Source organism: Thermotoga sp. Mc24 (assembly GCF_000784835.1).
Classification (GTDB): domain Bacteria; phylum Thermotogota; class Thermotogae; order Thermotogales; family Thermotogaceae; genus Thermotoga.
Genome location: NZ_JSFH01000007.1, coordinates 115,344 through 171,986 on the forward strand (window position 1 = coordinate 115,344; position 56,643 = coordinate 171,986).

Annotated in this window: 64 protein-coding genes and 1 pseudogene (2 of these 65 running past the window's edge); 30 read left to right on the forward strand and 35 right to left on the reverse strand. The window is 45.4% G+C overall.

Going from position 1 to position 56,643, the window contains the following annotated elements; translation table 11 throughout:
- From ompA2 to MC24_RS03035, 15 genes and pseudogenes are all read right to left on the reverse strand, one after another.
- Positions 1–1,009 carry the 5' portion of an outer membrane anchor protein OmpA2 gene (gene ompA2, locus MC24_RS02970; protein WP_038052351.1) on the reverse strand. It extends 203 nt beyond the left edge of the window, so only the first 1,009 of its 1,212 coding nucleotides appear in the window; it begins with the start codon at positions 1,007–1,009; its stop codon lies off the left edge, out of view.
- Positions 1,006–1,817 (reverse strand): annotated as a pseudogene (gene panB, locus MC24_RS02975) (3-methyl-2-oxobutanoate hydroxymethyltransferase). The gene ompA2 and the pseudogene panB overlap by 4 nt, the downstream one beginning before the upstream one ends.
- Positions 1,783–2,577 carry a Rossmann-like and DUF2520 domain-containing protein gene (locus MC24_RS02980; protein WP_012310934.1) on the reverse strand — a complete coding sequence of 265 codons (795 nt, stop codon included), beginning with the start codon at positions 2,575–2,577 and terminating at the stop codon, positions 1,783–1,785. The pseudogene panB and the gene MC24_RS02980 overlap by 35 nt, the downstream one beginning before the upstream one ends.
- Entirely contained in the window at positions 2,568–3,689 is a 1,122-nt protein-coding gene (locus MC24_RS02985; protein WP_038052353.1) for an alanyl-tRNA editing protein, read from the reverse strand. The genes MC24_RS02980 and MC24_RS02985 overlap by 10 nt, the downstream gene beginning before the upstream one ends.
- Positions 3,686–4,306 (reverse strand): V-type ATP synthase subunit D, encoded by a 621-nt coding sequence (locus tag MC24_RS02990; RefSeq protein ID WP_038052355.1) that lies wholly within the window; start codon positions 4,304–4,306, stop codon positions 3,686–3,688. The genes MC24_RS02985 and MC24_RS02990 overlap by 4 nt, the downstream gene beginning before the upstream one ends.
- The gene (locus tag MC24_RS02995) at positions 4,303–5,685 is read right to left on the reverse strand and encodes a V-type ATP synthase subunit B (protein WP_012310937.1); all 1,383 of its coding nucleotides are present in this window, start codon (positions 5,683–5,685) and stop codon (positions 4,303–4,305) included. Before MC24_RS02995 ends, MC24_RS02990 begins: the two co-directional genes overlap by 4 nt.
- Before the next feature lie 4 nt (positions 5,686–5,689).
- Positions 5,690–7,450 carry a V-type ATP synthase subunit A gene (locus MC24_RS03000; protein WP_012310938.1) on the reverse strand — a complete coding sequence of 587 codons (1,761 nt, stop codon included), beginning with the start codon at positions 7,448–7,450 and terminating at the stop codon, positions 5,690–5,692.
- Positions 7,450–8,028 carry a V-type ATP synthase subunit E family protein gene (locus MC24_RS03005; RefSeq protein WP_038033089.1) on the reverse strand — a complete coding sequence of 193 codons (579 nt, stop codon included), beginning with the start codon at positions 8,026–8,028 and terminating at the stop codon, positions 7,450–7,452. The genes MC24_RS03000 and MC24_RS03005 overlap by 1 nt, the downstream gene beginning before the upstream one ends.
- Positions 8,021–8,335 carry a V-type ATP synthase subunit F gene (locus MC24_RS03010; protein WP_012310940.1) on the reverse strand — a complete coding sequence of 105 codons (315 nt, stop codon included), beginning with the start codon at positions 8,333–8,335 and terminating at the stop codon, positions 8,021–8,023. The genes MC24_RS03005 and MC24_RS03010 overlap by 8 nt, the downstream gene beginning before the upstream one ends.
- Position 8,336: 1 nt before the next feature.
- Positions 8,337–8,765 (reverse strand): ATP synthase subunit C, encoded by a 429-nt coding sequence (locus MC24_RS03015; protein WP_012310941.1) that lies wholly within the window; start codon positions 8,763–8,765, stop codon positions 8,337–8,339.
- A gap of 14 nt (positions 8,766–8,779) precedes the next feature.
- Complete coding sequence (locus MC24_RS03020) at positions 8,780–10,636, reverse strand: V-type ATP synthase subunit I (protein WP_038052357.1); 1,857 nt, start codon at positions 10,634–10,636, stop codon at positions 8,780–8,782.
- Between the two features lie 5 nt (positions 10,637–10,641).
- Positions 10,642–11,265 carry a V-type ATPase subunit gene (locus MC24_RS09960; RefSeq protein WP_268745465.1) on the reverse strand — a complete coding sequence of 208 codons (624 nt, stop codon included), beginning with the start codon at positions 11,263–11,265 and terminating at the stop codon, positions 10,642–10,644.
- A 25-nt stretch (positions 11,266–11,290) separates the two neighbouring features.
- Positions 11,291–11,683, reverse strand: a complete 393-nt coding sequence (locus tag MC24_RS09965; RefSeq protein ID WP_255327246.1) for a V0D/AC39 family V-type ATPase subunit — start codon at positions 11,681–11,683, stop codon at positions 11,291–11,293.
- 4 nt (positions 11,684–11,687) lie between these two features.
- Positions 11,688–12,011, reverse strand: coding sequence for a hypothetical protein (locus MC24_RS03030; protein ID WP_012310944.1), 324 nt, complete (start codon positions 12,009–12,011; stop codon positions 11,688–11,690).
- On the reverse strand, positions 12,011–13,063 hold the full coding sequence (locus MC24_RS03035) for a metallophosphoesterase family protein (protein WP_235280285.1): 1,053 nt from the start codon (positions 13,061–13,063) through the stop codon (positions 12,011–12,013). The genes MC24_RS03030 and MC24_RS03035 overlap by 1 nt, the downstream gene beginning before the upstream one ends.
- Before the next feature lie 117 nt (positions 13,064–13,180).
- Between MC24_RS03035 and fabG the strand changes: the two genes are divergently transcribed.
- The gene (gene fabG, locus MC24_RS03040) at positions 13,181–13,921 is read left to right on the forward strand and encodes a 3-oxoacyl-[acyl-carrier-protein] reductase (RefSeq protein ID WP_038052359.1); all 741 of its coding nucleotides are present in this window, start codon (positions 13,181–13,183) and stop codon (positions 13,919–13,921) included.
- A 6-nt stretch (positions 13,922–13,927) separates the two neighbouring features.
- Here the strand turns inward: fabG and MC24_RS03045 are convergent, their stop codons facing one another.
- The 3 genes from MC24_RS03045 to MC24_RS03055 are packed head-to-tail and all read right to left on the reverse strand — an operon-like array spanning position 13,928 to position 17,114.
- Positions 13,928–15,088, reverse strand: coding sequence for an amidohydrolase (locus MC24_RS03045; protein WP_011943573.1), 1,161 nt, complete (start codon positions 15,086–15,088; stop codon positions 13,928–13,930).
- Positions 15,066–15,932 carry a DMT family transporter gene (locus tag MC24_RS03050; protein WP_038052362.1) on the reverse strand — a complete coding sequence of 289 codons (867 nt, stop codon included), beginning with the start codon at positions 15,930–15,932 and terminating at the stop codon, positions 15,066–15,068. The genes MC24_RS03045 and MC24_RS03050 overlap by 23 nt, the downstream gene beginning before the upstream one ends.
- A 3-nt stretch (positions 15,933–15,935) precedes the next feature.
- Entirely contained in the window at positions 15,936–17,114 is a 1,179-nt protein-coding gene (locus MC24_RS03055) for a hypothetical protein (protein ID WP_012310949.1), read from the reverse strand.
- A 64-nt stretch (positions 17,115–17,178) separates the two neighbouring features.
- Here MC24_RS03055 and MC24_RS03060 point away from each other — a divergent pair, with 64 nt between their 5' ends.
- Both MC24_RS03060 and mutS read left to right on the forward strand, forming a co-directional pair.
- Positions 17,179–17,613 (forward strand): GNAT family N-acetyltransferase, encoded by a 435-nt coding sequence (locus MC24_RS03060; RefSeq protein ID WP_012310950.1) that lies wholly within the window; start codon positions 17,179–17,181, stop codon positions 17,611–17,613.
- Positions 17,610–19,991 (forward strand): DNA mismatch repair protein MutS, encoded by a 2,382-nt coding sequence (gene mutS, locus MC24_RS03065; protein ID WP_038052364.1) that lies wholly within the window; start codon positions 17,610–17,612, stop codon positions 19,989–19,991. The genes MC24_RS03060 and mutS overlap by 4 nt, the downstream gene beginning before the upstream one ends.
- Here mutS and rpe read toward each other — a convergent pair.
- Genes rpe through rlmN form a run of 4 tightly spaced genes read right to left on the reverse strand, consistent with a single transcriptional unit; the run spans position 19,960 to position 23,148 of the window.
- Positions 19,960–20,622, reverse strand: coding sequence for a ribulose-phosphate 3-epimerase (gene rpe, locus MC24_RS03070; RefSeq protein WP_011943568.1), 663 nt, complete (start codon positions 20,620–20,622; stop codon positions 19,960–19,962). The genes mutS and rpe overlap by 32 nt on opposite strands.
- The gene (gene rsgA / locus MC24_RS03075; protein WP_128080949.1) at positions 20,622–21,509 is read right to left on the reverse strand and encodes a ribosome small subunit-dependent GTPase A; all 888 of its coding nucleotides are present in this window, start codon (positions 21,507–21,509) and stop codon (positions 20,622–20,624) included. The genes rpe and rsgA overlap by 1 nt, the downstream gene beginning before the upstream one ends.
- Entirely contained in the window at positions 21,506–22,120 is a 615-nt protein-coding gene (locus MC24_RS03080; protein WP_012310953.1) for a PASTA domain-containing protein, read from the reverse strand. Before MC24_RS03080 ends, rsgA begins: the two co-directional genes overlap by 4 nt.
- Positions 22,117–23,148 (reverse strand): 23S rRNA (adenine(2503)-C(2))-methyltransferase RlmN, encoded by a 1,032-nt coding sequence (gene rlmN / locus MC24_RS03085; RefSeq protein WP_012310954.1) that lies wholly within the window; start codon positions 23,146–23,148, stop codon positions 22,117–22,119. Before rlmN ends, MC24_RS03080 begins: the two co-directional genes overlap by 4 nt.
- Positions 23,149–23,200: 52 nt before the next feature.
- Here rlmN and murB point away from each other — a divergent pair, with 52 nt between their 5' ends.
- The 12 genes from murB to MC24_RS03145 are packed head-to-tail and all read left to right on the forward strand — an operon-like array spanning position 23,201 to position 33,840.
- Positions 23,201–24,103, forward strand: a complete 903-nt coding sequence (gene murB, locus MC24_RS03090) for a UDP-N-acetylmuramate dehydrogenase (RefSeq protein WP_012310955.1) — start codon at positions 23,201–23,203, stop codon at positions 24,101–24,103.
- On the forward strand, positions 24,082–24,657 hold the full coding sequence (locus tag MC24_RS03095) for an IMPACT family protein (protein WP_038033115.1): 576 nt from the start codon (positions 24,082–24,084) through the stop codon (positions 24,655–24,657). Before murB ends, MC24_RS03095 begins: the two co-directional genes overlap by 22 nt.
- Before the next feature lie 20 nt (positions 24,658–24,677).
- The gene (locus MC24_RS03100) at positions 24,678–24,944 is read left to right on the forward strand and encodes a DivIVA domain-containing protein (RefSeq protein WP_012310957.1); all 267 of its coding nucleotides are present in this window, start codon (positions 24,678–24,680) and stop codon (positions 24,942–24,944) included.
- The gene (locus tag MC24_RS03105; RefSeq protein WP_012310958.1) at positions 24,922–25,188 is read left to right on the forward strand and encodes a hypothetical protein; all 267 of its coding nucleotides are present in this window, start codon (positions 24,922–24,924) and stop codon (positions 25,186–25,188) included. Before MC24_RS03100 ends, MC24_RS03105 begins: the two co-directional genes overlap by 23 nt.
- The gene (gene rapZ / locus MC24_RS03110) at positions 25,185–26,030 is read left to right on the forward strand and encodes an RNase adapter RapZ (protein ID WP_012310959.1); all 846 of its coding nucleotides are present in this window, start codon (positions 25,185–25,187) and stop codon (positions 26,028–26,030) included. Before MC24_RS03105 ends, rapZ begins: the two co-directional genes overlap by 4 nt.
- Before the next feature lie 3 nt (positions 26,031–26,033).
- The gene (locus MC24_RS03115) at positions 26,034–26,978 is read left to right on the forward strand and encodes a YvcK family protein (protein ID WP_038052367.1); all 945 of its coding nucleotides are present in this window, start codon (positions 26,034–26,036) and stop codon (positions 26,976–26,978) included.
- On the forward strand, positions 26,975–27,859 hold the full coding sequence (whiA, locus tag MC24_RS03120; protein ID WP_235280286.1) for a DNA-binding protein WhiA: 885 nt from the start codon (positions 26,975–26,977) through the stop codon (positions 27,857–27,859). The genes MC24_RS03115 and whiA overlap by 4 nt, the downstream gene beginning before the upstream one ends.
- Positions 27,856–28,326: a transcriptional regulator NrdR gene (nrdR, locus tag MC24_RS03125; RefSeq protein WP_004082223.1), complete on the forward strand. Its 471-nt coding sequence runs from the start codon at positions 27,856–27,858 to the stop codon at positions 28,324–28,326. The genes whiA and nrdR overlap by 4 nt, the downstream gene beginning before the upstream one ends.
- On the forward strand, positions 28,323–28,793 hold the full coding sequence (gene greA, locus MC24_RS03130) for a transcription elongation factor GreA (protein ID WP_012310961.1): 471 nt from the start codon (positions 28,323–28,325) through the stop codon (positions 28,791–28,793). The genes nrdR and greA overlap by 4 nt, the downstream gene beginning before the upstream one ends.
- Before the next feature lie 13 nt (positions 28,794–28,806).
- On the forward strand, positions 28,807–30,315 hold the full coding sequence (lysS, locus tag MC24_RS03135) for a lysine--tRNA ligase (RefSeq protein ID WP_038052373.1): 1,509 nt from the start codon (positions 28,807–28,809) through the stop codon (positions 30,313–30,315).
- Positions 30,312–32,057 (forward strand): peptidyl-prolyl cis-trans isomerase, encoded by a 1,746-nt coding sequence (locus MC24_RS03140; protein WP_038052376.1) that lies wholly within the window; start codon positions 30,312–30,314, stop codon positions 32,055–32,057. Before lysS ends, MC24_RS03140 begins: the two co-directional genes overlap by 4 nt.
- Position 32,058: 1 nt before the next feature.
- Positions 32,059–33,840, forward strand: a complete 1,782-nt coding sequence (locus tag MC24_RS03145) for an LTA synthase family protein (RefSeq protein ID WP_038052379.1) — start codon at positions 32,059–32,061, stop codon at positions 33,838–33,840.
- On the opposite strand, the gene MC24_RS03150 is transcribed toward MC24_RS03145, so the two are convergent.
- Both MC24_RS03150 and MC24_RS03155 read right to left on the reverse strand, forming a co-directional pair.
- Positions 33,822–34,205 (reverse strand): hypothetical protein, encoded by a 384-nt coding sequence (locus MC24_RS03150; protein WP_038052382.1) that lies wholly within the window; start codon positions 34,203–34,205, stop codon positions 33,822–33,824. The two genes, MC24_RS03145 and MC24_RS03150, sit on opposite strands and share 19 nt — an antisense overlap.
- 11 nt (positions 34,206–34,216) lie before the next feature.
- Positions 34,217–35,530, reverse strand: coding sequence for an MATE family efflux transporter (locus MC24_RS03155; RefSeq protein ID WP_052125265.1), 1,314 nt, complete (start codon positions 35,528–35,530; stop codon positions 34,217–34,219).
- Positions 35,531–35,657: 127 nt separating this feature from the next.
- Here MC24_RS03155 and MC24_RS03160 point away from each other — a divergent pair, with 127 nt between their 5' ends.
- Positions 35,658–36,260, forward strand: a complete 603-nt coding sequence (locus tag MC24_RS03160) for an HAD family hydrolase (RefSeq protein ID WP_038052387.1) — start codon at positions 35,658–35,660, stop codon at positions 36,258–36,260.
- On the opposite strand, the gene MC24_RS03165 is transcribed toward MC24_RS03160, so the two are convergent.
- Genes MC24_RS03165 through MC24_RS03185 form a run of 5 tightly spaced genes read right to left on the reverse strand, consistent with a single transcriptional unit; the run spans position 36,247 to position 42,080 of the window.
- A complete protein-coding gene (locus MC24_RS03165; protein WP_038052390.1) occupies positions 36,247–37,890 on the reverse strand; it encodes an HD-GYP domain-containing protein in 1,644 nt (547 codons plus the stop codon). The two genes, MC24_RS03160 and MC24_RS03165, sit on opposite strands and share 14 nt — an antisense overlap.
- A gap of 40 nt (positions 37,891–37,930) precedes the next feature.
- On the reverse strand, positions 37,931–39,118 hold the full coding sequence (locus MC24_RS03170) for a pyridoxal phosphate-dependent aminotransferase (RefSeq protein WP_038052399.1): 1,188 nt from the start codon (positions 39,116–39,118) through the stop codon (positions 37,931–37,933).
- A 5-nt stretch (positions 39,119–39,123) separates the two neighbouring features.
- A complete protein-coding gene (locus MC24_RS03175; protein ID WP_038052402.1) occupies positions 39,124–40,299 on the reverse strand; it encodes a class I SAM-dependent rRNA methyltransferase in 1,176 nt (391 codons plus the stop codon).
- A complete protein-coding gene (locus MC24_RS03180; RefSeq protein ID WP_038052405.1) occupies positions 40,300–41,022 on the reverse strand; it encodes a prepilin peptidase in 723 nt (240 codons plus the stop codon).
- Positions 41,007–42,080, reverse strand: coding sequence for a tetratricopeptide repeat protein (locus MC24_RS03185; RefSeq protein WP_038052408.1), 1,074 nt, complete (start codon positions 42,078–42,080; stop codon positions 41,007–41,009). The genes MC24_RS03180 and MC24_RS03185 overlap by 16 nt, the downstream gene beginning before the upstream one ends.
- Before the next feature lie 107 nt (positions 42,081–42,187).
- On the opposite strand from MC24_RS03185, the gene thiI reads away from it, so the two are divergent.
- From thiI to MC24_RS03230, 9 genes are read left to right on the forward strand one after another with little or no spacing between them, the layout of a single operon-like run.
- Entirely contained in the window at positions 42,188–43,345 is a 1,158-nt protein-coding gene (thiI, locus tag MC24_RS03190; RefSeq protein ID WP_038052411.1) for a tRNA uracil 4-sulfurtransferase ThiI, read from the forward strand.
- Entirely contained in the window at positions 43,342–44,085 is a 744-nt protein-coding gene (locus MC24_RS03195; RefSeq protein WP_038052414.1) for a lysophospholipid acyltransferase family protein, read from the forward strand. Before thiI ends, MC24_RS03195 begins: the two co-directional genes overlap by 4 nt.
- On the forward strand, positions 44,082–45,236 hold the full coding sequence (locus MC24_RS03200) for a cysteine desulfurase family protein (RefSeq protein ID WP_038052416.1): 1,155 nt from the start codon (positions 44,082–44,084) through the stop codon (positions 45,234–45,236). Before MC24_RS03195 ends, MC24_RS03200 begins: the two co-directional genes overlap by 4 nt.
- A 33-nt stretch (positions 45,237–45,269) precedes the next feature.
- Positions 45,270–46,148: a YicC/YloC family endoribonuclease gene (locus MC24_RS03205; RefSeq protein ID WP_038052419.1), complete on the forward strand. Its 879-nt coding sequence runs from the start codon at positions 45,270–45,272 to the stop codon at positions 46,146–46,148.
- A 12-nt stretch (positions 46,149–46,160) separates the two neighbouring features.
- Positions 46,161–46,439: a DUF370 domain-containing protein gene (locus MC24_RS03210; RefSeq protein WP_004082206.1), complete on the forward strand. Its 279-nt coding sequence runs from the start codon at positions 46,161–46,163 to the stop codon at positions 46,437–46,439.
- Between the two features lie 11 nt (positions 46,440–46,450).
- Positions 46,451–47,074, forward strand: coding sequence for a guanylate kinase (gene gmk, locus MC24_RS03215; RefSeq protein WP_038052422.1), 624 nt, complete (start codon positions 46,451–46,453; stop codon positions 47,072–47,074).
- Positions 47,059–47,298 (forward strand): DNA-directed RNA polymerase subunit omega, encoded by a 240-nt coding sequence (locus MC24_RS03220; RefSeq protein WP_038052424.1) that lies wholly within the window; start codon positions 47,059–47,061, stop codon positions 47,296–47,298. Before gmk ends, MC24_RS03220 begins: the two co-directional genes overlap by 16 nt.
- 2 nt (positions 47,299–47,300) lie before the next feature.
- Positions 47,301–48,485: a bifunctional phosphopantothenoylcysteine decarboxylase/phosphopantothenate--cysteine ligase CoaBC gene (gene coaBC / locus MC24_RS03225; RefSeq protein WP_038052434.1), complete on the forward strand. Its 1,185-nt coding sequence runs from the start codon at positions 47,301–47,303 to the stop codon at positions 48,483–48,485.
- Positions 48,448–49,596: a L,D-transpeptidase family protein gene (locus MC24_RS03230; protein WP_038052436.1), complete on the forward strand. Its 1,149-nt coding sequence runs from the start codon at positions 48,448–48,450 to the stop codon at positions 49,594–49,596. Before coaBC ends, MC24_RS03230 begins: the two co-directional genes overlap by 38 nt.
- Before the next feature lie 31 nt (positions 49,597–49,627).
- Here MC24_RS03230 and MC24_RS03235 read toward each other — a convergent pair whose 3' ends face one another.
- From MC24_RS03235 to MC24_RS03245, 3 genes are all read right to left on the reverse strand, one after another.
- Positions 49,628–50,002: a S1 RNA-binding domain-containing protein gene (locus MC24_RS03235; protein WP_038052439.1), complete on the reverse strand. Its 375-nt coding sequence runs from the start codon at positions 50,000–50,002 to the stop codon at positions 49,628–49,630.
- Positions 50,003–50,035: 33 nt separating this feature from the next.
- The gene (gene rpmE, locus MC24_RS03240) at positions 50,036–50,251 is read right to left on the reverse strand and encodes a 50S ribosomal protein L31 (protein ID WP_038052442.1); all 216 of its coding nucleotides are present in this window, start codon (positions 50,249–50,251) and stop codon (positions 50,036–50,038) included.
- Positions 50,252–50,373: 122 nt separating this feature from the next.
- Entirely contained in the window at positions 50,374–50,574 is a 201-nt protein-coding gene (locus MC24_RS03245) for a cold shock domain-containing protein (protein WP_038052445.1), read from the reverse strand.
- A gap of 101 nt (positions 50,575–50,675) precedes the next feature.
- Here MC24_RS03245 and MC24_RS03250 point away from each other — a divergent pair, with 101 nt between their 5' ends.
- The 4 genes from MC24_RS03250 (at position 50,676) to MC24_RS09790 (ending at position 53,201) form a co-directional block, all read left to right on the forward strand.
- Positions 50,676–52,373 carry an HD domain-containing phosphohydrolase gene (locus MC24_RS03250; protein WP_038052448.1) on the forward strand — a complete coding sequence of 566 codons (1,698 nt, stop codon included), beginning with the start codon at positions 50,676–50,678 and terminating at the stop codon, positions 52,371–52,373.
- Positions 52,374–52,447: 74 nt separating this feature from the next.
- Positions 52,448–52,657, forward strand: a complete 210-nt coding sequence (locus MC24_RS03255; RefSeq protein WP_038052452.1) for a DUF5320 family protein — start codon at positions 52,448–52,450, stop codon at positions 52,655–52,657.
- A gap of 5 nt (positions 52,658–52,662) precedes the next feature.
- The gene (locus tag MC24_RS03260) at positions 52,663–52,866 is read left to right on the forward strand and encodes a DUF5320 domain-containing protein (RefSeq protein ID WP_081953059.1); all 204 of its coding nucleotides are present in this window, start codon (positions 52,663–52,665) and stop codon (positions 52,864–52,866) included.
- Between the two features lie 203 nt (positions 52,867–53,069).
- On the forward strand, positions 53,070–53,201 hold the full coding sequence (locus MC24_RS09790) for a hypothetical protein (RefSeq protein ID WP_235280288.1): 132 nt from the start codon (positions 53,070–53,072) through the stop codon (positions 53,199–53,201).
- Between the two features lie 176 nt (positions 53,202–53,377).
- On the opposite strand, the gene MC24_RS03270 is transcribed toward MC24_RS09790, so the two are convergent.
- Genes MC24_RS03270 through MC24_RS03280 form a run of 3 tightly spaced genes read right to left on the reverse strand, consistent with a single transcriptional unit; the run spans position 53,378 to position 55,820 of the window.
- Positions 53,378–54,574 (reverse strand): HD-GYP domain-containing protein, encoded by a 1,197-nt coding sequence (locus MC24_RS03270; protein WP_038052469.1) that lies wholly within the window; start codon positions 54,572–54,574, stop codon positions 53,378–53,380.
- Between the two features lie 21 nt (positions 54,575–54,595).
- Positions 54,596–55,102, reverse strand: a complete 507-nt coding sequence (locus MC24_RS03275) for a DUF996 domain-containing protein (RefSeq protein ID WP_038052472.1) — start codon at positions 55,100–55,102, stop codon at positions 54,596–54,598.
- A gap of 4 nt (positions 55,103–55,106) precedes the next feature.
- The gene (locus MC24_RS03280) at positions 55,107–55,820 is read right to left on the reverse strand and encodes a YdcF family protein (protein WP_038052474.1); all 714 of its coding nucleotides are present in this window, start codon (positions 55,818–55,820) and stop codon (positions 55,107–55,109) included.
- Positions 55,821–55,882: 62 nt separating this feature from the next.
- Between MC24_RS03280 and MC24_RS03285 the strand changes: the two genes are divergently transcribed.
- On the forward strand, positions 55,883–56,643 hold the 5' portion of the coding sequence (locus MC24_RS03285; RefSeq protein ID WP_038052476.1) for a hypothetical protein. The gene runs 397 nt beyond the window's last position; the window shows 761 of its 1,158 coding nt (coding positions 1–761); its start codon is at positions 55,883–55,885; its stop codon lies off the right edge, out of view.

The following is a 56,643-nucleotide window of genomic DNA, read 5'->3' on the forward strand; positions in this document are numbered from 1 at the left end:
CTTCTTCTTCGACTTTGGTGACTCTTGCTGTGACTGCTCCCAAGTTTCTTTCTAGTGAATTCACCTTGTCAACTGCTGACTCTACCTGAGAAACTCTCTTTTCCAGACTCTCAACACGGCTGTTCACAGTTGTGATCTGACCCTCGAGAACGCTCACACGTGCATCGAGAGCTCTTGCCGTCTTCTGCTGGGTTTCAAGGTCACTCTGGAGTTTGGAGACGAGCACTTTGAGGTTTCCTATCTCTCCAGACAGAGCGGTGTTGTTTTTCTCGATGCTGGTAGAGAGTTCGGAGAGTTTCTGGTCGAGTGTGGCTGTGTAAGATTTGAGAGTTTTTTCCACGTAATCTTTAAGAGAAGCTTCGGAGTTCTTCATGAGCGCTTCAAGGTTCGTCGCTTTCGTCTCAACAGCGGACAGTCTTCCTTCAAGATCGTTCAGTTTTGAGACGGTCTGTGCGATCTTGCCGTCGACGTAATCTTTGTCCACGAAGTCTCCCGAAAGTTTGGATTCGAGAGCGGCGATTTTCGAAAACACCTCGTTCACTTTGGCATCTATATTCTGGATTTTATCTGACTGACCTTGAACCTGGCTCATGACTTCGACTCTGAGGTTTTTGAGGTCAACAAGAGTGGATTTCAGGTTCGCCACGTCGTTCTTGAGGGTTTCGAGATCGGACGTCACTCCCCCGAAATTATCGGAGAGGTTCTGAACCTTCATCAAAGCGGTACTGACGAGATCCTCGAGAGTAGAAACTTTGTTTATCAGCCCAGAAACGTCAGTGGAGGGTTGTTTGAGTATGTTGTAGAGCCTGTAGAACGCCACCGCTGCCTGGTACCTCGTGAGGTAGGAGTTACCCTGGAACGTACCGTCGGGCATTCCGGTGATAACGCCGAGTTTCGACATCTCTGTTACTGCCTCGTAGGCCCAGTGGTTCACGGGAACGTCCTTGAACTGCTGCGAGATTCCGACGAGAGCTCCAAGCATCAGAACAAACACCAGAAGCTTCCTCATGAAGACACACCTCCTTTGGATTTATCTGTGAACGAATGTTCTTCGGTGGGAAACAGACCTTCTTTTACCTCTCTTCTGAAATCTTGCAGAGCTTTCAATATGACTTCGTACAGATTCGCGTATTTCTTGGAAAAGCGAGGCACAAAGTCCGGATTCAGGCCGAGAAGGTCATGCCAGACGAGTACCTGGCCATCGCAGAAACGACCTGAACCGATACCAATGGTTGGAATGGAGACACTTTCTGTGATCTCCTTAGCGACTTCCTCGACGATGAGCTCCAGAACGATGGCAAAAGCCCCCCTCTTTTCAAGTTCTTTGGCGCTTCTCAAGAGGTATTCTCTGTTTTTTCCGTTTTTCCTTGGACTCTGTAACCACCGAAACGGTTCACGAATTGAGGCGTGAGACCTATGTGACCCATCACTGGTATTCCACTTTCGACCAGTTTTTGAACGAGCTCACCGAATTCCTCTCCACCCTCTATTTTCACGGCATTCGCACCGACCTTCAAGAACTTCCCAGCGTTCTCCACGGCTTTTTCCACGGAAGTCTGGTAGGAAAGGAAAGGCATGTCTGCTACTATGAAAGCGTCTGGGGCTCCCCTTTTCACGGCTGCCACGTGTATCAGCATTTCTTCCATAGTTACGGGAATCGTGTTTTCGTACCCGAGAACGTTGTTTCCAAGGGAGTCTCCAACGAGAATGACATCTATGCCGGCATCTCTCGCGATTCTGGCGCTGGGAGCATCGTACGCGGTGACCATCACGATCTTTTCCTTACCTTTCATCTTCTTGAGCTTCTCGACGTTCACTTTCTGCCACCTCCCTGAGCAGCTTCACAATCTCATCGTAGAGCACGGTGTTTCCGAAGATCCTTTCGTACTCCCTGCGCTCTTCCTCTACCACCTGCCAGTCTCCTCTTTTCACAGGGCCTGTCAGAGAACATTCCACTCTCATCTTCTTTATGTTGTCCGCCACACCTTTCATCAGGGTGTGAATGAGGAGTTCCGGTTCATCCAGACCAAGAAGAGTGTATATCCTCTTTGAAAGATAGGCAAGTGCCACCGGGAAATTCGAAGCGATGACAGCGGCGAGATGGTAAGCTTTCTTTTTTTCCGAAGGGATCACGAAGTACCTTCCGGAGATCTCTTCTGCGATTTTTTTCACAACCGCGAGACCTCTTTCGTCTCCTTCCAATCCAAAGACGATCTGGTCTTTCATTTCAAGGGCTTTTTCGAGGCTGGAAAAAGAAAAGTTCGGGTGGATCGATGCTCTTCCACTCTTTTTGAAAATCTCCGACGAGAGAAATCCAGAACAATGTACCAAAACAGCGTCTCCGAGATTCAAGTGGTTCGCCACCGTTTCTATGTATCTGTCCGGGACGATAACGAAGACCACACCGTTCAACTCAGGGTGCTTTTCTATCGTGGCAGCTTTTCCCCCGTAAACTTCAGCAAGGTTTCGAGCCTTATCTATACTGCGGGACAGGATGTATCCTATTTCACACCGATCTTTCAAACACTCAAGAAAAAACCTCGTGAGGGTTCCGGTGCCCACAAAGTTCAGAACCATTTCAATATCTCCCTCAATTTTTCAACGATTCTCGAAGTGGAGTTTGCTGTTATCACAGCCCTCTTCTGGCTCGATCCGCCTTCTATGTTCAACTGTTCTTTCAATTTCTCGAAGATCTTTCTGCAATCTATCCAGTTCGAAACGATCTCTACCCGGTCAGGATGCTCTAAAAGAACGATTGTGTCTTTGCGATCTGCGAGGAACTTGGGTAAGTACTTCATTTCCTCTGGAGTTCCAGAGAAGTGATACAGATAGTACTTTCCGATCTTTTCTGGTTCTGCTACTTTTGAGAGAATCTCGGCGTACTTTTCCGACAGTTTGTCGAGCTTTGCACTCTTCTCTTTGACTTCTTCGAGAAGGTTCTCTGCTCTCTTCAGGAGTTCCTTTGTGGATGTGGTCAGCACTCTGGAGAGTGACTTCAAGAGTTTATCTTTTTCTCTGTAATCTTTCAGGGCTCGATCGCCTGCAACGAAATAGATCCTTGTTAGCACCTTCTTCACCTTCTCCGTGTCCACGATCTTTATCAGACCGATTTCTCCAGTGTTTTCTACATGAAACCCTCCGCAGGCGGTGACATCGAAATCTCCTATCTTCACCACTCTGACTTTTCCTTCCACATTGGGCAGTTTTCTGAGGTTCATTTTCTCTGCTTCTTCTTTTTCTATCTCGAGAATTTCAACTCTCTCACAGCTTCTCACCACTTCGTTGGCCAGATCCTCAGCTTCTTCCAGAACATCTTCGAGAACGAACGGAGCGTTCAGATCTATGGTGGAGACCCTCTCTCCCATGAGGAAACTCACCGTTTCAAGATCGGCCACTTTCAGAAAAGCGGCTGAGAGGATGTGCTGAGCGGTGTGCTGACAGGCGATGTCTTTTCTCCTGGCAGGGTCTATTTCGTACTCGTACTCACCCGGTTCGAGATGAGCATCCAGATAATGGAGGATGTATCCATTCTTTTCCTTCACCTTCAGAACATTTGCAGGACCGATCTTTCCTCTATCTCCGAGCTGTCCACCCTTTCCGTCTGGATAGAAAGGGCTTGTTCTCGAAACGGCGATGATTTTCTCACCATCTTTTATAACCTCGTCTATTCTTATTCTACCCGCAGTCATCTTTTTCCAACCTGCACCCTTTCTTTCAATCGCTCGATCTTGAAGAACTCTTCTCTTTCTTGTTCTTCGAGGGTATCCTGAATGTATTTTATCGTTTCTTTGAGCTGGGGGATCACCACGTTCTCCAGAGCATTGACCCTTTTCTTCACTTTTTTTGCCTCGTAAGCCAGTCTATAGACCTTGTTCTCAATCACCGCAACTTTTGCTACCAGCTCGAGCGCTTTCCTGAAGGCGAGATAGGCCTGATCGAGAGCTGCGTTTGTGCTGTAAATCTCGTAAGGTATTTCCGTATCGAAACCTTCTATTTCCATCTCAGGTACCTCAACTCCCATGACACTTCTGAAAACGATCTTCAGAGCGCTGAACTCAGAAATCCCGCTGGCGTATTCTTCCACACTCTCTATTCCCAGGTCCAGATTAGCTCTCTGAAGGGAACGGTAAGCTTTTTCGAAGACCTTGAGCAATTCCTCCTGAAGTTTCCTTGCTTCTTCTATGAGGCTCACAAGTTCCCTCATGATGACCGTTCGTTTTCTTTCCAGAAGATCGTATCCCTGAAGTGCTAAGGAAAGACGTTCTTTCAGAGCGATCAGGTTGCCGCGGGTTGGAGCCACACTCACGTTTTTTCACCTTCTCTGTAGTACTTCTCTATGTGTTCCTCTTTGATCCTCGTGAGTTCATTTTTCGGAAGGATCGATAAGGTTTTCCACGCCAGATCCAGGGATTGTTCTATCGTCCTTTCTTCGTCAAAACCCTGATTCACGAAAGAGTGTTCAAACTCCTCACCGAATTTGAGATACAGTCTGTCGATATCCGGCAGGTCCTCTTCACCCACGATAGAAGCGATGGATTTTACCTCCATCACCCTGGAATAGGCAGAGAAGAGCTGTGAAGCGACATCCGGATGATCTTCTCTTGTGTAACCTTTCCCTATTCCGTCCTTCATGAGCCTCGAGAGGGACGATAGAACGTCGAGTGGAGGATATATTCCCCTGCTGAAAAGGTTTCTGGACATGACGATCTGTCCCTCTGTTATGTATCCGGTGAGGTCAGGTATTGGATGCGTTATGTCGTCGTTCGGCATAGTGAGTATCGGTATCTGAGTGATCGAACCGTTCTTCCCTCTTATGATACCAGCCCTCTCGTAGATGGAAGCCAGATCTGAGTACAGATACCCGGGGTAACCTTTTCTCCCGGGTACTTCTCCTCTGTAGTTTGAAAGTTCTCTCAGAGCTTCGCAGTAGTTGGTCATATCGTTGAGAATGACCAGAACATGCATACCGAGATCGAAGGCAAGATACTCGGCTATCGTGAGAGCTACCCGTGGAGTAGCTATTCTCTCTGCCACGGAATCGTTCGCCAGATTCAGAACCACGACCATGTTTTTTATAGCTCCGCTTTCCTCAAGACTCTTCACCACAAAACTAGCATCGTCCTTTCTCAGTCCTATTGCACCAAAGACCACCGCGAATTCCTCGCCTGTTGTCACCTTCGCCTGACGCGCTATCTGGACCGCGAGCCTGTTGTAAGGAAGACCGTTTCCGGCGAATATGGGAAGTTTCTGCCCTCTTATCAAAGTCATCAGGACATCTATACTGGATATACCCGTCTGAATGAAATTTCTGGGATATTCCCTCGCAGCAGGATTTATCGCGGAACCATTTATATCCATAGTTTTTTCAGGAATGATCTCACCGAGGTCGTCTCTTGGGTTTCCGAGGCCGTCGAGTGTCCTTCCAAGCAGATCACGAGAGAGTTTGACTTCCAGAGGTCTGCCGAGGAATCTAACCTTCGTTTTTCCAACGTCTATCCCGTCAGTTCCTTCGAACACCTGAATCACGACCGCTTTTTCTTTCGCTATGATGACTCTTCCCATTCTTCTTTCTCCATTTTCCAGAACTATTTCGACAACCTCATCGTATCGGACACCGCTCACGTTTTCCATGACCATAATTGGGCCTTTTATCTCAGAGAGGCCGGTTTGTTCTTTCACAGCCATCGTATCACCTCGTTCCTGTTGCATAGAGTTTTTCAAGCTGTTCAAAATGATCTTTGATGATTTTTTCGGTTTTTACGATTTCTTCTTCGAAATTCCTGCTTTCTTTCAGCGTAGAGAGCTTTGAAACGATTTCCGGTGGAAGAATTTTCCCAACAGGAATCGATTTTTCGATGAACTTTCGTGCACTGCGGTATGTATCGACAATGAGCTTCAAAATTCTGAACTGCTTCTCAGGAGGGCAGAAAGCGTCCACCTCACTAAAAGCATTTTGCTGTAGAACACCGACCTTTATGATTCTGGCCACCAACACCGTTAATTTCTGATCGTCTGGAAGGACGTCTTCCCCCATTATCTTTATAATCTGCTGAAGCCTATCGTCTTCTACAAGAATGTCAATTGCTTCCTGACGGTATTCTGGCCACTTCTCGTTCACATTTTCCTTGAACCAGTCTTCCAACACTTCAGCGTACTCACTGTAACTCGTGATCCAGTTTATGGAAGGATAATGTCTCGAGTACGCCAGGTTTCTATCCAGAGCCCAGAAGCATCTGACGAATCTCTTCGTGTGCTGTGTGACCGGTTCTGAGAAGTCTCCACCTGGAGGTGAAACAGCACCTATGATGGTCACAGATCCGGTGGTTCCGTTGAGGTTCTCACAAAGACCGGCCCTTTCATAGAATTGAGCGATTCTGGAAGCAAGATAAGCGGGATATCCTTCCTCCACAGGCATCTCTTCCAGTCTCCCGGAGAGTTCACGCAGTGCCTCAGCCCATCTGGAAGTGGAATCTGCCATGAGAGCCACGTGGTAACCCATGTCTCTGAAGTACTCTGCAATGGTGATACCCGTGTATATGGAGGCTTCTCTCGCGGAAACAGGCATGTTCGAAGTGTTGGCTATCAAGACGGTTCTATCCATCAGAGGTTTTCCGGTACGTGGATCCTGAAGGTGAGGGAATTCTTCCAAAACCTCTGTCATCTCGTTACCTCGCTCTCCACAACCTATGTACACGACCACGTCTGCGTCTGCCCATTTCGCCAGCTGATGTTGTGTGATGGTTTTGCCTGTTCCAAAACCTCCAGGTATGGCAGCGGTCCCTCCTTTGCTGATCGGAAAGAAGATGTCGATGACTCTCTGTCCCGTAATCAAAGGAATCGAAAGCTCCAGAAACCTCTTCACTGGCCTCGGGACACGAACGGGCCATTCCTGGTAAAGCTTTATTTCCTCTTCTCCGTTTTCTGTTTTCACCACAGCTATAGTGTCGGTTACTTTGTAATCACCACTTTGTTTCACATTCAATAAGGTCCCTTCTTTTATGTGAGGAGGAATCATTATTTTATGCTTCACACTACCCGTTTCCTGGACCTCGGCTATCACTTCTCCTCCTCTTACTCTATCTCCTTCTTTTTTCAGCACATTGACAGACCAGAATTTTTCAGTGTCCAACCCAAAGGCTTGAATTCCCCTTCCTATGAAAGGCCCCGAGCTTTCAAGAAGTACCTTCAGCGGTCGCTGTATTCCATCGTATATGTTTCCAAGGAGCCCCGGTCCCAGAGCAACCGAGAGCATCTTTCCTGTTCTCTCAACGAGTTCGCCGGGTTCCAGCATGGAGGTTTCTTCATAGACCTGAACGATCGCTGTTTTTTCGTCCAGCGCAATCACTTCTCCGGTCAATCTCATCTTTCCAACGTAAATCACTTCATGCATGAACAGCCCTTCCGTGTTTTCAACGCGTACAACAGGACCGTTTATTTCCAGAACACGCATCATATTTCACCTGCCTTCTTCGTTATGAAGGTGAATATTTCGCTTTTTCGTTCTTCGAGGAAAGTATCCACGGTGCTTCGAACGATTGTTCTGTCCTTCTTTAAAAGGATTCCTCCAGTTACTTCTGAGCTCGTTTCCACTCTCTTGTCCCCTGCTATTTCAGAAACGATTTCGGCGTCTTCAGGATTGCAGACTATCACAAAATCTTCGCTCTCTATCAATCTCAAAGCGTCGTTGTAGAGTTTTCTGTAAAGTATCTTTTTCTCTTCGATGGGCAAATTGAGAAGCCGTTCTCTCAACGATGAGAATACTCTGGATATCAATTTCTTATTGTAGAGGAGTTTCTCTTTTCGCAATTCCGACGTGATCTGGGAAGTTTTTCTATCTATCATCTGTTTTCTCTCCAGCTCCGCTTTTCTCATCAATGTCTCTTCGTACTCTTTGAGTTCCTTTTCGATGTGCTTCTTCTCTTCTTCAATGAGTCGATCGTACTTCTCTTTCAACTCTTCGCGAATTTCTCTCAAGCGTTGTTCAAAAACGGAGTAGAGATTTTCAAGTTTTGTCTCTATCTCATTCATTGAGCTTCACCCCCACCACGTCTTCCACGTATCTTGTAATGAAATTCCTGTCGCCTCGCCAGCCGTGTCTGTCAGGTATGACGAATACCAGGGGAAGTTTCCCGGAAATTTTGTGTGATTTGATCTCTTCTGGTATTTCTTTCGCGGCGAGTTCTGTGACGAGGAGGATTCCAATGGTTTTGTCTTCTATTGCTTTTTTGAAGGCCTCCAGTGTTTCTTCCCTTCCGTGGACAACTGTACCCGCAACACCTGCCAACCGAAGACCAATGGCGGTGTCTATGTTGTCACTGATGAGGAAAAACCTCATCTCATAACCTCCCGAGTATCATGATACTCACGATAAGACCGTATATAACTATTCCTTCGGCAAGACCAACGTAAATGAGAGTTCTTCCAAGCAGTTCTGGTTTTTCACTTATGGCTCCAACTGAAGCCGCTCCTGTCATTCCCACTGCTATGCCTGCTCCAACCGCTGCCAGTCCTGTGGATAGGGCAACTGCCATCAATCCAAGGCCATTTGAAGATTGCGATGATGGAGCCTGTGTGGTGGGGACGTTCTGTGCGAACGCGCTCGAAGAAAGGCTAACAACGGCGAGGAAAACTATCAATGAAAACGCAACCACGTTGCCGAGAAGAATACCAAAAGCTGTTTTTTTCTTGGTAGTTTTCCTAGAAAGGAAAAAACCACCAATCAACGTTGCCACCACAAGAATCATCGCTGCTACCAGAAAAACCATGCTTACACCTCCAATCAGAGTTTGTATCTTTCTGGATTGAATTCCCTTCCACTGTCTTTGAAGAATCTTGTGAAAAATTCGTAAAATTCAAGCCTCAAAGTCTGAATGAATACGACGAGTCCCTCCAGACCGATTATTATGATGTTTCCAAGAAAGAGTATCACGAACGTCACAACAGGATTCTTTGCCATTTTTGCCATGGTGTAAAATGCAAGGAAAAGTCCGGCGTGGTTCAAGGCAAAAGCTCCAAGCCTCACAAAGGAGAGGGTGTTGCTGAAGTAGCTTATTAGAATCTCGAAAACTTCGAAGAAAGCCTGTACAATTCTTTCTGATAAAGGGGCTTCTGTGAATATGAAACTGTACACATACATAACACCCACGAGGACACCCATGGATATGAGTCCAAACCTTGGGAAAGACCCATTCATGAAAAAGATCAAAACCGATACGACGGCGATCCAGTAGAAAAGCAGTCCGAGTATCCCGTTGTGGTTGAAAAGTAGTTCTCGTTTTTCTCGATTTTTTAGATTGTTGACAATGTTCAAAATCATTGCGAACGTGATGGTGGCTATTCCAATATATATGGAAAAAGCGAGGAAGTAGTTTATGTTTTCCATGGGCCTTTTCCAGATAGAAGGAATGATCTCGTAGCCGAATACGCTCCCGTAAAGCATCCCGAATATAGAAGAAGATACTCCTGCCGATCCAATTACATAGAGAAGATCGTTTTTTAATCTCCAGTACAATCCAAAGCCGAACAGCGCCAGAACCAGACCGTGCCCAACATCACCGAACATCATTCCAAAGAACGCCAGAAACATTATGGCAACAAAAGGGGTGGGATCTATTTCGTCACTGGAAGGTATGCCGAACATTCGTGTTATGGACTCGAAATGTTTGAAAAATCCTCTGTTTTTCAAGAGTGTTGGGGGTTTCGTATTCGGTTGGCACGACAGGAGAACCATCCGGGGATTGGATTCCAGGAATCGTTTCATTTCTTCCAGGTTCTGATGGGTTGTCCAGCCCGAGATCACGAGGAAATTCTCCGTTGATTTCGTTTTTTGGAGGAGATCGTGGATATTTTTCAAGATGTAGATGTACTCAAAATAATTTTTCACAAGCCGTCTGTTCTTGTAGAACTCCCTTCTTATGGTTGAATTCAGTATCTCTATTTCTGAATCCAGCACCTTCAGTTCATCTTCGAGCTGTAAGGAGATTTCAGAAGGAGTACCGGAGTAGCTCTCGGAGAGAGAGTACTCCACGAAACCGGCTGTCGTTAACGTGCTCTCCAAGTCCAATTCCTTTCGATGGATAACGAAAAGCCATGTTTTTTCCTCCTCGACTGCTACTTCCAGTATCAACACATCTTCATCTTTGACGCTCTCTTTCAATCTTTCCACGTAATCGTTACCTATGTTTCCAAAGTGGTATCGGAAGAATTCAGATTCTCTTAAATCTTTCAGATTCACATCTATCATCCGAAGTCTTTCAACTATCTCGAGATCTTTCGTTTTCTTTTCTCTTTCCTGCTTCAAATCGTTCATTTTTCTGTGTAGAGTTTCAACAACGGGAAGTACTTTTTCTATGAACGCATTCACATCTTTCAGTGAGATATTCATTTTCGAAATGTCCACATTCTGGGGTTCCGGTGATGGTGTTTCACCAATCATCTCGTAGAGGTTCATGAACTTGCTGTAAATATCATCGTAAAAGGTATGGTCTGGGGTTCTAAGAAGATTCAGGGTCTCCTCTTCGAAGATAGACTCCAGCGGAATCATTTCCACACTCTCCGTATCGAGGATTCTTTTCAGCAATCTTTCGGATTCATCAACAGGTGCTATGATGCTGAACGCACTGAGTTTCTCTTGCATACAGATCACTCCTCAAAAGTCACAAGGTATCCTTTGGCTTCTTCAAAACTCAGGCTGTATCTCTTTGTTTCTATGATGGTCACGAGATCTTTGTATTCGTACTCACGAATATAGACGTAACCACCTGCAACATCGCACCCGTTTTGCAAATTGTTTGATAGCCTCCTCGCTTTATCGAGAAGTATTCGATCACATATTCTTTCCAGAACGAACGGCAGATCGTCTTCCTTTACATCCTTGAAGAACTTTCCATACGGAGTTTGAGAAAGTTTTTTGAGAAATTCTTCTGTAGAGGACACGTTGGAAAGCTCCACGAAAAGCTGTCTTTCGAGTAAACCCCTGAGTGGAATGAGTAAATTCAGAACTTCGGAAGGTTGAAGCTTGAACAAAAGGCGCGCTCTGTATATCCATTCTATGTTCGTCATGTCTATCTGTAAGTAAAACAGATCTCTGATTCCCTCTGTACAGAAAGAAGATCCACTTAGCTTCCTCTTCATCGTTAGGAAGTACCACAGATCCAAAGCGTTCAACAGATAGTAAACCTTTCCAGAGGTCTGGTAGTTCCTGTAAGCGTTCTCCAGTGGCACGCGATACTCCGTTTTTTCGAGTACTTTCCAGAGTTCTTCCATGTTTTTTGCTGAGAGAAGCGAGGATTCATCGACACTTTATATGATAGAGAGGATAGAGTTTTGACTCACTGAGGTTCTCGAAGTATCCGGAATGGACTATTCGAATGATGAATTTTACGTTTTCGATCTCAAATCTTTTTTCGAACATGAAAAAGATTTTCCTTATATCGTACGGAAGGTAGAAGTAGATTCTGTACAGATCATGGACAATGGCTCCCCTTAACAGGATTTCCAGATCCCTTCTGTGGATCTTCGATACGTCTACATCTTTCAAGAACCTCTGATAATGTGTGTGCTGTTTCAAATAATCTGCTATCTCTATCACGCTGTTCGTTTTCATGAGGTTCTTGAAGTCCTCTTTGGTGAGCATCTTCGACTTCATAGCCTTCACTTTTGCGGAAAGCCCCATGAGCTTCATTTCATCACTCCTCTGACAGGAGCATATCTACTATTTCACTAACGAGTTCATCAAGATGTGATTCCAGATCCTCCATTCGTTTCCTCAGCTCCGATTGCTCCCTTTTGGCTTTGGATTCGATTCTACTCATCTCCAGTTTCACGTTTTCGATCAGTTCCCTGTAGTGTTCGTCTATCAATTTTTTCCGCTGTTCCTTGAATTCTCTGAGCTTTTCGATCTCTTTTTTATATTCATTTTCCATCTCTTCTTCTATTTTCTTGACCTCTTCTTTGAAATGTTTCTCTCTATCCACAAGGTTCTTCACTATCGTTGCAAGATCGATCTCCATCAGCTTCTCCCCCTTCCGTAATTTCCAAAGAACCTCCAGAGTTTCACCGCAAACCTGACGAGTCTTCTCCTCATCAGAAATTTTCCCACCTCTCGCTCTTTACCCGACAGAACAATGGCGCTCAACGCGAACAATCCCGTTCCAAGCAGAACGATCCAGTAGTTCTGGATCACGAAGGAATAGGTGTAGATCCACAGAGTATGCACCGTTCGATCGATCATGTTGAAACCAGGAGTCGGAAGCTTTATTACATCGTATTTTACTCCAGTTGGGGACACATGAACCCTTATAAAATGGTAAAAGTAGTGCTCTGGGTCGGTACCAAAAAGCTCTGCTCCTGCTCCACCCGTGATGATGTACGACACACCGTTCCATTCTCCCCTGAAGTAACCGTGAATGTGACCGGCAAAAACCATTGTGACGTTGTATTCCTTCAGAATATTCAAGAGCGTTTGGGCATTTTCCAAATCCTTCATGGAGTGGCCAGGTTGTTTTTCCTTACGTGGGTCGTACACCGGTACGTGCATAAAAACGAACCGGTATCTGTAAGACTGGGATTTCTCCAGTTCTTTTTTCAACCATTCTAATTGATACGCGTCCACATATTTCTCGTTCGCGTTGTTGAGGACTATGAAATATGAGTTTCCCGTATGGAAGGAGTAGTAGAGAGGTCCGAAAATCTTCAAATAGTTTCCGGGATCGTCAGCGAGGTCGTGATTACCCGGGACGGGAAGAACTGGTATTTTGAATCTTCTGAGCTGTTCCAGGTACAACTCCCATTTGAACAGAGATCCATCGAAGACCATATCTCCCGTGTTTACAGCGAATGCTGCGTTTTGTTCTCTGTTCACTGCGTCTATGAGCTTGGAAAAGGTGGAGATGGAATTTTTGTTGTCACCAAAGACAATGAAAGTGAAATCGTCTTTTAAATTTTCTTTTTCAACACTGCTGATGTTTTGATACACCAGATCTTTCTCCGGTACAACGAACAGGTAAGTATCCAGAACTTTCAAAACGGACAGTCCGATCATGGTAATTACTATTCCTATCAAAAAGGAGCGCGTCGTTCCACCTCCTTATGAGAGGATTATACCCCCTTCGGGGTAACTTTAATGGCTTCTTAAATAGAACACGTGATACAATTTAAAAAAACGCAAGGAGGTGCGTTCATGAGGCTTGAAGGGAAGGTGTGTTTGATCACAGGGGCTGCAAGCGGGATAGGGAAAGCCACCACGCTTCTTTTCGCACAGGAAGGAGCTACGGCGATCGCTGGCGATATCTCGAAAGAAAATCTCGACTCTCTTGTGAAAGAGGCAGAAGGACTTCCGGGGAAGGTTGATCCCTACGTTTTGAACGTGACCGACAGGGATCAGATAAAAGAAGTCGTGGAAAAAGTCGTTCAAAAGTACGGTCGAATCGATGTTCTGGTGAACAATGCGGGAATAACAAGGGATGCGCTTCTTGTGAGGATGAAAGAAGAAGACTGGGATGCGGTAATAAACGTGAATCTGAAGGGTGTTTTCAACGTGACTCAGATGGTGGTGCCCTACATGATCAAACAGAGGAACGGTTCGATCGTGAACGTCTCCTCTGTCGTTGGAATATACGGGAATCCCGGTCAGACGAATTACGCGGCGTCGAAGGCGGGAGTCATAGGGATGACCAAGACGTGGGCGAAGGAACTCGCTGGAAGAAACATCAGGGTGAACGCTGTGGCACCCGGATTCATAGAAACCCCCATGACCGAAAAACTTCCAGAAAAAGCACGTGAAGCAGCCCTTTCCAGAATACCGCTGGGAAGGTTTGGGAAGCCAGAAGAGGTGGCGCAGGTTATACTCTTTCTCGCATCGGACGAGTCGAGTTACGTCACCGGACAGGTGATAGGAATAGATGGGGGCCTCGTGATCTGAGGCCCCTCATCTTCTGAAGACTTCCACTCCGTCTATGTAAACCCTTTCCACCACGGATTTCATATCGAACGGATGTCCGCTCCAGACCACAAGATCCGCGTCCTTTCCAGGTTCAATGGAACCGATTCTATCTTCGAGGCCGAGGATCTTAGCAGGATTCACCGTCAGGATCTTCAGCAGATCTTCTTCCTTTGCACCGTACCTCATGGCAGTTGCCGCCTGAACGGTTGCAAACTCGAGAGGAATCACCGGGTGATCACACATCAAGGCTATAAGAACCCCATCTTTCAGGAGTTTTGCGATAGTTTCCATCGTCAGATCTTTCAGTTCCAGCTTTGTTCTGAAGGTGAGGAGTGGTCCCACAACGACGGGTATCTTTTTCTCCGCTAGCACCTTAGAAATCTTGTACGCTTCCGTTCCGTGTTCTATGACGAGGTTGAAACCGAACTCCTCTGCTATTCTGATGGCGGTGAGGATGTCGTCCGCTCGGTGGGCGTGCATCCTGGCAGGAATTTTCTTTCTGAGGACCATCTCGCCGACTTCCATTTTCAGGTCGGTTTCGGTGAATTCTTTTCCTTCTTTCTGGGCGAGTTCCTTTTTCTTCATGTAATTCTTCACTTTAGTGAAGTAGTCTCTGATCACTCCCGCTGTTCCCATTCTCGTTGAAGGAGTTTGTTTCCTCTCACCGTAGACCCTCTTTGGATTTTCTCCGAACGCCATCTTCAAACCTGCGGGATCCTTCACAACGCACTCTTCCACAATTATGGACCTGAACTTTATCACACTTCCCTGTCCACCCACCGGGTTGGCGCTTCCAGGAACGATCATCACGGATGTGACTCCACCGGCAAGAGCCCGCTCTATGGCCGGATCCTGCGGATTGAAACCATCGAGTGCTTTCACATGCGGTGTGACGGGATCCGTAGCTTCGTTTCCATCACTGTAATAGTACCCTACTCCTTCCTCAAAGAGCCCGATGTGGGAGTGCGCGTCGATGAAACCAGGAAACAGGAATTTTCCCGTCAGATCAACGATTTCCGCGTCGGGATCTTCTATGTTTTCTCCCAACTTTTCCACTTTTCCGTTCGAGACAAGCACATCTCCTTTGAAGGGTCTGGAAGTTATGGGAAAGACCGTGGCGTTTTTAAAGAGAATCTTCACACTCATCCCTCCCCTTTTGGTTCGCTTCACGAACTATTTTAACACGTTCCAGACTGGAAAACACCATGGAGATCAAAAGGAGGATTGCCCCTAAAAGCTGTTTCCCTGCCATCGTCTCGCCCAGCATGAAATAAGAAACAACTGCTGCGAAAACAGGTTCTCCCAGGAAAACAATCGCAGACACGTTGTTTCCAAGCGCTTTTTGGTATTTTGCCTGAAGGTAGATGGCCAGAATGGTGGCCGCAAGAGCGGTGAAGACAGCACTTCCAACAGCTGGGAGTGTGAAGTTCCAGTTCTTCCAGAAAACATTCAGTATCAGGTTCAAAATCCCCACTACCAGAAACTGTGGAAAGAGGAGATCCACTTCTTTGACTCGCTTTGAGAACATCGTTATCAGGACAACGTGCAAGGCAAAGCTCACCGCACAGATCAAGGTGAGAAAGTCCCCGAAGTTGAAGCCTTTGATTCCACCTGAGATCATGTAAAGTCCCAGGCTTGCGACAAAAAAGGAAACGATCTGGAATATCGTTGGAATTTCTCTCTCCAGAAGATACGCAAAGACCGGAACGAAAACGATGTACATCGATGTGATGAAACCGCTCTTCGTGGAGGTGGTGATCGTGAGTCCCCACGTTTGTGTGGTATAGGCAATTCCCAGGAGTGTTCCAAGGATCGATCCGTACTTGACGTTCCCCTTTCCAAATAGAAAATAAGAAACCAGTGCTGCGATGAAGAATCTAACGGCGATATAAAAGGTGGGAGAGACTCCCACCAGTACGATCTTCTGTATAGGAAATGTCGATCCCCAGATGAACGCAACGAAGAGTAAACTGAAGAGTGCCTTTACCAATCTTCACCACCCGCTTCTCACTGTGAATTCGAATTCTTTTTCTGAATTGGCCGGAACGATCAATTCGAAAACGATCTGGTCTGAAGTTTCTTTCAACGGTTTGATGGAAAATCTGAGCAGTCTCAGCATATTTCCGTAGACGTTGATTCTCACCTTCGATTCTGTTTCGTTCAGGTTCTGAACGGTCACTCTCCAAGTCCTTTCGTATTCGTATGTGTCTTTGTAGTTTCTTTCGTCCAGAATCTCTCCTCTCACGCGAACGTCCCAGGAGTCCGTTACGGGAAGCTCCAGAAGGGAGTTTTTCGGAGTGTCGGGGATGCTTGTTTCCCCGATCATTATATCCACACCGGAAATGTTAGAGAATATGCTCACCGTGCCTCCCGGAAGATCCACAGGAGTCTTGAAACTTCTCGTGAAGGTGGTTTTCTGATAATCGAAACTCGAGTCATTCACTGCAAAAGAGTACGAGTAGTACTCGTTAGTGATGGGCAAATTCGTTTCTATGAGATTCACAACAGGGGATTTGTCCAGATCTTTCAACTTGCCGAGGTGATAAACCTTGACTTCCTCAGACTCGTGTTCTTCGGGCATTTCTCTTGAGGCCGAAACGCTGAGGTACATCCCTTTCCAAATGGAAGTTTCCCCAGCGGGCCTGGAAATTAAAAAAACATCCGCGCTTTCCACACCAGAGACCGATAGAAAGGCGTTTCCTGTGAGAGTATCTTCGAAGAGATAGTACCTGACGTTCCAGCTTCCTGAGGAACGCAGAAGCAAAGTTACCTTTCCCTGTCCGTTCATCACGAGTTTCCGACCGATCTGGGGTTCTTCGTATTCCAGAACAAGCCACTTTTTCAACGCGGAGTTGTATACGTAGTACTTCGTGTCTTTTTTCAAAACGAGAGGAGAAGTACTTATCACTTCGAACTGTGAGGGAGGTTCGTCCACCGCTTTGACGGTTTTTCCTTTTATAATTTCTTCCCAGGAAGGTTCTTTTTCCGAAACCACGTACCAGCTTTTTGCTCCGATTACATCCATCACGTCCCATCCCTGAGGAACGGAGATGGTTTCTGTACCGCTCACGGATAAACTTTCCATGAGGATCGCACTGTCCTGAAAAAGAATGAGAACGGGTGCTGCAAAGATCGTTGTCGATGCGAATAAAAGAAACAACAAGCTTCTCATAATTTTCACCTCCTCCTGAAGATTCTATCACCCGGGGTTAAAATATCCTGAGAGGTGATTCGAGATGAAGGTGATCTTTTTTGAGAACGACGAAGAACTCCTGAGAGAAGCTTTGAACATCAGAAGAAAGGTTTTCATAGAAGAGCAGGGAGTTCCTGAGGAAGAAGAACTCGATGGGAAAGATCCTGAGAGTGTTCACGTGCTTCTCGAAAAGGAAGGAAAATTCATAGGAACCGCAAGGATAAGAAAGATCGATGATGGAACGTTCAAGATAGAACGTGTGGCGATTCTGAAGGAAGAAAGAGGAAAGGGATACGGAAGATTTCTCATGGAGAGTGTGGAAAGAGAGCTTTTCTCTAAAGGAGTTCGAAAAATCGTTTTAAACGCTCAAATCCAGGTGAGAGAGTTCTACGAGAGACTCGGTTACAGGGCGGAAGGAGAGATCTTCTACGAAGCGAACATTCCGCACTTGAGGATGGTGAAGGTGGTGAAACGGTGAAGGTAACTCCCCTCATGGAACAGTACCTGAGAATAAAAGAACAGTACAAAGATTCCATTCTGCTGTTTCGTCTGGGAGATTTTTACGAGGCGTTTTTCGAAGACGCAAAGATCGTTTCAAAGGTTCTGAACATAGTTCTCACAAGAAGGCAGGACGCTCCCATGGCGGGCATTCCGTACCACGCGCTGAACACCTACCTGAAAAAGCTCGTCGAAGCGGGCTACAAGGTGGCAATCTGCGATCAAATGGAAGAACCTTCGAAGTCGAAGAAATTGATCAGAAGGGAAGTCACGCGCGTTGTCACTCCTGGCTCTATCGTAGAGGATGAGTTTCTCAGCGAAACGAACAACTACATGGCCGTTGTTTCAGAAGAGAAGGGAAGGTACTGTACGGTTTTCTGTGATGTCTCGACAGGTGAGGTCCTGGTTCATGAAAGTTCAGACGAACAGGAAACGTTGGACCTGCTGAAGAATTACTCCATTTCCCAGATCGTTTGTTCAGAGCACCTGAAATCTTCTTTGAAGGAACGCTTTCCAGGTGTTTACACAGAATCCATAAGTGAGTGGTATTTCTCCGATCTGGAAGAAGTGGAAAAAGCCTACAATCTGAAGGACATTCATCATTTCGAACTTTCACCCCTTGCGCTGAAGATCCTTGCAGCACTTATAAAGTATGTCAAGTACACGATGATCACGGAAGATCTGAATCTGAAACCCCCTCTTCTCATCTCCCAGAGAGACTACATGATACTCGATTCCGCAACGGTGGAAAATCTTTCTTTGATTCCCGGTGACAGGGGAAAGAATCTTTTCGATGTGCTGAACAACACGGAAACTCCTATGGGGGCTCGTCTTTTGAAAAAGTGGATTCTCCACCCTCTGGTCGACAGAAAGCAGATCGAAGAAAGGCTCGAGGCTGTGGAAAGACTGGTGAACGACAGGGTGAGCCTGGAGGAGATGAGGAACTTTCTTTCGAACATGAGGGATGTGGAGCGGATCGTTTCGCGGGTGGAATACAACAGATCCGTTCCCAGGGACTTAGTGGCACTCAGAGAGACACTGGAGATCATTCCGAAACTGAACGAAATTCTTTCAAACTTCGGTGTGTTCAATAAACTCGCTTTCCCGGAAGAACTGGTTGATCTGCTTCGAAGAGCCATCGAAGATGATCCGCTGGGAAGCCCCGGCGAGGGAAAGGTTATAAAGAGAGGATTCTCATCTGAACTCGATGAATACAGGGATCTTCTGGAACATGCCGAAGAGAGGCTCAAAAAGTTCGAAGAGAAGGAGAGAGAAAGAACGGGTATCCAAAAACTGCGGGTTGGATACAACCAGGTCTTTGGTTACTACATAGAGGTGACGAAAGCGAATCTGGACAAGATTCCCGATGATTACGAAAGAAAACAAACACTCGTCAATTCTGAAAGATTTATCACACCTGAATTGAAGGAATTCGAGACAAAGATAATGGCCGCTAAAGAGAGGATAGAAGAAATGGAAAAGGAACTCTTCAAAAGCGTGTGTGAGGAGGTGAAAAAGCACAAAGAAGTTCTCCTCAAGCTCTCAGAGGATCTGGCAAAGATGGATGTGCTTTCGACATTGGCCTACGATGCTATCCTGTACAACTACACAAAACCCGTCTTTTCAGAAGACAGACTGGAGATCAAAGGTGGAAGACACCCGGTCGTTGAAAGGTTCACACAGAATTTTGTTGAAAACGATATTTACATGGACAACGAGAAGAGATTTGTGGTAATAACGGGTCCCAACATGAGCGGGAAGTCCACTTTCATCAGACAGGTGGGTCTCATATCCCTCATGGCGCAGATAGGATCGTTTGTGCCGGCGCAGAAGGCGATTCTTCCCGTGTTCGACAGGATTTTCACGCGAATGGGTGCCAGAGACGATCTCGCTGGTGGTAGAAGTACGTTCCTTGTCGAGATGAACGAGATGGCACTCATCCTGCTGAAATCAACGGAAAAGAGCCTGGTTCTCTTGGACGAGGTGGGAAGAGGTACGAGCACCCAGGACGGCGTCAGCATAGCCTGGGCAATCTCAGAGGAACTCATAAAGAGAGGATGTAAGGTGCTGTTTGCCACTCACTTCACAGAACTCACCGAACTCGAAAAACACTTTCCGCAGGTCCAGAACAAAACCATTCTGGTAAAAGAAGAAGGCAAAAACGTGATATTCACCCACAAGGTGGTGGACGGTGTGGCAGACAGAAGTTACGGAATAGAGGTCGCAAAGATAGCGGGTATCCCCGACAGGGTCATAAACAGAGCTTATGAAATTCTGGAGAGGAATTTCAAAAACCACACGAAGAAAAACGGAAAATCGAACAGATTCAGTCAGCAGATTCCTCTCTTTCCTGTTTGATGCTCTTTATCAGTTCAACGTAATTGTCGTTTCTGAAGATACCGTATCCCATCACAAGGATCGTCGCACCGTTTTTAACCAGTATCGATGCGTTCTCTTCGTTTACACCGCCGTCGACCATGATTTCCGTTTCCAGTCCCAGTTCTTTCACCATCTTTCTCAGGTTTCTTATTTTCTCAAGACTCCTTGCTATGAACCTCTGACCAGAGAAACCGGGATTGACGCTCATCACCAGTACACCATCGACGTCGGTTATGATCTCTGAAAGAAGATTGATGGGGGTATGCGGATTTATGGCAACAAAGGCCTGTGCTCCAAGGTCTTTAACACGATGGACCAACCTGTGGAGATGAAAGGTCGATTCGTAATGGATGGCAACCATATCTGCGCCTTCTTCTATGAAGCGGTCGATGTAATCTTCGGGATTGGTGATCATCAGATGTACACTTATGGGAAGTTTTGTTTCTTTCCTGAGGGCTTTCAGAACGGGAAGTCCAAAGGAAATGTTTGGAACAAAGTGACCATCCATGACATCGAAATGGATCATATCCACGTGCTCCTCCACTCTTTTCACTTCATCGGCCAGTCTTGCAAGGTCACATGCGAGAATTGAAGCTGCTATTTTCGCCATTACTTTTTCCTCCTTCCCAGAAGCTCGTAAAACATCTTCACGTAATTCTCGTATCGACTCTCTGCGATTTCTCCGTTCTCCACGGCTTCTTTCACTCCACAATCCGGTTCATCCACGTGGTTGCAATCTGAGAAGAAACACTGTTTGTCTCCAAATTCCTTGAAGTAGTTTTTCAGTTCCTCGGGTTCTATGTCGCTGATCTCCAGATTTGCGAAGCCCGGAGTATCGACCACATAACCACCGAAATCGAATTTCAAGAGCTGGGCAGTTGTTGTGGTATGTCTTCCTCTCTGGAGTTTCTCTGAAACTTCGCTCACGCGAAGCTTCAAGCCCGGATTTATGGCGTTGAGCAAGCTACTTTTTCCAACTCCGGAGAGTCCGGCCATTGTGCTGATCTTTCCCTTCAGATATTCCTTGAGCTCCTCAATCCCCATTCCAGTTTTCGCACTGGTTTTAACGATTGGATAGAGTTCAGAATAGATCTCTTCCAGTTCTCTCACTTTCTTCAGGTCGGCCTCGTCGTAGAGGTCCATCTTGTTGAAGACCATCACCGTTTCCAGTTCGTTTTTTTCGGCGAGAACAAGAAATTTATCGATTATGTAGGTCGAAGTTTCCGGCATTTTCACTGTCACCACAAGGATCACCTGGTCCACATTTGCAACGTGAGGTTTGGTGAGCAGATTTTTTCTGTGCAGCACGTTCTCTATGACTCCGGATCCTGTTTCATCCGGTGTGTACTCCACCCTGTCTCCAACGTATATCTTGAGGTTCTGCAGACGGAATTTTCCTCTCAGTTTGCAGAGGATTCTTTCACCGGTTTCCTCGTCTTCGACTGTGACCATGTTCGAGTGAAAACTCACCACTATTCCTTTTCTTCTCAAATTCATTCCTCCCCAAGGATGAGGATAACTTCCGTTGCTATGGAACCTTCAGGAGGGTACTGTGCCACCACCGTATCACCCATTCCAAGAAGTAAAATGTGAGAATTGTCTTTCAATTCATCGATCTTCTTACCCACGAAATTTTCCACCAAAAAATAGTTTTCTTTTTCACCTGTATCGATCAGAAGAATTAATTTTCCTTTGTAGATCTGCCCCTCTTCCGGATAGGTTGCGAGAACCCTGTCTTTTTCTGTGCCGAAAGGAAAATAAACGGTTTCGTAATTCCATCCGAGCCTTTTCAGGATCTCTTCTGCAACTGAGAGATTCAGCTGTGAAAGACGAGGCACAATTTTTTTCTGGGGATTTTCGTAATAGAGGTTTACCGTTCTCCCCTTTTTCACCCTTGAACCGGCTCGTGGATAGGTCTCCAACACCGTTTCGGAAGAAGACGTGTCGCAAAACAAACCAGATGCCTTCAGTCTTTCACACGCTTCTGTTCCAGAAAGCCCGACAACATCCGGTACCGTGCTGTACAGATTCTGATAAAGCTTCACTGCGAACAGAAAGAGAAGACCACCAACCGCAATGCCCGTTAATATTCCGAGAAACACCTTCATGATGTTGATTTTATTCTCTTCAGCCTCAGCTGACCACAGGCCGCTTCGATGTCGCTACCTTTTTCCCGTCTGATTTCTGCTTCGATTCCGTTTTCCAACAGTATCCTCTTGAAGGCCAAAAGTCGTTCTCGCGATGGTTTTTTTAGGTCTTCCGCCGTTGGATTCACGGGGATCAGATTCACGAAGATTTTCATGTTCTTCAAGATTTCGGCCAGTTTCTTTGCGTCGCTTATTTCATCGTTTATGCCCCTTATGAGCACGTATTCTATAGTTACACGGTTTCCCGTCTTTCTCTGATAGATCTTCACCGCATTCAGGATCTCTTCGATGGAGTACTTTTTGTTCAAGGGAACGAGCTGATCTCTCTTGAAGTTCGTCGGTGCGTGGAGTGAAAGAGCGAGCTTCACATCGAGCCCCTCTTCAGCCAGCTGGATTATTCTGTCCGGGATTCCAACTGTCGAAATCGTGATCCTCCTGATACCTATGTTTCCCATCTTTTTGTGGTTCAGTATTCTTATACTTTTTATTGTGTTTTCATAGTTCAGAAGAGGTTCTCCCATTCCCATGTACACAACGTTTCCTATTTTTTTCTTCTCTTCTCTTTCCATGGAAAGGATCTGTGCTACTATTTCTCCTGTGGTCAGATTTCTGACAAATCCGCTCATTCCTGTGGCACAAAAGATGCATTTCACAGGACATCCGACCTGGGTTGAGATGCAGGCCGTTATTCTGTCCGGATGGAAAAGCATCACAGATTCTATTGTGTTCCCGTCCTCGAGTTCCCAGAGGAATTTGGTGGTACCATCTATTCTGGAAACCTTCTTGTCGAGGAGTTTCAAGAAAGGAATGGAGAAGTGCTCTTTCAAAAGAGCACGGTGCTGTTTTGAAAGGTTTGTCATCTCATCGAAGTTGTTCACTTTTTTGTTGAACACCCAGTCCAGAATCTGATCTGCCCTGTAGCGCTCGAGACCCAGGCTCGTGACTTCGGCTACCAGTTCTTCGTAAGAAAGATCGAGTAGATTCTTCAAGTCAACACCTCCCAGTTTGAAATTATACTATAGAGTCTAAGGAGGGATATCTTTGGACAAAATCTTTGAATCTCTTTACAAAGCAGGCTGTGACGTGAGGATGTTCGAAAAACTTTCCTGCCACACCAGCATAAAAATCGGTGGAAGGGTGAAATATCTTGTCCTTCCAAACGATGTTTTTTCCTTAGAACGAGCCATCACCGTTCTGAAGGATTTTCCGTTTCAAATAATGGGACTCGGTACGAACCTTCTGGTTCAAGATGAAGATCTGGATATCGCAGTGTTGAAAACAGAAAGGTTGAATCAAATTGAAATAAAGGGAGAGAAGGTACTGGTAGAAAGTGGAACTCCCCTGAAGAGGCTCTGTCTATTTTTGATGGAAGCGGAACTCGGAGGGCTGGAGTTCGCGTACGGGATACCGGGGAGCGTGGGGGGAGCTATCTTTATGAACGCGGGGGCGTACGGTGGAGAGATCGGAGAGTTCATCGAAGCAGTCGAGGTTTTAAAAGATGGAAGAAAAATTTGGCTTTCGAAGAACGAGATTTTTTTCGGCTACAGAGACAGTACGTTCAAAAGGGAGAAATTAATCATAACACGTGCGATGATGAGTTTCAAAAAAGAAAAGAAGGAAACTATAAAAGCGAAGATGGAGGATTACATGAGGAGGCGTTTGGAGAAACAACCCCTTGACCTTCCAAGTGCGGGAAGCGTTTTCAAGAGACCAAGAGAGGATTTCTACGTGGGAAAGGCCATAGAATCCTTAGGGTTGAAGGGTTACAGAATTGGAGGAGCTCAGATATCGGAAAAACACGCGGGATTCATTGTGAATACAGGAAGTGCTACTTTCGATGACGTGATGAAACTCATTGAGTTTGTGAGAAAAAAGGTGAAAGAGAAATACGGTGTGGAGTTGGAAACGGAGGTTGAAATTTGGTGGAATGGAAGACAGTGGTGAAAACCCACACGGAAAGAATCAACGTTAAAAGATCAGAGTTCTATGCCACCATATTTCCGATAACGAATGAAAAAGACTTTCGTGAGAAGTTGAAAGAAGTTTCGAAAAGGGATGCCACTCACAACTGCTGGGCTTACAGAATTTTCTCTCCGAACGGTATCCTTGAACACAGTTCGGACGACGGTGAGCCGAGCGGAACGGCGGGCAGACCAATCCTCGGGGTTCTAAAAAAATACGATCTTATGAACACAGCGATCGTTGTCACAAGATATTTCGGTGGAGTGAAACTGGGTGTTCGTGGGCTCATAGAAGCTTACTCTTCAGCTGCTGAGATGGCGGTCAAGGGGGCGGAGTTGAGAAAGCTGAGGCTCATGAAAGAATTCGAAGTGGAGGTAGATTATCAGGAATTGAACAACGTGTTCAGAATTGTGGAGATGATGGATTTGGAGCTTGTTGAGATGGACTATACAGAAAGGGGTGCAAAGATCCTGCTCCGAGGTCTTGAAGTACCTGAAAACCTGGTTATAAAAACGATTCGTGATGTGTTAATATAATCACGAAGGGGGGAAAACAAATGAAAGAACTGGAGGATCTCGAAAGGATTCTCGATACAATGATAGAAGATTACAGAAAGCTGAAAGAAGAAAACAGAGAACTGTGGTCGAAGGTGAAACAGTTGAATGAAAGGATACTTCACTTAGAAAAGGAGAAGGAGCAGCTGGAAAAGACCATCGAGCAACACAAAAGGTCCCTGAACACGCTTGTGGAGAAAATTCAGCGTTTTCTCTCCCTCACAACCGATCAGGGGATGATACAGGATGAGGAAGAAAATAAGCGTTAGACTTGGAAAGAAAGTGTACAATCTCGTTACTGATGAGGATCTGGAGATAGTCAATCAAACCATAGAGAAAATAGAAAAAGACTTCAAGCGGTATGAAGAATTCATCGACGAAGTGGGGATAGATAACATCCTGTTCGTCATGTTGGCCAACACTGTGCTCGAAAATGTGAAAATGAGTGAGAGGATTAAAAATCTGAAGAAAAAACTCTCTCAAGCACTCAGGGAAGGTGATCAGGAACCTTGAAAAGAATAGTCGTTGTGTCCGGGCTTTCGGGAGCAGGTAAAACCACCGCGATGGGTTTTCTGGAGGATCTGGGGTATTTTTGTGTTGATAACGTTCCCGGTAACATACTGGAGGAACTTTTGAAGCTTTTCATGAGTTCCGACCTCGAAAAGATGGCGATGGCCATTGATGTGCGAAGCGAACACCTCGGAGATCCCATATCAGCGGTTGAAAGAATAAAAGAAAAGACAAACACTCTGGTGATTTTTTTGGAAGCATCCACGGAAGAACTTTTGAGGAGATACGCTCTAACGAGAAGAAGGCATCCTCTTCAGAAGGACGGAATAGGGCTGGAAGATGCCATAGAGAAGGAGAGGAAAATCCTGTCTCGTATAAAGGAAATTGCGGACGTTGTGATAGATACAACCAGCATGAACACACATCAACTGCGCGAAACTCTGACGCACTTTCTCGTGAACCAGTCCGGTGGAACCTCTGTCAGAATAATGAGTTTCGGATTCAAACACGGAATCCCAATGGACGCGGATTTCGTTTTTGATGCTCGTTTTCTCCCGAACCCACACTACGTACCGGAACTTTCTTCAAAGACGGGTTTGGATAGCAAGGTAGAAGCGTACTTTAAAAATTATCCGGTGGTGGAAGAGTTCATCGAAAAGATTTATGAAGTACTAAAGGTGGCGATAGAAGAGTACCAGAGAACTGGAAGAAGGATAGTCACTGTGGGAATAGGATGTACCGGTGGCAAGCATAGATCCGTGTATATCGCACACAGACTGAAAGAAATGTTGGAAAAAGAAGGTTTTACAGTCATTGAGAAGCACAGGGACATAGAGAAGGTGTGAACGGTGAAGGTGGTTGCTGTAGGTGGAGGGACGGGACTTTCCACTCTTTTGAAAGGCTTGAAAAACATCGATTCTTTTGAAATAACCGCTGTTGTCTCAGTTACGGACGAAGGGGGAAGCTCTGGAAAGTTAAGAAAAGAACTGAACGTGCCACCTCCAGGCGATGTGAGAAACAACATCGTGGCTCTGGCAAAAGATGAGGATCTTCTTGCGAAGCTTATGTGCTACCGCTTCAGCGAGGGGTCTTTAAAGGGACACAGCCTGGGAAACCTGATAATAGCGGCTCTTACCAAGATCGAAGGAAGTTTTTCGGAGGCCATAAGGATCTTGGAGAGGGTGCTCGCTATAAAAGGGAGAGTCCTACCCGTAAGCGAAGATCACGCAAGACTTGTGGCAAGGTTCGAAGACGGAGAAGAGGTGATCGGTGAAACGAACATCGTCAGAAGAGGTGGAAAAATAGTCGAAGTCAGGCTGGATAGACCGATCGATGCACTTCCTGAAGTCCTCGAGGCGATTGAAAGGGCCGATATCATCATCTTTGGTCCAGGGAGTCTCTACACGAGTATCATCACAAACGTTCTCGTAAACGGTGTGAAGGATGCGATAAAAAGATCAAGAGCGAAGAAAATATACGTGTGTAACCTCATGACCCAGCCAGGTGAAACAACAGGATACAGGGTTTCGGACCACGTCAAAGAACTCGAAAGGTACCTGGAGCAAAACGTGGATTTCGTGCTGGTGAACACCCGCAAGCCCTCTGAAGAGGTGCTCGAAAGGTATAGAAAAGAGGGAAGCGATTTCGTGGAGATCGACGCTGAAAACATACAGAACACCATTTTAGCAGAGCCTTTTCTTATAGAGGTAGTAGATCCTTCAGATGGTCAAAGAAAGATAAGACACGACTCTGTGAAGCTGGCGGATGTGATAGAGAGAATTTCGAGGTGGTGAGCCTCTTGAGGCGAACTTTCTCTGAGGAGATAAAAGAGGAACTCGTGAACGTCCCTTTTGGAAGTCGTGATGAGGTTATAGCGGAACTATTGGGTTTCATAAAAGCGCGAGGTGATCTGGACGTCAAGAGCAGGCATATCGTTTTTTCTTTGCATTCTTTTGCCGCCTCGAGGCGGCTTTTGAATTTAATGAAGTATCTCTCAAAACCCGTTTCGGAGATAATTGTAGAGAAATCACACAACATAAAGAAGAGGTACATAAAAATCACCGCGGAGTATTCGGAAAGTTTCATGGTGATAGAACCGTTCTTCGACGTAGCCCTATTTGTTTCATTTTTGAGAGGGTTGTTTCTCAGCGGAGGATCCATGACGAATCCAAGGTATCATTATCATCTGGAAATCAATCTGTTTGAGGAAGAAACGCTCGCTCTCACAAAGAAAAGTTTGAAAGATTTCTTCAACATAAACGCAGGCATTGTAGAACTCAGGAATACAAGAAAACTTTATATAAAGTCTATAAAGGATATTCTTGTGTTCCTCGAAGCCGTAGGGGTTCAGAGAAAGCTTGAAGAGATAGATCGAATCGTCACTGAAAGAAAAGTGATCGGTGATGTGAACAGAACAGTAAACTTTATAGAAGCGAACGCCATCAGAACGGCCAACAGTACAGCTCGTCAGATACGTGCGATAGAGGTTATAAAAGAGAACATGGGACTCGAAAACTTACCCGAAGATTTGAGAAGAGTCGCCCTGGTTCGATTGAAAAACAAAGAGCTCTCACTCAGAGAGCTGGGGAAAAAGTTGAATCTCACAAAATCTCAAATATACTCGAAACTGAAAAGAATTATCAAAATAGCTGAAAGGTTTGGTGATGTAAAATGAAGTGCCCGTTTTGTGGTTCGATGGACACAAGAGTGCTTGATTCGAGGCCCACTCTCGATGGAACCGCTATCAGGAGACGCAGAGAGTGCTCTTCTTGTGGTAAAAGATTCACCACTTACGAGAGATACGAAGAAGCACCTGTTCTTGTTGTAAAAAAGGATGGCAGGCGGGAGAAGTTTGACAGGGAAAAGATAAAAAATGGTATGATAAAAGCTTGTGAGAAGAGACCTGTCACCTACGAGCAGATCGAGGAAGCTGTGAACAGAATCTGCTTGAAACTCAGAGAAGAAGGATCCTTCGAAGTTGAAACGAAACGAATAGGAGAACTGGTTATGGAGGAATTGAAGAAATTGGACCAGGTTGCTTACGTACGATTCGCTTCAGTCTATCGTGATTTCAGGGAAGTGGATCAATTTTTGGAAATTGTGAAAGAACTAAAAAGAGAGAAGGAGGGCGAAGAACAATGAAGAAAGTTCGTCTCACCCGTGAAGGCTATGAGAAGCTGAAGAAGGAATTGGAAGATCTGAAAAGGAAATTCATGTACGAGATCTCTGAAAGAATAAAAGAAGCGAGGGAACTCGGAGACCTATCGGAAAACTCGGAGTACGAAGCTGCGAAGAACGAACAGGGGCGTGTTGGAAGCAGGATCATGGAGATCGAACAGATTCTGAGCAACGCGGAGATCATAGAAGATTCTGAGGAAAACGATGAAATTACACTGGGAAAATGGGTTGTTATAAGGAACCTGGATACCGGTGAAGAACACAAATTTCGAATCGTCACACCTCAGGAAGCAGACTTTTTCGCTCAAAAGTTGAGCTCCGATTCTCCACTGGGCAAAAGTCTTCTCGGTAGAAAGGTGGGAGATGTGGTAAAGGTAAAAGCTCCCAGTGGTGTTCAGCGTTATCAGGTGATAGCGGTTATGAACAAGTAACGGAGGTGGTTGTGTGCTGAAAGAGTTCAAAGAACAACGTCTCAATGAGATACAGGAACTTCGTTCTATGGGTATAGAGCCATATCCCTACAAATTCGAAAAAGAACTCACAGCCAGGGAAATAAGAGAAAAGTACGACTATCTCCAAGCTGGAGAAGTTCTTGAATCTGAAAAACTCTCTTTCGCAGGGAGAGTCATGTCGATACGCCACCATGGAAAGACGGCCTTCTTTCACATGAAAGATGACACAGGTCGAATCCAGGCTTACGTAAGGGCAGATTCTGTTGGAAAGGAAAAAATGGATCTCTTCAAAAGACACGTCAAAATAGGTGACTTTATAGGAGTAAGAGGCTTTCCGTTCAAAAGCAAAACCGGAGAGTTGACCATTTACGTTCAAGAATACACGCTTCTGAGTAAGGCTCTACGTCCCTTGCCCGAGAAGTGGCACGGCATAAAAGATAAGGAAATCATATACAGGCAGAGGTACCTCGAACTCATCGTAAGCGACGAGGCTATTGAGAGGTTCAGAAAGCGCTTCAAGGCTGTTCAAGTGATACGGGAATTTCTCAACAGCAGGGAATTCATCGAGGTGGAAACGCCTATCCTCCATTACGTCACAGGTGGTGCGGAAGCGAGACCTTTTGTGACCCACCTAAACGTTTTTGATATAGATATGTATCTGAGAATCGCACCGGAGCTTTACCTGAAGAGGTTGATCATCGGCGGTTTTGAGAAGATATACGAGATAGGAAAGAACTTCAGAAACGAAGGAATATCTTACAAACACAGTCCCGAGTTCACCAGCATAGAAATCTACCAGGCTTACGCGGATTACAACGATATGATGGATCTCACTGAAGAACTGATAGTGGAAGTTGTGAAAAGAACATGCGGCACCTTGAAAATCTCCTACCAGGGCAAGGAGATAGACTTCACACCACCCTGGAAAAGAGTGAGAATGAGAGACTTTCTCAAAGAAAAACTCGGGGTGGACATCCTCGAAGATCCCGATGAAGTGTTGTTGAAGAAGCTCGAAGAATATGGAGTGGAACTGGAAATAAAGAACAGAGCACACCTCATAGATAAACTCAGAGATCTGGTGGAAGAAGAACTGGTGAATCCCACCTTCATAATCGATCATCCTGTGGTGATTTCCCCTCTTGCCAAAAGACACCGAGAGGATCCTAGACTCACGGAAAGGTTCGAACTCATCATATTTGGAAGGGAGATCGCGAACGCGTTCAGTGAGCTGAACGATCCCGTTGATCAATACCAGAGATTTCTCGAACAGGCGAAAATGAGAGAAGAGGGGGACGAAGAAGCACACATGATGGATCTCGATTTTGTGAGGGCCCTCGAGTATGGAATGCCTCCCACGGGAGGACTGGGAATTGGTCTTGACAGGCTCTTCATGTTCATCACGGATTCTCCCACAATAAGGGATGTGATTCCCTTCCCCATTGTGAAACCCAAAAAGTTCGAGGAAGAAGAGGCGGAATTCGAAGGAGGGTTTGAAGAATGAGAAAATGGATGAAAAAGTGGCAAGGGGTCATTATTTGGACGATTGCTATTGCGTTCGTGGCGGGTATGATCTGGTGGTCGGTGTCTATCAACCTCAGAAACACCCAGAACAACGTTAAATACTCCCTCGAACAGAGTCTCGCTTACATCACAAAAGACGGAACGGCTCTGAACGATCCTACCTACTGGCTCATGCCGTGGGAAGTGAACGACTACTACTCCAACCTGTTGAGTTCTTATCAGATCATATCTCTAGATCCACTTTTTGAGGAACCCAGACTCAAAGCTCTGATAGCGGACGTCTTTCTCCAGCAGAAAGTGGTTCTTTACTATGCGGAAAAGAACGACATAAAGCCTTCCAAGAAAGAAATCAACCAGGAAGTGAACAACGTTATCCAAACAATAAAGAACGATCAAAATCAGCTCAACCGGATAGAGAGAACGTACGGAAGTCTTTCGAACTACGAGAAGAACTACCTGGAGCCTCAAATTCGAGTTCAGCTCACCATCAAGAAGGTTCAGGAAAAAGTGGGAGTTGTCACCGAGGATGAAATAAAGAAATATTTCGAGGAAAACAAGGAAGACCTTCAGAAGCAGTACGACAGAGTTGACATAGAAGCTGTGTCGTTCGACAGCAGTTCCACGGCTCAGGGGTTCATTGCAAAAGCAAGTGAGGTGGGTTTCGATGAAGCAGCTTCCAGTATGAATGTTACTGTTCAACCTTTTTCCAACGCTACAAGGGGGATTTTCCCGGATGAAATAGACACGGCTCTGTTCAGTGCCACTCCAGGTTCGATTGTTGGACCGTTCTTTTTCCTCGATCAGTGGTACGTGTTCAGGGTGAAGACTTCCTCGGTTCTCACAGATTTCAACGCCTTCGAGAACAGCGACGCGTACAGTGATGTGAAAACGAAGCTGGAACAGGAAAAATTCCAGAAGTGGTTGGAAGAGTTCATGAAGGAAGAAAATCTATCGTACGCGTTCAACGATCAGGTTCTTGAATACTGGTGGAAGTACTTCAAGAACGAAGAAGACCTCTACGGAAAACTGGCGAACCTTCTCTTCCAGGGAGAAAACCTGGTAACAGAAACATCTGATGAGCTGAAATCTCTCTTCGTCCTTCTCTCCGACAGCAAGATCCAGGAACTCACCAAACAGATAGCCGAATTGACTCAGTACAGAACAGTGCTTGAAAATTCTCAGGAACCAGATGAGGATCTTATAAAGAAGTACGGGAAACTCTCCATTGAAGAAGCCGATGCAAAAAAAGAGGAACTTGAGAAACAGAAAGCAGATGTGGAAAACAAAAAGAAAACAGTTGTGGATTATCTTTACGAGAACTACCCGTCTTCCACGTATGTACTGGAATACGCGTACCGCTTGCACCCCAACGACATCAACATCAGGTACAGCTATTACTCCAATCTTTACAACCAGATCAAACCTTATCTGTCAACTGGAACCTACGATCCGAACCAGATATTTGGGGTTCTTCTCGGTCTCTACACAGTGGCCAATGCAACGGACGCTTCTACCAGCATACGTCTCGACTCTTATTACATGCTCTACGATATGAGCCTTGCACTGAACGATCCCACGTCTGCGAAGTATTACCTTGATGAGATGAAAAAAATCGATCCAAATTTCATGGATTACGAGTCTGCCTACAATCAGGTGGAATCAATTCTCGAAGCCATGAAAGCATCAGAAGAATCTACACCTTCTACATCGACAGGAGAATGAAATGAGCGACTATCTTCTGATAGTTTTTCTGGCAGCAAAGATCGTTCTTTTCTACGTACCTACTTTGAGTTCTTTCAGCGTTTCCGTTGTTTTCAGTACCGCAGGATGGTTGATGTTGCTGCTTCTGGTTTTTAAGGGAGGGCACAAGCTTCTTTACACGGTGCTCTCCCTTATGTTATTCGTTGATTTTTTGTATTTTCAGAACTTCGGAAACCTTCCATCCATTAAGGAAGTAGTTCTGCTTCCTCAAGTGGGAAATCTCGGCGGTGAAATCAAGTACTTCATCGATTTGTACTCTCTTCTCTTTGTGGCAGATCTTCCTTTTGTGTGGTTCTTCTTCAAAGAAAACACGAAGCGAACGTTTTCTCTGTCATCGCTTTTTGTCCTGGTTCTGTCTTTCACCTTTCTCGGTGCCGTCCACACCTCTCAGAATCTGCAGTCGAAGTTTGTCTTCAACAGATACGGTGTTTTTGATTATCACGTTCAGGACATCATCAATCTCTTTGTGAACAAGAAAGAAGAAAACAACGATTTGGCGGTTTCTTCCGTTAGAAGTGAAACAGCTGAACCCTCTCAAAAAATCCTCTTTGGAATAGGAAAAGGAAAAAACGTGATAGTCGTTCAGATGGAATCGCTGCAGAATTTCGTGATCGGTCTTGAAGTGAACGGGCAAGAGATCACGCCGAACATAAATTCATTTTTGAGAGACTCCGGAACCGTCTATTTCTCGAACTGCTACCAGCAGGTGGGGAGCGGGAACACAGCCGACGCCGAGTTTGTTGTGAACACCTCTCTTCACACACTGGGAGACAGTGTGGTCTATGAAGAGTACCCCGTGATAAACCTTCCTGCTTTGCCCAGAATTATGAAACAAAACGGCTATCACACAATAGCGTTTCATGGAAACGTTGGCTGGTTCTGGAACAGAGAAGAGGTTTACAAACACATCGGTTTTGACGAATTCGTGAGTCTTGAGGATTTCCAGCAAGATGAGGTTTTCGGGATGGGACTGGCAGATGTTTCTTTCTTCAAGCAGGCTGTTCAGAAACTGCGAAACTATCCACAACCCTTCTACGCTTTTTTGATAACTATATCCAGTCACACTCCCTTTGTTATTCCTGAAGAGCACAGAAAACTCGAACTTCCTGAAGACATATCAGATACCATCGTTGGACACTATCTGCAGGCTATACATTACGCCGATGAAGCGTTCGGTGTTTTTCTTGATGAATTGAAACGAGCTGGCCTCTACGAAAACTCTGTGATCGTTCTCTACGGTGACCACGCGGGCCTGTATCCATTCAACAGGGAAGTCAAAACGAAGATACCCGAGATCCTGGATAGAGAATTTTCTTTCGAAATCGCCCTCAACATTCCCTTTGCTATCCACATCCCTGGAAAGAACATTCGTAGAGTGGTCAACATCCCTGGAGGACAGATAGACTTTCTTCCCACGATCCTGAATGTGATGGGAATAAATTACAGAGAAGGTTTCTTCATGGGGCAGGATCTTCTGAACGCGAAACATGGTTTTGCTGCTTTGAGATATCACGTTCCGGACGGATCTTTCATAGACGACAACCGAGTGTTCATTGTCTCATGGGACGGTAGACTGGATAAGAGTTTGGCTGTCGACAGAAAAAATGGTACTCCTCAAAGGTACGTGGAGTTTTTAGATGGCTATGTAAAGGCCATACAGCAAATAGAGGCTTCCAGATACTTCATCCTCAGAAACTGTCAGCCTCTGCAGAAGGTCGCCAAGGATCAGACCTCCTCGAGGTGAAGTATCACTCTGTCGTCTTCGAATTCCAATCTCGATACGATCAGATCCTCGAGAAATCTCGCTATCTTTTTGGGGTAGATGTGAATCTCGTTCCCGTGAACTTCCAGTCCTTCTCGCTCTATTCTGCTTTTCAGCATTTCCATTAGGAAAGAGGGCACCCCTACTTTCAGAATGATAGGATCATCGGGCGTTTTTTGCGTTGATACGACTTTGACCTTCACCGACAGGGAAAAAGGAAAGGAACCGTGTTTCAGTTTCACCTTAAGGTTTTCATCCTCTTTGGAGAGTGAGAATTGAGAAAGTCCTTCGGTGCTTTTTAAAACGATCTTCTCGATTGTGGAGTAATTGGCCTCTAACCTGAGCATTCGACCCCCTCCTATACAATGTTTTTCTGAAACTCTCTCTTGAGGTGTTTCACTGTGAACCTTCCCCAGTTGAAGGTGATGAAAGCCGATGTGGCGTTTCCAAGAACGATGCCCCACCAAACTCCCACAAGTCCGATTCTCAGAACGAAGACGAACAGCCACGAAAAAACAACCTGCATAATCACAGTTCTCATAATGGTGACAATCAGACTTTTGAATCCCTGCCCCACTCCTTGAAACATGGAGGAAGTGAACATTCCAAAGGGAACACCCGGAAGAAAAAGACTCAGGATTCTAAGAGCTTTCACCAGATCGTTGTACAACCTCTCACCTTCTTGGGAATAGGTAAACAGCTTTGCAATGTATGGAGCAAAAATTAAAATCGCGACCATCACTGTCAGTCCCACAAAAAATCCGAGTTTCACAGCGTAGAGATGTGCCGTTTCGAGTTTCTCTCCGTTTCTTTCACCAAATGCGGCTCCTGTTACGGATGTAACTGCCATGGCCATACCAATGAGCGGAACCGTCCCAAAATTTATGACACGCCACGCGCTCGTGAAAATCGCCACCCCGTAGTCTCCTCCTGCTTTCACTGCGAATACATTGAGCACGTAGATCGCCACCGACATCGAAGCTTGTGCCAGCGAAGCCGGAATACCGATCTTCAGTATTCTCTTCAAGATTTCTCCGTCCCATTTCAGGTGGAAAGATACGTACGTGTCCTTCTTGAAAAACATCCAGTACGCGATCAGAAAGGAAGAAATAGCAATTGATACCACGGTGGCGTACGCTGCTCCTCTGACACCCATACCGAAAACGTATATGAACACAGGATCCAGACCTATGTTCAAAAGAGAACCTATTGTTATTGCTATCATCGCTCTTTTCGCGTCTCCCTCACCTCTGAAAACACCATTCGCTACGTTGTTGAACATGATGAGAGGTATGAAATACACGAGAATGACCGAATACTCGAGAGCCAGCCTGAGAGTTTCTCCCTGGGCCCCAGCGAAACTGAGAATACCAGAGATGAAGGGAAGGATAACCGCAACACTCAAAAAACCAATAACGAATGAAAGTAGGATGGAAACTGAAGCTGCGGTATCTGCTCCTTCTTTGTCTCTTTCGCCGATCTTTTGGGACACCACCGAACTCGCTCCGACCCCTATACCTGCGGCGAGGGAGATGATCACCATGAACACAGGGAAGAACAATCCTATCGCTGCCAGCGCGTAAGGTCCCAGTCCCGCGACCCAGATACCATCGGCCAGGTTGTAGATTGTCTGAACCAGCATGGCGAGCATCATTGGAATTGAAAGTTTCACTATGGCTTTTCTGGGATCTCCTCTCAGAAGCTTTATTCCGCTGGTTTCTCTTTCCAAAACCGATCACCTCCTGTTAAAGATTCTATCATCGAACCAGTGTTAGAATAGTTAAAAAGGAGGGATGAACGTGAAAATTTTCCTTTTTGATTACGACGGCACGTTGGCAGAAGACAACGGATTCGCAGAGGAATATTTTAAGAAGCTTATTTCTTTCTCTAAAGATAGAGGTGTTTCGATCTCGCCGGAGTTGGTTCTTGGTTGTGTGGAGGGAATAACCAGGAATCCAGATGGATCGACCAATCTGGAGAGATACATGAAATGCCTTGAAAAGAAAACGTCACGAAGTGCAGAGAAATGGAAAGAACTCTTCATGGAGTTTTACGAAAGCGAGCTTTTCGATTCGCTCAAAGATACTGTCAAACCCGTGAAAGAGACAGTGGGGCTTTTGAAAGAGAAGAAAAAAGAGGGAAAAGTTGTTCTGGCAACGAATCCTGTCTTTCCAAGGATCGCCATTTTGAAGCGACTGAACTGGATTGGATTGTCGGAAGATGATTTTCATCTGATAACTGATATGGAGAGCTTCCATTTTTGCAAGCCAGACCCGAGGTACTACCTCGAGATATGTGAAAAGATGGGTGCTTCTCCGGAAGACTGTGTTATGTACGGGGACGACGAATTGAACGATGGAGCGTGCGAAAAGATAGGAATAAAATTCATCAAAATCCGCTGAAGTAGTCTATGGCAATCTTCAAAATTTCAGGATCCCACTGGAGACCTTCGTTTTTGCGGAGAATTTCGAGGGCTGTTTTTCTATCCATGGCTTTTCTGTACGGTCTGTCGCTTGTCATTGCGTCGAACGCGTCAGCTACAGCGATGATCCTCGATTCCAACGGTATTTCTTCCCCGCGAAGTCCATCCGGGTATCCCTGACCACTGTACCATTCATGGTGATGCCTCACTATCTTCGCTATATCAGAGAAGTCTTCGATTTTGCTGATCAGTTTTTCACCGAGTTCCGGATGCTTTTTCACTTCTTCGTACTCTTCTTTTGTGAGCTTGGAAGTTTTGTTTAGAACGGCGCTTTTGACACCTATCTTTCCTATGTCGTGGAGAACGGCGGCTATTCTGATTCTCTCCACCACATGATTGGGGAGACCCATCCTTCTGGCTATTTCCTGTGAATAATCGGCGACTCTCATGCTGTGTCCGCTGGTGTAGGGATCTTTCAGCTCCACCGCATATGAGAACGCTTCTATTGTTTGGAAAAAAGTTTTTCGGAGTTTTCTGTAGAGACTCAAACGCGAGAAGAAGATCGCCAAGATTCTTGCCATCATTTTGAGGGATGAGAGCTCGTATTCGGTGATTTCCGAGTCCTTTTCGATTTCGAGGACGAGAGGTGTGTTTTCGTACTCGAAGAAAATGGCAGCTGCAGATCGTGTTCTTCCGTTTGAGACATCGTAAAACTCTGGAAAATCCCTCACATCGTTTACGAAGAGATCCTTCTTTGTTTCAAAAGCCTTTACTACGATTCCTTTTCTGAGATTGACCATTTCAACCTGACCGTCCCTCAAAAAGAAGGTTTTTATTTCTCTGCCTTCGAGAAAAGAAACGGACGATAGAACGATTCCGGGGAACATGTCCTTCAGATAGTGTAGTATCTTCTCTATGAGTTCTGTTCTTCTTGAAACGTTTAAAACCTCTTCCAGAGAACTGATCATATTGGATAGTGTGTTTCTGTTTCTCATAACCTCAAGATACGAATCGTGGGCGTTCAGAAGAAAGAGAGAAAAGTTCAGAACGGAATTCAGGAACAACTCTTCGTCTTTTTCGAGTTCTCTACTGACGAAGATTTTGGCGGATGTCTTTCCGGCTTCTTTGTAAAGCAGATTCTCTGTGAACTCACCGACAACGATGGTTCTCTGCGAGTTTTTCAATTCGAGTCCTGAGAGTGGTTCTACAAGTTTTTTCACGTCGTAAAAAATCCTCTCAAGAGTGGGAACAGGATCGACTTCAAGATCCATTTCTCCCATGGTTTCCATGATTCTGGCCAGCTGGGTGGAGAGAACCTGAAGACTTTCGTAAGAGGCTTCCAGCTCCTGATTCACGGCTGTGAGTTGCTGGTTTAACGCTGTAAGTTCCTGATTCATGGCAGACATTTCTTCACTTTTTTCGTTCATCTCATTTTTCAAATTTCTAAACCACTTGCGTCTGAACAGGGAAAGAAGCAAAACAAAAACAAAACAGGGGTAAGCGAGAGACAGTAAATTACCATTGAGAATTTCTAAGAAAGAGAAACTGGAAAGGAGAACAATCATGGAAATCTCAAGGAAATTGATGAGTTTTTCCATTTTTTCTGTCACTTCAGTAACCAACCTCCTGTGATGCCTTAATGAATATTTTTCAACAGGAGACACGACTGGAACAAAACGTTTTCAATCCTTCCATCAACACGTCGATGGCCCTGGAAAGGAGATCCTTCTCAATCACGCACGCGATTCTTATCTCTTTTTCCCCGAGCCCGGGAGTCAAATAGAATCCTCTCAGAGGAGCAACCATGGTTGTTTCACCGTTCATGTTGAAATCCGTCAGCATCCATCTTGCGAATTCTTCCGCATCCTCCACAGGAAGTTCCACGGCTATGTAGAAGGCACCCGAAGGTTTAGTGAATCGTTTTAAGCCATGTTCTTCGAGTTTTCTCGATACTGTTTCGACCCTTTCCCGGTACGTCTCCCTCACGAAATCAAAAAAGGAATCGTCAAGGTTCAGCAAACCAACAGACCCGATTTGTTCTAACAGAGGTGGAGCGAGTCTTCCTTGAGCCAGTTTCATAGCGTGTGTTATCACTTCTTCGTTTCTAGTGATCAAACATCCCACTCTCGCACCACAGGCGCTGAACTTCTTCGAAACGCTGTCTATCACTATGACTCTGTCACTTTCAATGCTGAGGGCACTTGCGAATTCTCCCTGAAACACAATTTCACTGTACACCTCATCAACGATCAGAAAGAGTCCGTACCTTTCCGCTATATCTCCGAGATAATTAATCTCATCTTTTCCATAAACCACACCGGTAGGATTGCAGGGGTTTGAGAGTACTATTCCTTTCGTCCTTTCGTTTATGAAGCTTTCGATGTTTTTAGGAATGGTGAATCCTTCTTCCATTTTCCTTGTTACGGGGATCAATCTTACACCGGCGATCTTTGCGAAAGCATTGTAATTCGCGTAGAATGGTTCCAGAACGAGGATCTCGTCACCAGGATTTGCTATCACAGCGAATGAAAAAAGAATGGCTTCGCTTCCACCGTTTGTCACCAAAACGTTTTCTGGTTTCACATCTACTTTCTGTCTTCTTCTGTAGTAAGATGCGAAGGCTTCTCTCAATTCCCAGATCCCCGCAGAGTGCGAGTAGTACACCACTTCTGGCTTATTCTTGTAGATGTACTCAAAAAACACCTCGGGAGTTTTCAGATCGGGCTGTCCTATGTTCAAATGGTGTATTCTTATTCCTCGCTTTTTTGCCATTTCAGCGAAAGGGACCAGTTTTCTGATGGGGCTTTCTTCGGTCAGCAGAACTCGTTCAGAAAACATACCCATCACCTCTTGTCAACCTGAAGGATATAGAACTTCAGATACTGCGTTTCAGGAACGTTCATGAGAACGGGATGATCTGGAGGTTGTCCTCCTCTTCTCAAAACGGTCAAACTCGTTTTCGTATCAAAGGATGCATCCAGAAGGATTTCTCTGAACAACTCTTCAGAAACTATCTGAGTACAGGAGGAAGTCGCGAGAACACCTGGTTTTTTCAGTATCCTCATCGCTCTCAGGTTTATCTCCTTGTATCCTCTCTTCGCACTTTCCAGATTGCTCGAACTCTTCGCGAAAGAGGGAGGGTCGAGGACCACGAGATCGTACTTTCGTCCTTCTCTGTCGAAACTTTTAAGAATATCGAAAGCGTTCCCCGGAAGCAGATCGTACCTGCCGCTGTCAAAACCGTTCAGTTTCAGAATCTCTCTGGCAACTTCGAGAGCCCTCTCCGAATAGTCAACGAGGGTAACGTGTTTCGCTCCTCCTTTGAGGAGATGCACCGCGAAGTTTCCAGTGTAAGAAAACGCGTCCAGACAGACTTTCTCTTCGGCCAGATCCATCACCATTTTGGCATTTTCCCTCTGGTCCAAGAAGAAACCCGTTTTCTGCCCTCTGGTATCAGCAAGGAATTTGAGGCCGTTCATCTCGAACTCTATCAGTTCAGGACCTTCACCATAGATCCATCCCGATCGATTTTCAAGTCCTTCTTTCTCCCTGAAAGTGCCCTCGGATTTCTCGTATATTCCCTTCGGTTCGAATATCTCGATGAGACTATCCAAGATCCACTCTTTCATCTTCTCCATTCCCAGAGTCGTTATTTGAAAAACCAGATAATCTCCAAAGAGATCGACTATGAGACCCGGCAGAAAGTCTCCCTCGCTGTGCACGACTCGGAAGGCCGTTGTTTCTTTCACAAGCTTTCTCTTTCTCTTCAAAGCGCTCTCTATCCTGTCCTTTATGAAGTTTCGATCGATGACCTCGTTGTTCCAGGCAAGGATTCTCACCCTGATCTTTGAATTGTCGTTTATGTAACCCTTTCCGAAGAAAGAACCATCTGGTCTGAAAACATCCACAACACTTCCGTTTTCATACTCCCCTTCAACTTTTAGAATCTCGTTGTAGAAAATCCATAGGTGACCACCTGAGATTCTTCGATTTATACTCTTCAGAAACACTTTTGCCAACTACAACCACCCCATTCCGTACGATATGAGAAAGAGAATGTATCCTCCAAGGGCGAGGAAAGGTCCGAACGGTATACGCGTTTTTATATCCATTTTACCTTTTCCTTTGATGAGTGCATAGAGTATCCCAGAAATTGAAGCAATCAAGATGGCAAAAATGGAAGGAACTGGTGAGAGGAGGAAGCCTATTCCCATCGCAAGAATCACATCACCTGTTCCCAGGCCGTCTCTGTACATTACTTTCAAAACCAAAAATATGGTTGTCACAATGAGAAAAGAGATCAAATGTTCCAGAAAGGAGGTTCTCAAGGCCACCACAAAGGAAAAGATCAGAACGGTAAAGTTCAGGTAATCCGGAATCAGGAACGTTTCAAAGTCTATGAGTGATATCGCGATGAGGGCAGAAACGATCACACACGAAGATACGAACAGCAGGGGATCTTTTATGAGGGCGCGATTTATCAGAAACAAAACCCCTGTTGAGAACTCCACGACAGGGTATCTGATCGGGATTTTCCATCCACAATACCGGCATTTCCCTTTCAGCAGAATGTAGCTGACAACGGGAATGTTGTCGTACCACTCTATTTTCCTCTTACAGCTGGGACAGAATGAATGAGGAGGATCCCATAATTTGAGATCCTCCTTCGTGGATCTGTATATGACAACGTTCAAAAAGCTTCCGACTGTGATGCCTATCACGAACGTCAGGAGATTCCACAAGCCTGTTTTTCCTCCTCTGTGAGAAGTTCGTCCAGTACCTCTTTTTTTCCATAATAATACCAGAAATTGTTCTGCCCAATATCCTCAAGGATTTCTCTGGCTTTATCGATCTGACCGAGTTTCACGTAGGGAACCACGAGGAGCAACCGTGCCAGAGTGTTCAAAGGAGAAGATTCCACGATCTTTTCGAGCTCTTCAGCAACTTCTTTGTATTTTCCGTGTTTCAGCATCACGCGAGCCCATGGTTCTACTTCTGTGGGATACTTGGGTTTACAGTTCATGATCTTTTCTTCCATTTCTTTTGCCTTTTCTTCGTTGCCTAGATCTCTATAAAGCTGAGAAAGCTGGTAGAGGGCAGGTATGTTGTCTGGATCTATTTTCAAAAGACGTTCCAGTGTTTTTGCGGCGAGATCTTTGCGGTTTATCTCATGGTACGCTTCTGTGATCATGAAATATGTGATCTTGTCGTTTGGGTTGTATTCCAGTTCTCTTTCCCAGTAATGAATTGCTTTTTCATAATCACCCAAGTTATAATGGGCTTCCCCAAGGGAGGCGTACGCCTGTACCAGCCAGGGATCTATCTCCACGGCTTTATCGAGGTATTTTATTCCCTCTTCTATCTTGCCTTGCTCGACTAGAAGAGAACCTTTCAGTTCATAGGCTGGAGCGTAGTTTTCATCTATGTCGAGCATGAACTTTATGATATCGTGTGCTGTATCGTAAAAGTTACGATCAGCGTATTCCAGTGCAAGATCGTACAGACCTTTGAGAGAAACATTTTTAAAATCTTTTGGGCTTATGTTCTCTTCCCTGAGCCATTCCTGAAATTCGGGAAAGATGAGAGGTTCATAAACGGTCTCATCGAGATGAACTACTTTCTCCAGTATTTCACAGGTTTGTACTTCTTTCATTATGTTCTCTTTTTTCTTCATGTCTTCTTTTAAGGGTTCCCAGTCTCCTTCGTAAAGGAGATCTCTGAGGGCCACAACGAAAGGCGTCGAAGTGGTGATCTCCAGCTTTTCTCCAGATAAAACGAGCGTTATTATGTGTTCCGCCATCAGCCATCCCTCCTGAAACTTGCGGTTCATATTCATTTTACATCATGAAACAGAAAACGGCAAATTTTGTGTTTCTTCTGCTAAAATCTTATCCGGAGGTGGAAAAGTTGAGAGTTTACATAGTGAGATACTCTGAGATAGGTCTCAAAGGAAAAAACAGAAAAGATTTTGAAGAGATTCTCAGAAGAAACATCGAGAGGGTCACCGGAATGAAGGTGAAGAGACAGTGGGGAAGGTTTCTCATTCCGATAGATGAGAACGTAACACTCGACGATAAGCTGAAAAAAATCTTTGGGATTCAAAATTTCAGCAAAGGATTCTTAGTGAGTCACGATTTCGAGGAAGTGAAGAAATATTCACTCATTGCGGTGAAAGAAAAGCTGGAAAAAAGAAATTACAGAACTTTCAAGGTACAGGCCAAGAAAGCCTACAAGGAGTACGAAAAAGGCGTGTACGAAATAAACAGCGAACTCGGTGCTTTGATACTCAAGAACTTCAAGGAACTTTCCGTTGATGTACACAATCCGGATTTTGTTCTCGGGGTGGAAGTGAGACCAGAAGGGGTTCTGATTTTCACGGACAGGGTGGAGTGCTACGGTGGACTCCCTGTGGGAACGGGAGGAAAAGCGGTCCTTCTTCTCTCTGGAGGGATAGACAGCCCGGTGGCAGGCTGGTACGCTCTGAAAAGAGGAGTTCTAATAGAGTCTGTCACGTTTGTGTCTCCTCCGTTCACATCGGAGGGGGCCGTGGAAAAAGTGAGAGATATATTGAGAGTTCTCAGAGAGTTCAGTGGAGGTCATCCCTTGAGATTGCACATCGTGAATCTCACAAAGTTGCAGCTTGAGATCAAAAAGAAGGTACCTGATAAATACTCGTTGATCATGTACAGAAGGTCCATGTTCAGGATAGCGGAAAAAATAGCAGAAGAAACCGACGCTATTGCTTTTTACACGGGAGAGAACATAGGTCAGGTTGCGAGCCAGACACTGGAAAACCTCTGGTCCATAGAGAGCGTGACCACAAGACCCGTGATAAGGCCTCTTTCTGGTTTTGACAAAACAGAAATCGTCGAAAAGGCGAAGGAAATTGGGACCTACGAGATCTCTATAAAGCCTTACCAGGACAGTTGTGTTTTCTTTGCTCCGAAAAATCCTGCAACGAGATCCCATCCCTCGATCCTCGAGAAGCTGGAACATCAGATTCCTGATCTACCTGCTCTCGAAGAAGAAGCGTTCATCTCCAGAAAAGTCGAGGTGATAGAGTGAGAAAAATCAAAGATCTTCTGCTGACACTGTACTTCTACTTCATAGCCACCGTATACATTGTTTTTTACGGAGGATACGTGCTTTTCAGATCATTTTTAATGAGAGATCGTGAAAAAGCCAGAAAGTACGTTTTGAAGGAGATAGAAAAATTCGGCAAAAGAGCCTTCACTTGGCTTTTTTCTGATGTGATAGTTGAAGGCAGAGAAAACATTCCAAAGGACAAGAATTTCGTGGTGGCTGCGAATCATCAGAGTCTCATGGACATCCCGTTGATTCTCGGCTTCGTTGCCACAGGCGCATTCATAGCGAAGGAAGAACTGAGAAAAATTCCAGGGGTGAACTGGTACATAAGATATCTGAACGGTGTGTTTCTTGACAGGAAAAATCCGAGAAGAGCGGTGAGAGCTCTCAGGGAAGCTATTGAAAAGCTCAAAAGTGGTGTTACCTTCATCGTCTTTCCGGAGGGAACAAGATCACCGGACGGAAGGGTTCTTCCTTTCAAAAAGGACAGCCTCATGATCGCTATGAAAACCGGTGTTCCAGTTCTTCCCGTTTCCATCTGGGGAACTTATCTGCTGATTCCAAAAGGAAGATGGACGTTCACCCCCGGAAAAGTCTTTCTCAAGATACACGAGCCGATCGATCCGAAAAAATTTTCGAGCGAGGAAGAACTCAGAAAATACGTGGAAGAGGTTGTGAAAAGGGGTGTTGAAGAGTTAGAAACGAGGTGGTCGAAATGAAGGTTTATTTTGACAACAACGCGACGACGAGGGTGGACGATCGGGTTCTCGAAGAGATGATCGTTTTCTACCGCGAAAAGTATGGAAATCCCAATTCCGCACACGGCATGGGTATAGAAGTCAATTTGCACATGGAAAAAGCAAGAGAAAAGGTGGCGAAAATACTCGGTGTCTCACCCTCAGAAATATTCTTCACCTCCTGTGCGACGGAGTCGATAAACTGGGTCCTCAAAACAGTCGCTGAGACATTTGAGAAAAGAAAAAGAACCATCATCACCACTCCCGTAGAACACAAAGCGGTTCTTGAAACAGTGAAATATCTCTCGATGAAGGGTTTCAAGGTGAAGTACGTTCCCGTTGACTCCAGGGGTGTTGTGAAACTGGAAGAACTGGAAAAGCTCGTAGATGAGGATACGTTCCTCGTCAGTATCATGGCTGCGAACAACGAGGTGGGTACCATCCAGCCTGTTGAAGATGTGGTCAGGATAGTGAAAAAAAAGAACAGAGAAATTCTTGTTCATGTCGATGCCGTTCAGACGATTGGGAAGATCCCGTTCTCCCTCGAGAGACTGGGAGTGGACTACGCGAGTTTCAGCGCGCACAAATTTCACGGACCGAAAGGCGTTGGAATAACATACGTCAGGAGGGGAGTTCCCATCAGACCCCTCATACACGGTGGGGGGCAGGAAAGAGGGCTCAGATCTGGAACGCAGAATGTGCCGGGAATCGTCGGGGCAGCCCGTGCCATGGAAATCGCCGTTGAAGAGCTGAGCGAAGCAGCAAAACACATGGAGAAACTCAGAAGCAAACTCGTATCTGGTTTGAAGAGCTTGGGAGCCCAAATCATAACTCCTCTGGAGGTATCCCTTCCCAACACACTCTCCGTTTCTTTTCCGAACATCAGAGGGTCCACTCTTCAGAACCTTCTCTCCGGGTATGGTATTTATGTTTCAACGTCATCAGCCTGTACCAGCAAAGATGAAAGATTGAGCCATGTTCTGGATGCGATGGGAATCGATAGACAAATTGCCCAAGGGGCCATCAGAATCAGCCTCTGCAAATACAACACGGAGGAAGAAGTGAATTATTTCCTCGAGAAAATCGAAGAAATTCTCGGTTTTCTGGATTTAACTGAAAATAATCGCCGATAATGGTATAATTTCAACCAGAAGGGGGAATATCTGGTGATAAGAAGCATGACCGGCTTCAGCAGAGTCGAGAAGGTGTCTGGTCCCTATCACTTCAGAGTCGAAGTGAAGTCTTTGAATTCGAAAGGTCTGAACATCATAAACCAGTTGCCTGGGTACCTTTCAATGAAAGAAATAGATTTGAACAATCTCGTGCAGGAGTACGTGAACAGGGGAAAAGTTCAAATCCGAATTCAGGTGAAGTTCCTGGAACCTCCCAAGGTTCTCGAAATAGACAAAAACGTTGTCAGGGCGTATTATTCGATGCTCGATGAGATAGTTGGGGAACTTTCTCTTCCTGAACCCGTGAAACTCTCGGACCTTCTGAATTTCAGAGAGGTCTTTCGGATAGAACTTTCAGACGAAGAGATAGAGAGCATCTGGAACCATCTGATTCCCATTCTCAGAGAGGCCTTTGAAAAACTTGTCGAGGAAAGAAAGAAAGAGGGTCAAAAGATAGGCGTGGACCTGAAGAGGATCCTGGAAGACCTTTCATCCCGAGTTGAAGAAATAGAAAAAATCTCTGATCAGCTTCCCGCACTTTACCGCGAAAAGATAAAGGAGGAAGTAGAAAAGATCCTTCCACAGGATGTCTCTGTGAAAGAAGACATTCTGGAGAATCATGTGGCTTTCATGGCTACCAAAGCCGATATAAGAGAAGAGATCACCCGGCTCAGAAGTCACATAAAAAGAGCTCTCGAGCTGATAGAAAGCGACGATTCGGTCGGGATGAACCTGGATTTTCTCGGTCAGGAGATGTTGAGGGAGTTGAACACAATCCTTTCCAAGTCCATTTCCGGTGAGATAACCAGCCTTGCTCTCGAGGGGAAGGTACTGGTTTCTCAGTTCAGGGAACAGATTCAGAACGTTGAGTGAGGGGGAGAAAGAATGTACGGTCTGATCAACATCGGTTTTGGAAATGTGGTGGCGGGTGACCGTGTGATCGCCATCGTGAATCCCGAGTCCTCTCCTTTGAAGAGAATGAAAGATGAGGCGAAGCTTGAGGGGAAGCTCATCGATGCCACATATGGAAGAAAAACAAGATCGATCATCATCACGGACAGTAACCATATCATTCTGAGTGCCATCCAGCCGGAAACGATCGCTCAGAGATTCATGGAGAACTTCTACGAAATAGAAAGAGTGTTGCGAGAAACGAAAAAATAGGAGTGTGGTTGATGAAAGGAGAGCTTTTCGTCATCTGTGGTCCTTCCGGTGCGGGAAAAACCAGTATAATCAAAGAGGTTCTCAAAAGGCTGGACAACGTGGTCTTTTCCGTTTCCTGCACGACGAGGCCGAAGCGACCGTACGAGGAAGACGGTAAGGATTACTTCTTCATCACAGAAGAAGAGTTTTTGAAGCGTGTTGAAAGAGGAGAGTTTCTCGAGTGGGCTCGTGTCCACGGTCATCTCTACGGGACTCTTCGCTCTTTTGTGGAATCCCATATTAACGAAGGAAAAGATGTTGTACTCGACATAGACGTTCAGGGGGCACTTTCGGTGAAAAAGAAATACTCAGGTGCGGTGTTCATCTATGTGGCTCCTCCATCCTATGCAGATCTGAGGGAACGTATACTCAAAAGAGGAACAGAAAAGGAAGCGGACGTGCTTGTAAGGCTCGAAAACGCCAAGTGGGAACTCATGTTCATGGATGAGTTCGATTATATCGTGATAAACGAAAGGCTCGAAGATGCTGTGGAAGTGGTTGTGTCGATTGTGAGAACCGAGAGGGCAAAAGTCATCAGAAATCAGGACAGGATAGAACAGTTCAAGATGGAGGTGAAAGGATGGAAAAGATGGTGAAGTTCAATCTCAGGTACGATGAACTGTTGAAGAAGATACCATACAAGTACGCTATACCTGTTGTTGTGGCAAAGCGTGCAGAAGCGATCAGAGAATACGCCAGACCGTTCGTAATTACAGATGACGAAAATCCTGTCAGTATCGCCTTTATGGAACTCAGCATGAACTACATCAGGATTAAAAACGAAGAGATATTGAAAGCACTCATTCCGAAGGTGAAGTGAGGATGAGAATAGTACTCGGTGTCAGTAGCGGCATAGCGATATACAAGGCTGTGGATTTGGCAAGCAAGTTGAGAAAAGAAGGGCATGAACTTCACGTAGTGATGACGCCGGACGCCACCAGAATGATTTCTCCGGTGTTGTTTTCCGCTGTTGGAAACTGTTCTGTGTATTATGACTGGATGGATGTCAATGATGGATGGATCCCGCACACTGAGCTTTCCAGAACAGCGGACGTGCTCGTTGTTGCCCCCGCGACTGCGAACACCATTTCAAAGATTGCAAACGGAATAGCGGACAACCTCCTCACGCTCGTCGCTCTCGCTTTTGATAAAGACGCGAAGATTCTTGTTCCCACGATGAATTACCGTATGTACAACAACAGACTGCTCCAAGAGAATCTTGAGAAGCTAAGAAGAAACGGCTGGTTCATTGTGGAACCCGAAGAAGGGCATCTCGCATGTGGTGAAGTTGGAAAGGGAAGGTATCCGGAAAACGAAAAGATAGTCGAAGCGATACACCTTTTGACTTTTCCAAAGAAACTTGCCGGAAAGAGAGTTCTTATCACCGCGGGACCAACAAGAGAGCGCATAGACGCTGTGAGGTTCATCACCAACGCGAGTTCCGGAAAGATGGGATACGCACTGGCAACGGTCGCAAAGAGGATGGGAGCCAGTGTTTCTCTTGTATCCGGACCAACATCTTTGAAACCACCTTATTATGTGGATGAGTTTGTGAAGGTGGAAAGCGCTGAAGAGATGTACGAAGAGGTGATGAAAAGATTCGAAGATACAGATATCGTGATAATGAACGCCGCTGTGGGAGATTACAGACCGAAGAGAGTTTTTGAGGGAAAGCTGAAGAAAACAGAGGGCGAGCTCGTTCTCCATCTTGAGAGAACAAAAGATATTCTCAGGGAACTCGGACAGAGAAAATCACACCAGATTCTTGTAGGTTTCGCAGCTGAGGTCGAAAATTTCGAAGAGAACGCTATGAAGAAATTGAAAGAGAAAAACCTGGATTTGCTCGTTCTGAACGATGCCCGAAAGGCGTTCTCTTCCGACAGAGTGGAGGTCTATATATACGACAGGGACGGTTTCAGCAAAAGGATTGATGAAGATGACAAGATTCGTGTGGCTTGCGGTATTCTTGATGTTGTTTCAGATCTTGCTGGCAGATCACCTTCTTGAACTGAAAAGCGTTTCTGAAGATCGTGTGACTCTCTCTGTGAAAAAACTCTACGAAGGAGAAATAACGACTTTTCTTCTTTACTCCCCAGCGGGATTCGTGTTCCCCGAAAAAGTGAAAAACAGCGATTACACCTTCAAGGTGGATTTTGAAGGTCCCTTCTTTCCGATTGTCGAAGGCGTGAATTCCTTCGGGAGGAGAATGCACCGTGTATTACCTCAGGTTTTAATGGTACCTCTGGAGAAACCCGAAATAAGAGTGATCTCGGACATAAAAAACGATGAAGTTCTGGTGTACGTGTTCGTTCAGTCTCCAGAAAATGTGATACCTGTTTCGTTGAACTTGGAGGGGAAGGGATTCAAATTTTTCAATCTGGAAGGGAAGTGGATCTGCGTTTTCAGTTCCTTTCTTGAAGATGGTGTGCATGAACTGGAAATTACTTTCAAAGGTCCCTACGGTTACACCTTCAACATGAAGAAAGAAATCTACGTCATAAGACGCGTAGCGGTACCCATGAGAGGGGAGGACGGAGCATTCAACTACACTGTGTTCGCTGAGCACGTTGTGAAGAGAGGAGAAACACTCTGGAGCATTGCCAATCAATACGGTGTAAGAGTAGGAGACATTGTTCTGATAAATCACCTGGAAGATCCAGACAGGATAGTGGCTGGTCAGGTTTTGAAGATCGGAAGAATCTATTTCCGGGAAAATCCAGTCACGATAGTTGTTAATCTGTTTTCGTCTAAGCTCGCCCTTTACTACGATGGGGTACTGCTCAAAGTTTATCCCGTGGCCCTCGGAAGGAGCGATACCACCCCTCCAGGACGTTACTGGATTCTCAGAAAAGAGATAGATCCCGCCCTTTATTGGTTTGGAGAGTACATATCTCCCAGAACGCCTCTCAACGGACTCGGAACGAGGTATATGCAGTTATCGGATCCCACGTACGCGATACACGGCACCTCGAAACCGTGGGAAATAGGAAAAAGGATCTCACACGGTTGTATCAGGATGTTCAACAGAGATGTGGAAGAAATCGACGCCTTTGCTGGTGTTGGAACGGAGGTTGTGGTGGTAAAAGAAGATAAAGAATTTCCCGAAAGGATCTATTAAAAAAATGAAAGCGGGGGTCATCCCCGCTTTTTTACCATGCACTTCTTCTGCCTTTTTTCTCGAGTCTCTTCTTGTATTCGGAAAGCTTTTGACTGCTTTCTTTCAAGAATCTGGATAGTTTCTTCTCGAAATCCACATTCTTCTTCTCTTCAGATTTCTCACTTGTCTTCGGTGTTTCTTCTTCAAGATCTTTCAGGGAAAGTTCCCAGCCACCGTTTCTGGCTCTTCCTATCACCCTCGCGGATATCTCCTGTCCCTCGTGGAGATAATCTTCGATTCTTTTCACATAGTTTTTGGAGATCTTGGAAATGTGAATGAATCCTCTTTCCCCCCCTTCGATATCCACGAAGGCTCCGTATTTCACGATCTTAGAAACCTTTCCCTTCACAAGTTCACCAACTTTCACAAAAAACCCTCCTCACAAAAGTGATATTGCCTCTCAATAGTTGTCTCCGTACTTCCTCTTGAACTTCTCCACTCTACCCTCCGTGTCCACTATAAGAACGCCTCCTTTTCCACCGGAGGTGTAGAATGGATGACAATTAGAACACACATCGATTCTTATATTGTCAACCGTCGTGTAAAAAGTATGCTCAGCACCACACGCACACTTAACAGTTACGAGCTTCATCTCTGGATGTATTCCCTTTTTCACCGTGTCCTCACCTCTCCATGAATATTATTACGTCTCACATGCCAAATGGTACCATATGTGAGACCAAAAATCAAGTGGAGAAAGAAAATTTAAGCCCCCGGACCGGGGGCTGATTCGTCTCCTCACTGAACTACTTTCACGTGCGCTGCCTGTGGACCTTTCTTACCTTCCTGAATCTCGAACTCGACAACCTGACCTTCCTTCAGAGTTTTGAAACCTTCCATTTCGATGGCTGACCAGTGTACGAACACGTCGCCTCCTCCGTCCTTTGTGATGAATCCGTAGCCCTTCTTGGCGTCGAACCACTTAACCCTTCCTCTCATAACACATGCCTCCTTAACAAAAGATGGTACTGCTCAATCATAACACTTCGTAGATGGATATGTCAAGGTGTAGTAAAATAAGAACGTTGAGAGGTGATGATGTGGCGCCGAGAAAATTGAGTGATATCATAAGAAGCCTGGTTTACAAGAAAAATCTGATCTTCGTTCTTTTTCTATCACTCGTGATAGCTGTACTTGTTTTTATAGTAACCTATTATATTGACAAGAGGAACTGGTACGAGAAACTCGACCTCATCTCGAGCGAGTGGGAAAGAACCATCAATCATTATCAGGACGTCCTCGATTTCTTCGCCGACCACAGAGAGGATTTTGAAAATCCTGGGACGATCCTCGAGGTTTTAAAGCTGATTCGTGAACATTTCGAGGATTACATAGCTTATCCCATCTTTGCCACTCCGGATGGCACTTACTACATCTATCCTCTTTACACGTTTCCTCCTGATTACGATCCGAGAAAAAGACCCTGGTACAAAGCTGCTGTCGAAAACCCAGACTCTGCTGTGGTTACTCCTCCCTTCACCCACAGGATTCTTGGAGTAGTCACTTTCGCTATTTCGAGAGCAATATTTGATGAACATGGAAATCTACTTGGGGTTCTTGGAATCGATATCGTTCCGGAGAAAGTGATGAAAGATCTTCTGCAACCAGGTATGTACGTTCTCTCGGAGGATGGAACGATCCTTCTTCAAAACGGCGAGATCCATGTGAAACTCGATCCCGAAGACTTTGAAACAAGAGATTACGGTGCGAAGATAAACGCGTCTGGTGTTGCATTTTTCAGAAAAACAGGGTCCACAATCTTTGTGATCCAGGTACCGCTTCTTGCTTTTCTAAGGAATTCTCTCTTTCACTTAGGCTACGTGATCGGACTGGCTTTTGCTGTTTCTTTCCCGATCGTTCGAAGAGTATCCAAGTTGATCGACAAAGAACTCAGAGTTCCCCTCGAGGTGCTCTCAAAAGCTTCAAAAGAGTACCTGCGTTCCAGGATCTTCGACTTAGGGGATACATCTTCGAACATTCTGGAGATCAACCAGCTCATCGATGAAGTCTCCGATATGATCACCATCATTGAATCCCAGAGAGAAGAGCTCGAAGCATCCTACGAGGAGCTCGAAGCGTCTTATTCTGAGCTTCAAAAAATGACATGGGAGATAGAGGAGAAAAGCCGAGCTATCGAAGAAGCGTACGAATTTTTCACCTACAAACTGGTGGATATCGTGGAAGGTTTCGACGAGCCGACGGGGAACCACGTCAGAAGAGTTCAAGAACTGTCGAAGTTCTTCGCTGAAGAGATGGGCCTCGATGAGGATCTTGTTCACAAAATATATCTGTACGCTCCACTCCACGACATTGGAAAGATAAAGGTCCCCAAGGAGATTTTGAACAAAAAAGGAAAGCTCACAGCAGAAGAATGGGAAATCATGAAAAAACACACCATCTGGGGTGGAGAGTTGCTCTCCGGCAGAAAAGAACTGGAAGTTGCAAGAAACATAGCCCTCTACCACCATGAAAATTACGACGGAACAGACTATCCGTTCGGCTTGAAAGGCGACGAGATTCCCATAGAAGCACAGATCGTCAAGATAGTCGATGTTTACGATGCCCTGCGCTCAGAAAGGCCCTACAAAAAAGCCTTGTCCCACGAAGAGTCTGTCAGGGTGATCCTCGAGGGAGATGGAAGAACATCACCGTCCGATTTTCATCCCAAGCTGATTGAGATTTTCAGAGAAAAACACAAAAAGATCAAAGAAATCTGGGAAAAAACTTACAGTGAATAATTGATGTTGAAGTCGAGAACAACTTGACTTTTTCTCATATATATATGTAAAATACATATATAGGAGGTGAGAATATGTGGTGGAGCAGAGGATACGGATGGAGAAGAGGCTGGAGGAGAGGATTCGGTTTTGGAGGAGGACCGTGGTGGGCTTACTACGACTATCCTCCAGTGCCGCCTTCTCCTGAAGAGGAAAAAGAAATGCTTCTGGATTACAAAAAATACCTGGAGGAAGAGCTCAGATACGTTGAAGAGAGGTTGAGAGAGCTTGAAAACAGGAGGTGAGCGATATGCCAAGGCTCGACAGAACGGGTCCGCTGGGACTTGAGCCGATGACAGGCAGAGGTCTTGGATGGTGCAGGTTCGGTGGTAGCTGGGCGAAACCCCGGGAATGGTGGAGAGGTTTTGGTTGTGGATGGAGAAGAGGCTGGCTATTTGGAGTGGGCCTTGCCTGGAGACATAGAAGAGGATGGGGATGGAGAGGCTGGTGGTAATATGAAGGGGGTATCAACCCCCTTCAGTTTTTGAACGGAGGGAGAAAGATGCGAATACACGTTCTCTGTGATGATTCATCTCGAAATGGATTTGAAAGCGAACACGGTTTTTCTGTGCTTGTGGATTCCGTTTTTTTCGATACAGGGAAATCCAATGTGTTTTTCAAAAACGCTCGAAAGCTGGGAATTGAACGCCGGAGGATGTGGTCATCAGTCATGGTCACTACGATCACGCAGGGGGCTTTCGTATCTTTCAGGAAAGAGAGTGTAGCTCAGACTGGATCCGAAGTATTCCGGAGAAAGATACGCAGGAGCCGATTGGGATGAAATACTGAGAAAGAACGCGGTGAAGCTCGTGATCGAAGGAATCACCGACTTCTGAGATCTTCCGATGATGAGATAGAGAAAATCGTGAGGGTCTTCAACGAGCTCGGAGTTGAAACTGTGGTTCCCTGTCACTGCACGGGTGAAAGAGCAGTTTACATCTTCAAAAGAAAATTTCTCGGGAAAATCATGGATTGCTGTGCAGGTTTGAAATTTGAGGTTTCAAACTGACGAACTCCGGGAGATGTTTTTCAAGGATTTCCACGACTTCCTGATCAAGAGGCATTTTCTTCATGAGAGCTAAGGCTTCTTCTGAATTCATGGCTTTTCTGTAGGGCCTGTCGCTGGTAAGAGCGTCGAACACATCCGCCACCGCTAAAATCCTGGCAAGGAATGGTATCTCTCCATCTTTCAAACCGAAAGGATATCCAGAACCATCCATTCTTTCGTGATGGTACAAAACCACAGGGATAGCGAAGAACAGTTCCGGATATTCCCTCAATATGTCTGCACCAACGATGGGGTGTTTTTTGATTTCCTCGAATTCTTCATCTGTGAGCTTTCCGGGTTTGTTCAAGATGTGTTCTGGCACAGCGATCTTTCCTATGTCATGGAGTCGGCCTGCTATCCCAAGCTCTTTAAGTTCTTCCTTGTTAAGTCCCAATTTCTTTCCTAAGAGAACAGCGATTCTCGAGGTGTATTCCGAATGAAGAGCTGTATAGTGATCTTTCTTATCTATAATTTTGATCAGCCTTTCGAGTCCTTCTGTTTCATAGTGAAACTTCAAAACAGACCTCACAAAAATGGAATGAATGATGAGCATGATTGCGATCCCTCCAAGTGAACTCCAGAAAGAAACTGCAAACCATTTGTTGCCGGGCTTACTCTTGTACTCTAAGCCCCAGAACGTCTTCTTTCCTCCCTTTCGAAATTCCACAGAAGCACCGATTGAGTTCAAAATACCAGCTACGTCCCATTCTACATACGCTGTTCTGTCAGCTATCATTTCTTCTCCCATGCTGTCGTATATTTTGAACAGTGCCCAGAGTCTTTCTCCATCCGATTCTACTCGGTAGTATTCTTCTTCGAAACCCGGAGATTGATTCAGGATCTTTATTTCCTTGATGTATGGATCTAAAGACTTTATTTCCTCAAAGGCTTCTTCGATGAATTCTTCATCGCTTTTTTCTATCGCTTCTTTCAGTTCTGTCCACTGAAAGTATCCACTAGATATGAGATCTACAGACCGCTGAACGATGGTTTTGAAAACTTCGAGTTGGTAGTCTTCCAGTTTCTTCTGGTAGTGGATCTGAACAGAAGCCACTCCAAGGAAAATGAGCATTGCGACGACTAAGAAAATCCATTTGTAACGTTTCAGATACAAAAATCATCCCCCCGAGTTTTTTCAAGCCGTTTCTTCGGATGGATTTGAGAAAAAGCCAACTATCGTGAGAATATCACCCACGAACATGAGTATGAAACCCACACCGAAAACAACAAGAAGGATCGCTCCCCATTTGTAGAAAGACGCGGCGGTGTTGAAGACTGATATTTTCAAACTTTCGGCGAGCATCCTGTAAGCTTTCACCTTGTAAACGAGGGCTATTATTCCGAGGACAATGATGGTTATGAAGCTGACTAAGGTCACACCACCAGCGAACAGACCGCCCGCGAAGAGTGAAGCGACGAGCGAAACAGAGAAGATCACAGAAACGATCAACAGCAAAACAGCGGGTATCAAGAGGTAGTTGAAGATTCTTCTTTCCCCCACCTGCTGTGAGATGTTGTAGATGCCGATGAGAAACAGTATGAGCCCCACAAGGGAAAAGATCCAACCTACCACCGGTACCGCACCAAACAGTTCGAATATCATCCCTACCCCCGCTAACGTTTTTGCAGTTGAAAGGTTCATCGTATCACCTCCACTTGAAATTGTACCAGACAAGCCCGATCCACTCGTAGATGGCTCGTGAATTCAGATAGAAAGAGGTGGCATTCGGAAGAAAATCTATGAACTCCGGATCTCCAAAGTAGAATCCAGCGGGGTACGGTGTCACACTCTGGAAAAATCTCTTAAAAGTGAAAACAGCCCTTCTCATGTGGATCGAATCGGTTACCAGAATGATGGGTACATCTCCTATTTTTTCCCTTGTGAAAAGGGCGTTTTCGTACGTGTTTCTCGATCTGTCTTCGACGGTGATCTTTTCCTCTGGAATACCCAGCGAAACAAGGTAGTCTTTCATTATCAGCGCTTCTGGTTTCAGCCCAGTTAAGCTACCACCGGTTACGAGTATGGGTAGTTTTGTTTTATGATAGATCTGAACACCCGTCATGAGCCTTCTCAGAGTGGCATCACTGAGGGTGTCACCTGCTTTCGTGTTTCTCTCCACACCGCCGCCGAGAACAACGATCACGGCATCGTCTGGAAGTGTCACGGGAACATCGAGGTTTTTCTCAAGGGGCCAGAGAAAGAGAAACTCTCCCACGTAACTGCTGAAAAGATACACGATCGCTGCCAAAACCAAGAGGAACCATCTCGCCTTTTTGAAAAAGAAACTCCCCACGATCAGCAGGAGTATGAAAAGACCTGGTGTTACCAGAAACGCTCCGATGACCTTTTGAAGGAACATTCTTTCACCTCCACGTTTATGATTTTAAACAATTGTCGATAATCATAGAGGGAGGATGAAAAATGAACGTCTGGAAGGTTCTGGGAAGGTACAACAACGTGCTCGTCCTCTCGAAGAAAAACAGCATCCTCATACTTGAAATAAACGGAAAGGCACCGAAGCCGGGAGATAGTGTGAGGGTCTGGAACAACAGAGTTGTGACCGGAAGGGAGCTCAAAGCGAAGCTCCTGGCACATTTCGATGAGGAGCTCTCTCTCAAAGTTTTTAAAGTGCCAGGCCTTCTGGAATTCTTGCACGACATTTCCCACGGGTTCGATAAGAAGTACGTTCACTTCGTGAAGTTGTTTGTAAAGCATCTCGTTCCATCTCGTTTCCTCAGGATGAACGATGAGGAAAAGAAGATCATAATGAAGTCTTTCCCTGAGGTTTTCGAGTCGGGACCTTCTAACGTTCGAATCAGGTTTTCTGTTAAGAACTTCTTCGAGTATGTTCGAAAGAACTTTCCAATCAATGGAAAGATAGACGAAGAGGCTCTCAGAAGAGTCGTCACTTTGAAAAGCCCCATCCTTTCCACCGAAGAGTACGATGTCTATCAAATGAAAGAATCACTTTCTAAGGGATTCTTAGGGAAAAACTACATGGCAGTGCCCCTCTCTGGAAAGCATTTGATTGTTGTTTTCAGAAGAGGAAACTTTCCGTTTGTTGAATTCGGAGTCAAAGAGTATCCGGATCTGACATTCTTCGAGGATTTTGCGAACGACAAAGTTGTGGTTGAGAAAAAAGAAAATGGGTGGACCCTCATCTGGAGAGACAGAGAAGTGAT

Excerpts from the sequence above, each read along its gene's own strand:
- MC24_RS03020 (WP_038052357.1), bottom strand. The coding sequence starts at position 10,636 with ATGCAAGAGAAACTCAGTGCGTTCAGCATCATAGCACCTGTTGATGAA.
- MC24_RS03080 (WP_012310953.1), bottom strand. The coding sequence starts at position 22,120 with ATGAAGGTGTTTCTCGGAATATTAACGGGCATTGCGGTTGGTGGTCTT.
- rpe (WP_011943568.1), bottom strand. The coding sequence starts at position 20,622 with ATGGCGAAAATAGCAGCTTCAATTCTCGCATGTGACCTTGCAAGACTG.
- MC24_RS03045 (WP_011943573.1), bottom strand. The coding sequence starts at position 15,088 with ATGAGTGTGAAGATTCTCTTTAAAAACGCCACGGTCTTTCCCATAACT.
- MC24_RS03260 (WP_081953059.1), top strand. The coding sequence starts at position 52,663 with ATGCCAAGGCTCGACAGAACGGGTCCGCTGGGACTTGAGCCGATGACA.
- MC24_RS03100 (WP_012310957.1), top strand. The coding sequence starts at position 24,678 with ATGAAAGAACTGGAGGATCTCGAAAGGATTCTCGATACAATGATAGAA.
- MC24_RS03170 (WP_038052399.1), bottom strand. The coding sequence starts at position 39,118 with ATGTTTTCTGAACGAGTTCTGCTGACCGAAGAAAGCCCCATCAGAAAA.
- fabG (WP_038052359.1), top strand. The coding sequence starts at position 13,181 with ATGAGGCTTGAAGGGAAGGTGTGTTTGATCACAGGGGCTGCAAGCGGG.
- rsgA (WP_128080949.1), bottom strand. The coding sequence starts at position 21,509 with ATGAATTTGAGAAGAAAAGGAATAGTGGTGAGTTTTCACTCGAACATG.
- MC24_RS03145 (WP_038052379.1), top strand. The coding sequence starts at position 32,059 with ATGAGCGACTATCTTCTGATAGTTTTTCTGGCAGCAAAGATCGTTCTT.
- MC24_RS03185 (WP_038052408.1), bottom strand. The coding sequence starts at position 42,080 with ATGGCGGAACACATAATAACGCTCGTTTTATCTGGAGAAAAGCTGGAG.
- MC24_RS03030 (WP_012310944.1), bottom strand. The coding sequence starts at position 12,011 with ATGGAGATCGATCTTGCAACGATAGTGAAGAACCTTGTGGATAGAGAG.
- MC24_RS03150 (WP_038052382.1), bottom strand. The coding sequence starts at position 34,205 with ATGCTCAGGTTAGAGGCCAATTACTCCACAATCGAGAAGATCGTTTTA.
- MC24_RS03010 (WP_012310940.1), bottom strand. The coding sequence starts at position 8,335 with ATGAGGTTTTTCCTCATCAGTGACAACATAGACACCGCCATTGGTCTT.
- MC24_RS03255 (WP_038052452.1), top strand. The coding sequence starts at position 52,448 with ATGTGGTGGAGCAGAGGATACGGATGGAGAAGAGGCTGGAGGAGAGGA.
- MC24_RS03105 (WP_012310958.1), top strand. The coding sequence starts at position 24,922 with ATGAGGAAGAAAATAAGCGTTAGACTTGGAAAGAAAGTGTACAATCTC.
- MC24_RS03220 (WP_038052424.1), top strand. The coding sequence starts at position 47,059 with ATGGAAAAGATGGTGAAGTTCAATCTCAGGTACGATGAACTGTTGAAG.
- MC24_RS03230 (WP_038052436.1), top strand. The coding sequence starts at position 48,448 with ATGTTGTTTCAGATCTTGCTGGCAGATCACCTTCTTGAACTGAAAAGC.
- MC24_RS03000 (WP_012310938.1), bottom strand. The coding sequence starts at position 7,450 with ATGCGTGTTCTGGAAATAAACGGTCCTGTTGTACGCGTTGAAAACACG.
- gmk (WP_038052422.1), top strand. The coding sequence starts at position 46,451 with ATGAAAGGAGAGCTTTTCGTCATCTGTGGTCCTTCCGGTGCGGGAAAA.
- MC24_RS02980 (WP_012310934.1), bottom strand. The coding sequence starts at position 2,577 with ATGGTTCTGAACTTTGTGGGCACCGGAACCCTCACGAGGTTTTTTCTT.
- MC24_RS03015 (WP_012310941.1), bottom strand. The coding sequence starts at position 8,765 with ATGGTTTTTCTGGTAGCAGCGATGATTCTTGTGGTGGCAACGTTGATT.
- nrdR (WP_004082223.1), top strand. The coding sequence starts at position 27,856 with ATGAAGTGCCCGTTTTGTGGTTCGATGGACACAAGAGTGCTTGATTCG.
- MC24_RS03140 (WP_038052376.1), top strand. The coding sequence starts at position 30,312 with ATGAGAAAATGGATGAAAAAGTGGCAAGGGGTCATTATTTGGACGATT.
- MC24_RS02995 (WP_012310937.1), bottom strand. The coding sequence starts at position 5,685 with ATGGCTGTGAAAGAACAAACCGGCCTCTCTGAGATAAAAGGCCCAATT.
- MC24_RS03060 (WP_012310950.1), top strand. The coding sequence starts at position 17,179 with ATGAAGGTGATCTTTTTTGAGAACGACGAAGAACTCCTGAGAGAAGCT.
- MC24_RS09960 (WP_268745465.1), bottom strand. The coding sequence starts at position 11,265 with ATGGAAGAACTCTGGAAAGTACTCGAAAAAACGGAGTATCGCGTGCCA.
- MC24_RS03210 (WP_004082206.1), top strand. The coding sequence starts at position 46,161 with ATGTACGGTCTGATCAACATCGGTTTTGGAAATGTGGTGGCGGGTGAC.
- MC24_RS03200 (WP_038052416.1), top strand. The coding sequence starts at position 44,082 with ATGAAGGTTTATTTTGACAACAACGCGACGACGAGGGTGGACGATCGG.
- greA (WP_012310961.1), top strand. The coding sequence starts at position 28,323 with ATGAAGAAAGTTCGTCTCACCCGTGAAGGCTATGAGAAGCTGAAGAAG.
- coaBC (WP_038052434.1), top strand. The coding sequence starts at position 47,301 with ATGAGAATAGTACTCGGTGTCAGTAGCGGCATAGCGATATACAAGGCT.
- MC24_RS03245 (WP_038052445.1), bottom strand. The coding sequence starts at position 50,574 with ATGAGAGGAAGGGTTAAGTGGTTCGACGCCAAGAAGGGCTACGGATTC.
- MC24_RS03005 (WP_038033089.1), bottom strand. The coding sequence starts at position 8,028 with ATGAATGAGATAGAGACAAAACTTGAAAATCTCTACTCCGTTTTTGAA.
- MC24_RS09965 (WP_255327246.1), bottom strand. The coding sequence starts at position 11,683 with ATGAAGCTCATGGGGCTTTCCGCAAAAGTGAAGGCTATGAAGTCGAAG.
- MC24_RS03280 (WP_038052474.1), bottom strand. The coding sequence starts at position 55,820 with ATGTTCCTTCAAAAGGTCATCGGAGCGTTTCTGGTAACACCAGGTCTT.
- MC24_RS03055 (WP_012310949.1), bottom strand. The coding sequence starts at position 17,114 with ATGAGAAGCTTGTTGTTTCTTTTATTCGCATCGACAACGATCTTTGCA.
- MC24_RS03275 (WP_038052472.1), bottom strand. The coding sequence starts at position 55,102 with ATGAACCTTTCAACTGCAAAAACGTTAGCGGGGGTAGGGATGATATTC.
- MC24_RS02985 (WP_038052353.1), bottom strand. The coding sequence starts at position 3,689 with ATGACTGCGGGTAGAATAAGAATAGACGAGGTTATAAAAGATGGTGAG.